This window comes from Streptomyces sp. NPDC015125 (assembly GCF_043080045.1).
Classification (GTDB): Bacteria; Actinomycetota; Actinomycetes; order Streptomycetales; family Streptomycetaceae; genus Streptomyces.
In genome coordinates this window covers 226,278-282,130 of record NZ_JBIBVF010000008.1, presented here as the reverse complement: position 1 = coordinate 282,130, position 55,853 = coordinate 226,278, and the positions used below count along the sequence as shown (strand labels likewise).

Here is a 55,853-nt window from a genome sequence, read left to right as displayed (position 1 = left end):
TCGGCCTCCAGCCCGGGCGGGGCGTCGGTGGCGTGGACATGAATCGTCCGGCCGGGGCCGAGCAGCTGCGTGCCGCGCTCGGCGAAGCGGGCCACCACCATCGGCAGTTCGCCGATCTGCAGCCACTCCTCCAGACAGTCCGCGGCGACCGGCGCGGGGACGTCGAAGGGGACACCGGCGGTGAGCGCCGCATCGGCCCGGTGGACGACCGTCTCATGGGTCATCCGGCGGGCCCAGAACCCCGTGTTCCGCGCCGTCGTCCAGCTCCAGACCTCCGTATCGGGACCGGCCTCCCGCAGCGCGGCCACGGTCTGCTCGGCGCCCGCCGCCAGCCAGGCGTCCAGCGCCGCCGCGTCCTCGCCCTCGGGCCCGGCGCCCTCGGGGACGTCCGCCGGCTCGACGCTCTTCGAGGCCCGGGTGGCGACGATCGTGCCGGCCCAGCGGTGCGCACCGCCCACATGCCGGGCGAGATCGGCCAGCGTCCAGTCGGGGCAGGTCGGCACGGTCGCCGAGAGGTCGGCTGTCCGCACGAGCTGCCGGAATGCGTCGGTCTCGGCGAGGAGTTGGGCGCAGTATTCCTCGTGAGTGAGGGATCCTTGGAGTGTCATGCGGCGCACAGTAGTGCGCCCTCCCCCCTGCCGCGCTCCCTTTTCCGAGGCGCGCCCGTAGGACGGCTCGTCCTACGGGCGCGTCCTACGGAAGCGTCCTACCGGCCCGGCTGCCGGCAGCAGTCCGGATCGAGCCCCGTCGGCAGCCACTCGCCCCCGAAGACCGAGGTGGTGGCCTCGTCGCCGCCCAGGGCGGCCACCGCGAGCAGCAGCGAACCGGCCGTCCAGGAGGTGAGTTCGCGGGGCCAGATGGCGTCGTCGTCGAAGACGTAACCGGTCCAGTACATGCCGTCCTCGGCGCGGAGGTGCTGCATCCACTTGAGGATCTGTACGGCCCGCTCGGACTCCCCCATCGCCCACAGCGCGAGCGCCAGTTCCGCGCTCTCCCCGCCGGTGACCCAGGGGTTGGGCAGTACACAGCGCACGCCCAGGCCGGGCACGACGAAGCGCTCCCACTCCGCGTCGATCCGCTCCCTGGCCGCCGCACCGCGGACCGCGCCGCCCAGGATCGGGTAGTACCAGTCCATGGAGTAGCGGGCCTTGTCGAGGAACCGCTCGGGGTGGCTGCGTATCGCATGGCCGAGGCTGCCGACCGCCAGCTCCCAGTCGGGCTGCGGCTCCTCGCGCTGTTCGGCGAGGGCGAGCGCACAGCGCAGCGCCTGGTATATGGAGGACGAGCCGGTCAGCAGCGCGTCGTTGACGGGTGTGCCGTCGTCCTCGCGCTTCCAGCCGATCTCGCCGCCGGGCTGCTGGAGCTCCAGGACGTACTCGATCGCCGAGTGGACCGCGGGCCACATGCGGTCGAGGAAGGTCTCGTCGCCGGTGGACAGGTAGTGGTGCCAGACGCCGACCGCGATATAGGCGCAGAAGTTGGTCTCCCGGCCGCGGTCGGTGGGCTCCTCGGCGTCACCGTCGGCGTAGGCCGCGTACCAGGAGCCGTCCGGGTTCTGATGCCGTATCAGCCAGTCGTACGCCGCCTCGGCGCGCTCGTGTTCGCCGGCCGCGTCCAGGGCCATGGCGGCCTCGGTGTGGTCCCACGGATCGAGGTGGTGGCCCCGGAACCAGGGGATCGCACCGTCCGACCGCTGGGCCGCGAGGATGCCGGCCACCGTGCGGGCCGCCTCTTCGGCGGTGAGCACCCCCGGCAGGACGAGCCGTTCGGTACGCCCGGGACTTGTCACTTGGCGGCCCCGGTGGAGTTCTTGGCGGCGGAAGCCTTGGAGGTGGCAGCCCTGGAGGTGGCAGCCCTGGAGGCGGACTTGGCAGGAGCCTTGGCGCCGGGCTTGGCACCGGACGTGGCGGCGGGCCTGGCACCGGACGTGGCGTTTTCGGCGGGCTTCCGGGCCGGTTCGGAGGATGCGACTGCCGGTTCGGTGGCCGCGGCGGCCGTCCCGGGAAGGTGCGGCTTGGTCGCGTAGACGACGAAGCTCTTGCCGATGACGGGGTTGAGCGCCCGCTCGGCGAGCCGGGTGGCCAGCGGCTTCTTCATGATGTCCCAGACCAGCAGCTTGTGGTACGCCTGCACCGGCAGCGCCTTGTCGTTGTCCACCCCGAAGGCGCACTTGAGCCACCAGTAGGGGCTGTGCAGCCCATGCGCATGGTGGGTGCCGTACGGCTCCAGTCCGGCCTCCCGCATCCTGCCGAGCAGTTCGTCGCCGCGGTAGATGCGGATATGGCCGCCCTCGACCTCGTGGTAGGCGTCGCTGAGCGCCCAGCACACCTTCTCGGGGCCGTAGCGCGGGACGGTGACGGCGATCCGGCCGCCGGGGCGCAGCACCCGGACCATCTCGGCGAGCACCCCCTTGTCGTCCGGGATGTGCTCCATGACCTCGGAGATGATCACGACGTCGAAGCTGTCGTCGGGGAACGGCAGGTTCAGCGCATCGCCTTCCATGGCGGTGGCGGAGGCGCCGGCCGGGGCCTCGCCCGCCTCCTCCATCGCGGCGAACCACTTGGCGACCTCGCGGATCTCCTCGCCGTTCTGGTCGAGGGCGACGACCTGCGCGCCGCGCCGGTAGCACTCGAAGGCATGCCGGCCGGCGCCGCACCCCAGGTCGAGCACGCGGTCGCCCGGGGCGAGCGGGAAACGGGAAAAGTCGACGGTCAGCACGGCGTTCTGCTTTCGTCCGGCGGTTGGTGGCGGTGGTGGCTGCGGAAAGAGGGCGGGACCGGTCGGGCCGCTAGACGTGTCCGGCGGTGCTCGGCGCGGGCGCGGCGCCTGCGGTCCGGTCGGACGTGGCCCGCAAGGAGGCACGGGCGGCGTCCCGGCCGCCCTGGAGGGCGATGGCCTCGCGGTAGCGCTCGGCGGTGCCGAGGGCGGCCTGGCGCCAGGTGAAGCGGGCCAGTACCCGCTCCCGGCCGGCCGCGCCGAGCCGGCGGCGCAGGGTCTCGTCGCCCAGCAGCCGGAGCAGTCCGCCCGCCAGCGCACCGGCGTCGCCCGGCGGCACCGCGAGGCAGGTCTCGCCGTCCGGCCCGGCGACCTCCGGGATGGCGCCGCCGGTGGTCGCCAGCAGCGGGGTGCCGGTGGCCATCGCTTCGGCCGCGGGCAGCGAGAAACCCTCGTAGAGGGAGGGGACACAGGCGATCTGGGCGCTGCGGACCAGATCGACGAGTTCGCCGTCGGTGATGCCCTTGACAAATTCGATGGCGCCGGACAGCCCGAGCCGTTCGATGGCGGCGGCGACCGGCCCGTCGTCGGCGCGCTTGCCGACGACCACCAGATGCGCGTCGGGGTTCTCGGTGCGCACCTTGGCGAGCGCCTCGACCAGGTGGATCAGGCCCTTGAGAGGCACGTCCGCGCTGGAGGTGGTGACGATCCGGCCCGGCACCTCGGGGACCGAGGCATCTGGCGAGAACAGGTCGGTGTCGGCGCCGATATGGACCACATGGATCCGGTCGGCGGACACCCCGAGGTCGTCGACGATCTCCTGGCGGGAGGAGCCGGAGACGGTCAGCACCGACGGCAGCCGCCGGGCGACGCGCTTCTGCATGCGGGTGAAGCCGTACCAGCGGCGGACGGAGGCGCGGCGCCGCCAGTTGTCGGCGGCTTGGAGATCGAGCCGCCGGTCGACGGTGATGGGGTGGTGGATGGTGGTGACCAGCGGGGCGCCGAGGGCACCGGGCCCGCCGAGCAGGCCGTAGCCGAGGGTCTGGTTGTCGTGGACGACATCGAACCGGCCGCGGCGGGCGGCCAGATGGCGCCGGGCCCGCAGGGAGAAGGTCAGCGGCTCGGGGAACCCGCCGGTCCACATCGTGCCGACCTCGATCGCGTCGATCCAGTCGCGGTACTCGCCGCGCTTCGGCGTGCGGAACGGGTCGGGCTGGCGGTAGAGGTCCAGGCTGGGCAGTTCGGTCAGGGGCACCCCCTCGTCCAGGACGGGGTAGGGCTGGGCGCCGATGACCTCGACGGTGTGGCCGAGGCGGGCCAGTTCGCGCGAGAGGTGGCGTACATAGACACCCTGGCCGCCGCAGAACGGGTTCCCCTTATACGTGAGCATCGCAATGCGCAGGGGACGCTCACCGTTCGACGGGGCGGAGGCCGGGGAGGCCTCTGCGGGGCGAGGCGCGGCTGCCTGGACGGCCTCTGCGGTCACGCTCGGCCCCCTTCTCACTGGACTTTCGCCGGAGCGTAACCGCTGGCGGTAATCTAGAACAAGTTTCAGAACTGATTGGCTACTCATCAGTTCAACCAGCTTCGAATCTACCGGCCGAGAACGAGGCGAAAAGAGCCGCACCAGGTGATTCGCGCCACCACCCGCCCCCCTGCCATGCTGTGCCGAGCACACCACCGGCACTCACCGCATCGCGGACGGAATGCCACGGAATGGGAAATATGACTACGGAATCCAAGGCGGCCAGACCGACCCTTCCCGCGAGTCCTCCCCTGACCGAGCGTCAGGAGGCCCGGCGCCGCCGCATCCTGCACACCAGCGCCAAGCTGGCGTCCCGTGGTGGCTTCGACGCCGTGCAGATGCGCGAGGTCGCCGAGTCCTCGGGCGTCGCGCTCGGCACCCTCTACCGCTACTTCCCCTCCAAGGTGCATCTGCTGGTCGCCACCATGCAGGACCAGCTCCAGCACATGCACGAAACGCTGCGCAAGCGCCCGCCGTCGGAGCAGGACCCGGGCGCCCGGGTCGCCCAGACCCTGATGCGTGCCTTTCGCGCACTGCAGCGCGAACCGCATCTCGCGGACGCGATGGTGCGCGCACTGACCTTCGCCGACCGTTCCGTCAGCCCCGAGGTCGACACCGTCTCCCGGCTGACCACCGCGATCATCCTCGACGCGATGGGACTGGACGGCCCGGCCACCCCCGAACAGCTCTCCGCGGTCCGGGTCATCGAGCACACCTGGCACTCGGCACTGATCACCTGGCTGTCGGGGCGGGCCTCGATCGCCCAGGTGAAGATAGACATCGAAACGGTGTGCCGGCTGATCGACCTCACCGCCCCCGACGCACCCGACGCGCCTGCCACAGAGCGTTAACCCCACCCGCCACCTGGGTAGTTGGCCCGTAGGGGGCCTTCCGCACCCCTACGGGACCGCCACCCCCACCCCCTACGGGCCGCCGCTCCCCCTCGCCTCACCCCGGGCCGCTCACTCCTCCGGCGGGAAGACCGCCTCCCCGCTGCCGGCCACGGTCAGGGTGATCGCCTCCACGGGGCACCCCTCGGCCGCCGCCAGCACGCCCTCACCGGCAGCCGCCTCCGGCTCCACCGGGTGCGACTGCCGGGCCGAGTCCAGCCGGAAGCCGTCCGGTGCCACGGCGGCACACATCCCGGACCCGATGCAGACACCGCGGTCCACCTCCACCCGCCAGCGGTCCCCCATCAGGCACCGGCCGGCAGATGGATCATCTTGTGCTCCAGGTAGGCACCGAAGCCCTCCGGCCCGAACTCCCGCCCGATGCCGGAGTTCTTGTAGCCGCCGAACGGGCCGAGCATGTCGATGCTGAAGGTGTTCACCGAGTAGGTACCGGTGCGCACCTGCCGTGCGAGGTCGATGCCGTGGTCGGTGTCGGCCGTCCAGACGGAGCCGGAGAGCCCGTAGTCGGAGTCGTTGGCGATCCGTACCGCCTCGGCCTCGTCGTCGTACGGCAGCAGGCAGATGACCGGGCCGAAGATCTCTTCACGGGCGATCCGCATGGAGTTGGCGACCTCACCGAAGAGGGTCGGCTCGACATACCAGCCCGTCGGCTGCCCCGGCGGCCGGCCGCCGCCGGTGAGGAGCTCGGCGCCTTCCTTCCGGCCGAGCTCGATGTAGTCCAGCGAGCGCTGCTGCTGGCGGCGGGCGACCAGCGGGCCGAGTTCGGTGGCCGGATCCAGCGGGTCGCCGACGGTGAGCGCGGACGCCGCCGCGGTGAACCGTTCGGCGATCTCGTCGTAGTGGCTGCGCGGGGCGAGGATCCGCGTCTGGGCCACACACGCCTGGCCGTTGATCATCCAGGCGAACGGCACGATGCCGGCCACCGCGGCGTCCAGATCCGCGTCCGGCAGGATCACCGCCGCGGACTTCCCGCCCAGTTCCAGCGTGACCCGGCTGAGATTCCGGGCCGCGACCTCCATGACCCGCTTGCCCGCCGCCACCGATCCGGTGAACGACACCTTGTCCACGCCGGGGTGCCCGACCAGGTACTCGCTCACCTCGCGGTCGGCCGGGAGGATCGACAGCACGCCCCGCGGCAGCCCGGCCTCCGTCGCGATCTCCGCGAGGAGATACGCGTCCAACGGGGTCTCCGGGGACACCTTCAGCACCACCGAGCAGCCGGCCAGCAGCGCCGGTGCGAGCTTGGCGGCGGCGGTGAACTGCGGGACGTTCCACGGCACCACGGCAGCGACCACCCCGGCCGGCTCCCGCCGCACCAGCAGCGGCCCCAGTACCCCGTCCCGCCGCTCCTCGAACGGGAAGTCCCGGGCCACCGTCAGCGCCGCGTCCCATGCCAGCATCGCGGCCAGCGACTGCACCATGACACCGGAGGTGACGGGCGTGCCGTTCTCGGAGCTGATGACCTTGGCGATCTCCTCGCTGCGGGCCGCGAAGGCGTCCTTGATCCGGGTCACCACGGCGATCCGGTCCGCCAGCGGGGCATTCGCCCACACCCCGGACTCGAAGGACGTACGGGCCGCGGCCACCGCACGGTCGACATCGGCCCGGGAGGCGTGCGGCACCCGGCCGATGACCTGTTCGGTGTGGGGCGAGACGACCTCGATCACGTCCCGGCCGGCCGGATCGGCCCACTCACCGCCTATGTAGAGCTTTCCGTGCTCGACGAGGTCGCTCATCGCTGCCGCCTCCTGCGGGTTGGCCGCCTGTTCGACGATCCCTGACGGATTCCGGGGGTGCTGGTTGCTCTCCGGGGTTCCTGGGGCTCCTGGATCCGGACGGTTCGCGGCTGCCCGCCGGGAGTTCTTCCGTTGCTGTACCCGAACTGCCCACCGCCCAGGAACTGATACCAGTTCTAGTGGGAGGAGTCCACGGCGCGGGGCCGAATACCAACTCCTGGAGCAGCACTGGTCACTTCGCGAGAAAACGAGGGGACACTTCGCGTCACATGGCAGCCATATTGAAACCAGTTCTAGTTATAGTGAGGCCGGGTACCGGGTGTACGGCATACCGAGAGGGGACCGGGATGACGCCACAGGTGACCGACCACAAGGGCGGGGTGTGGAGCATCGCCGTCCCCATCCCGGACAACCCGCTCGGCCACACCCTCGTCCATCTCCTGGAGACCGACCGCGGGCCGGTGCTCATCGACACCGGCTGGGACGACCCGGACTCCTGGGAGACGCTCGTCGCCGGCCTCAGCGCCTGCGGCTTCGCTCCCGCCGACCTCCACGGCGTCCTGATCACCCACCATCACCCCGACCACCACGGGCTCTCGGCCAAGGTGCGGGAGGCCTCCGGCGCATGGATCGCGATGCATGCCGCGGACACCGCCGTGGTCCGCCGCACCCGCGAGGCCGAACCGGGCCGGTGGCTCGACCACCTGACCGCCAGGCTCGTGACGGCGGGCGCGCCCGACGAGCACCTGGCGCCGTTGCGGGAGGCGCGCGCGCAAGGCCGCGGCCGGAAGCCGCCCGGGCAGGGGGCCGCACTGCCCGACCGCGACATCGGCCCCGGTGAGCTGCTCGACCTGCCGGGGCGCCGGGTGCGCGCCATCTGGACACCGGGGCACACCCCGGGTCATGTGTGCCTCCATCTGGAGGAGGAGCACCCCTCGGGGCGGGCCGGCGGCTTCGGCCGGCTCTTCTCCGGCGACCACCTCCTCCCCGGCATCACCCCGCACATCGGCCTGTACGAGGACCCGGAGGAAACCACCGTCCCCGACCCCCTGGGCGACTATCTCGACTCCCTCGAACGCGTCGGCAGGCTCGCCCCCGCCGAGGTGCTGCCCGCCCACCAGCACGCTTTCACCGACGCCGGCGGACGCGTACGCGAGCTCATCGCGCACCACGAGGCACGGCTCCGCCAACTGCGGGCGCTGCTCCGCGAACCCCGTACCCCCTGGCAGCTCGCCACGGCCATGGAGTGGAACCGCCCCTGGGAGCAGATCCCTTACGCCTCCCGCAACATCGCCGTCTCGGAGGCCGAGGCCCATCTGCGCCGTCTGGTGAAACAGGGGCAGGCGGAGCGGGTGCCGGGGTCCGGTCCGGCGCGGTACCAGGCGGTGTGAGGGCGACGGGCTCAGGGGCGGGGCGGGGGCGGGCGGGCTCAGGGGCAAGGGCAGGCTCAGGGGCAAGGGCAGGGCAAGGGCAGGGGCAAGGGCAAGGGCAGGGGCATCGCGGGCCACGGCCGGGGGCGCCCGGCCCGGCGTACGGCCGGTTCTCGCCCTTCCCGCCGCCCCTCCGCTCCCGGCGCTCCCCGGCGCGGGACCGGTTCGTACGGGCGAGCGAATGGCCGGGCGGGCGCCGGTTAAGGTGTGCGGGACAACTTCATCCGTACCCGATCGGGGGAAGCCGGTGGAAATCCGGCGCTGACCCGCAACCGTGAGGACGGCCCCGTCCGCACCGTGCCCCTGGCCCGGCGTGGCGGACCGTACGAGCCGGAGCACCCGACAGGGCACGACCAAGGCTCCCGCCACCGAACCGCCTGCCCGTGCGGACGGCCGGTGCGCGGCACCGTCGAGGTATACGGAGCTGAGCCCGGTGCCACCGCGGCCGATGTATGCATCGGCGCGCGAGTGGCCGGCCGAGCGCGGCTGCGTAGCATCGCCGCGACCCGACCGAGAGGCACCGACCCGATGGCCCCCATGGCTTCCATGGCTCACCAGGCCCCTTTGCCGCATTCCGTCGCCTTCCTGGCGCGCCGCGCCGCCACGGCGCTGGCGGCCGTGGCGGTGCTGGGCGCGGCCGCTGCCCCCGCCGCGTACGCCGACTCCGACTCCGCGTCCGCGTCCCCCAAGAAGCTGCCCGGCGGGCTGTACGGCACCAAGGACCCGCAGTACGACGGGGTCTGGCGGCAATCCCTCGCGCTGCTGGCCCAGGACACCGTGGGCATACGCCCCGCGGCGTCCGCCGTGAAGTGGCTGGCCGGACAGCAGTGCGCCGACGGCTCGTTCGCCGCCTTCCGGGCCGAGCCGGGCAAACCCTGCGACGCCAAGACCCTGCGGGACACCAACCAGACGGCCGCCGCGGTGCAGGCGCTGGCCGCGCTGGGCGGGCACGGCGACACCGTGCAGAAGGCCGTGAGCTGGCTGAAGTCGGTGCAGAACGACGACGGCGGCTGGAGCTCGATGGCCGGCTCGGCCGGCGATGCCAACTCCACTTCCGTGGTCATCGGCGCGCTCGCGGCGGCGGGTGAGAAGCCGCAGTCCGTGACGTCGAAGAAGGGCGGCAAGACCCCCTACGACGCGCTGCTCACCTTCCGGCTGGACTGCGAGGCGAAGGAGGACGCGCGCGGCGCGTTCACCTTCCAGCTCAAGGGGGCGGCCCCGAACGCGGACGCCACCGCGGCCGCCGCGACCGGGGCGCTCGGCAAGGGCTTTGTCGTCGAGCCGTCCGGCAAGGGCGCGGACACCCCCATCAAGCCGCTGAGCTGCAAGGACGGCGACGGCAAGAAGGCGGGCAGCGGCGATCCGGCACAGGCCGCGGAGGGCGGCGCCGGCTACCTCGTCGCCCAGCTCGACAAGAACGGGCAGCATCTGCTCTCCGCGATGCCGGGCGCAGAGAAGCAGCCCGATGTCGGCAACACCGCCGACACCGTGGTGGCGCTGGCGGCCGGCGCACACACCACCGCCGCCGCGCAGCCGCTGAAGTGGCTGGAGAAGAACGCGGCGGGCTGGGCCAGGCAGAACGGCCCCGCCGCGTACGCCCAGCTGGTGCTGGCCGCGCACGCCACCGGCACCGACCCGCGCTCCTTCGGCGGCACCGATCTGGTGTCCGCGCTCAACGCCACCGGACCCGAGCCGGCCGCCGCGGCGACGAAGGACGGCAAGGACGGCAAGGACGCCGACGACTCCAAGGGCGGCGGCTTCGGCCTGGTGTGGATCATCGGCATCGGACTCGCCATCGGTGCCGGAATCGGTTTCCTGCTGAGCAGCCGTAAGAAGAAGCAGCTCTGATGGGGCGTACCAGGATCGCCGGAGCCGTGCTGCTGGCCGGTGCGGTCACCGGCCTGGCCGCCGGGCCCGCCCAGGCACAGGAGTACCGCTACTGGTCCTTCTGGCACGGCAAGGGCAGCTCCTGGGCGTACGCCACCGAAGGGCCGGCCACGCTGCGGCCGGCCGACGGCGCGGTGGAGGGCTTCCGCTTCGCCGTCAGCGCCGACTCCGCCGCGGCCGGCAAGCCCCGCGCCTCCGCCGACTTCGACGCGATCTGCCACGGCACCCCCGCGAAGGACGGCCGCAAGCGGGTCGGCATCGTCATCGACTTCGGCACCGCGACGGCTGCGCCCCGCGGGGAGCGGCCGCCCAAGGCCAGGGCGGAGTGTGCCCAGGTGCCGGAGGACGCCTCGGCGGGCGAGGCGCTGGCGGCGGTAGCCCGGCCGCTGCGCTACGACTCCGGCGCCCTGCTGTGCGCCATCGCCGGCTACCCGAAGTCGGGGTGCGCGGACCAGGTGGAGGGGGCGAAGGAGCCCGCGTCGTCCGCTGCGCCGTCTTCGGGCGCGGCGGACGGAGGCGATGCGGGCAGCGGAGGCGACGCGAACGGCGGGGGCGACGGGGGCCCGTCCGCCGGGCTGGTCGGCGGGGTCGCGGCCGTCGTCGTACTGGGCGCGGCGGCGGTGTGGCAGGCGCGCCGCCGACGCGGATGAGCGCCCCGCAGGCGACCCGCACCACCGCGCTGCACGCCGGCGCCTGGTGGCTGTGGGCACTCGGTCTGGCCACCGCGGCCTCCCGCACCACCAATCCCCTGCTGCTGGGGCTGCTGGTGGGGGTGGCCGGCTATGTGGTCGCGGCCCGCCGTACGGAGGCGCCGTGGTCCCGTTCGTACGGTGCGTTCGTCAAGCTCGGGCTGGTCGTGATCGCCATCCGGCTGCTCTTCGCCTTCGTCCTCGGCTCGCCGATCCCCGGTACGCACACCCTGGTCACACTGCCCGAAGTGCCGCTGCCCGACTGGGCGAAGGGCGTCCGGATCGGCGGCCGGGTCACCGCCGAGGGCATGGTCTTCGCGCTGTACGACGGGCTGAAACTGGCCACCCTCCTCATCTGTGTGGGCGCCGCCAATGCACTGGCCAACCCTGCCCGACTGCTGAAGTCGCTGCCGGGCGCGCTCTACGAGGCGGGCGTCGCGGTCGTCGTCGCGATGACCTTTGCGCCGAACCTGGTCGCCGATGTCCAGCGGCTGCGTGCCGCGCGCCGGCTGCGCGGCCGCCCCGACCGCGGGTTCCGGGCGCTCCTCCAGGTCGGGATGCCGGTTCTGGAGGGCGCGCTGGAGCGCTCGGTGGCGCTGGCCGCGGCCATGGACGCGCGCGGCTACGGCCGTAGCGCCGAGGTGCCGCCCGCGGTACGGCACCTCACCTCCGTCCTCACTCTCGGCGGGCTGCTCGGCAGCTGCGCCGGGACGTACGGGCTGCTGGGCGACACCGGCGGCGGCTACGGGCTGCCGCTGCTGCTCGCCGGACTGGCGGCAGCGCTCGCCGGGCTGTGGCTCGGCGGCCGGCGGTCGGTGCGCAGCCGCTACCGGCCCGACCGGTGGGGCGCCCGCGCCTGGCTGGTCGCGGGCTCCGGCATCGCCGTCGCCGCCCTGATGATCTGGGCGAACGACTACGCACCCGCCGCCCTCCACCCGGCCGCCGTCCCGCTCACCGCCCCCGTCCTCCCCCTCTGGCCGGCCGCCTCCGTTCTCGTGGGGCTGCTGCCCGCGTTCGTCGCCCCGCTCCCGCCGGGCACGGGCCGGACGGACCGGGCGGACCGGGCGGACCGGGCGGACGGAGCGGACCGGGCGGACGGAGCGGACCAGGCGGGCCGGGCGGACCAGGCGGGCCGGGCGGACGGGGCGGGCCGAACCGCCAGGACAAGCAGAGCAAACAGGGCAAGCAGGGCAGACGGGGCGGCGTCCCGTGGCCGTGCCCCCGATGTCGATCCGCACGCGAAGGAGCCCACCCAGTGATCCGGTTCGAGCAGGTCTCGGTCACCTACGGGGACGCCGCGGCGCCCGCCGTCCAGGGCGTCGACCTGACCGTCCCCGAGGGCGAACTCTGTCTCCTGGTCGGCCCTTCCGGCGTCGGCAAGTCCACTGTCCTGAACGCCGTGTGCGGCCTTGTCCCACACTTCACCGGCGGCACCCTGCGCGGCCGGGTCAGCGTCGACGGACGGGACACCCGCACCCATAAACCGCGTGAACTGGCCGATGTCGTCGGCACCGTGGGCCAGGACCCGCGGGCGCACTTCGTCACCGACACCGTCGAGGACGAACTCGCCTACGGGATGGAGTCGCTCGGCCTCGCGCCCGACGTGATGCGCCGCCGGGTCGAGGAGACCCTGGACCTGCTGGGCCTGGCCGAGCTGCGCGACCGCGCCCTGGCCACCCTCTCGGGCGGCCAGCTGCAGCGGGTGGCGATCGGCTCGGTCCTCACCACCCACCCCAAGGTCCTCGTCCTCGACGAACCGACGTCGGCACTCGACCCCGCCGCCGCCGAAGAGGTCCTCGCCGTCCTCCAACGCCTGGTCCACGACCTCGGCACCACGGTCCTGCTGGCCGAACACCGCCTGGAGCGGGTGGTCCAGTACGCCGACCAGGTCATCCTGCTCCCCTCCCCCGGCGCTCCCCCGGTCATCGGCGCCCCCGCCGACATCATGGCCGTCTCCCCCGTCCACCCCCCGGTGGTGGCCCTGGGCCGCCTGGCCCGCTGGTCACCCCTCCCGCTGTCCGTACGCGATGCCCGCCGGAAGGCCGCTCCGCTGCGCGAGCGGCTGGCAGGAGTCAGGCCGGCAGCGCCGGAGACCCGAACGGGCACGGGCATGAGCACGGGCACAGGCGGGAGCACGGGTACGGGTACGGGCACAAGCGGGAGCACGGGTACGGGCGGGAGCACGGGTACAGGCACAGGCAGGGGCCTCGGGGGCACGCCGGCGGTGTCGGCCCCCACGGCTGCGGCGGGCTCCCCGGCCGGTGCCGCCGCGGTCGTCTCCGGGCTCAGTGTCCGCCGGGGACGGACCGAGGCGCTGCACCGGGTGGATCTGACCGTGCGGGGCGGCGAGATGCTGGCCTTGATGGGCCGGAACGGCGCGGGGAAGTCCACTCTGCTCACCACCCTCGTCGGTATGCACCCACCGTTCTCCGGGACGGTGCGGGTCGGTGGCGTCACCCCGCACCGCACCAGCCCGCGTGACCTCCTGCGGCATGCCGGCCTCGTCCCCCAGGAGCCTCGGGACCTCCTGTACGCCGACACCGTCGCGGCCGAGTGCACCGCGGCCGACCAGGACGCGGGCGCCGCCGACGGCAGCTGCCGGGCCCTGGTCACCCGGCTGCTGCCGGACGTCCCCGACTCCGTCCATCCCCGCGATCTGTCCGAGGGCCAACGGCTCGCCCTGGCCCTGGCCATCGTGCTGACCGCCCGCCCTCCGCTGCTCCTGCTCGACGAGCCCACCCGTGGTCTGGACTACGCCGCCAAGGCCCGTCTGATCGAGGTGCTGCGCACACTGGCCGCCGAGGGCCATGCCATCGTCCTGGCCACCCATGACGTGGAACTCGCCGCCGAGCTGGCCCACCGGGTCGTCCTCCTGGCCGACGGTGAGATCGTCGCCGACGGCCCCACCGATGAGGTCGTGGTCTCCTCTCCTTCCTTCGCACCGCAGGTCGCCAAGGTGCTTTCCCCGCTGCCCTGGCTGACCGTTCCTCAGGTGGCGCACGCCCTGGAGGCCACCGCGTGAGCGCACGCCCTGCAAGCCGCCGCATGAACGCACCCCCGCACCGGCCGGATGACGACCGGCAGCTCACCGGCTCCGGTCCCGGCCCCGGCCGCCGGACCCGTGCCGTACGGCTCGGCCCCCGCTCCATCGCCGCGCTGCTCCTCATCTCGGCCATCGGCGTGATGGCCTTCGGGTGGCCGCTGCTCGCCGACTCCGCCTCCGGACTCGCCCATTCCCGGGACGCGCCCTGGCTGTTCGCCGCGCTGCTGCCGATGCTGCTCGCCGTGGTCGTGGCGACCATCGCCGACACCGGCCTGGACGCGAAGGCCATCGCGATGCTCGGCGTCCTGGCCGCGGCCGGGGCCGCGATGCGCCCGCTGGGCGCGGGGACGGCCGGTATCGAGCCGATGTTCTTTCTGATGGTGCTGTCGGGGCGGGTGCTCGGGCCCGGCTTCGGGTTCGTGCTGGGATCCGTGGCAATGTTCGCTTCGGCGCTGCTGACCGGCGGTGTCGGCCCGTGGATGCCGTTCCAGATGCTGTCGATGGGCTGGGTGTCGATGGGCGCCGGCCTGCTGCCGGGGCCCGACCGGCTGCGCGGCCGCAGCGAACTCGCCGTGCTCGCCGCCTACGGAGCCGTCTCCGCCCTCCTCTACGGCCTGGTCATGAACCTTCAGGGCTGGCCCTATATCGCCGGCATGGCCTCAAGAGTCTCCTTCGTCCCCGGGGACCCGCTCGACCAGAACCTCGCCCGCTACCTCGCCTACTGCCTCGCCACGTCCCTCGGCTGGGACGTCCCCCGGGCCCTGGTCACCGTGCTCCTCACCTGCACGCTGGGCGGCACCGTCCTCAAGGCCCTGCGCCGCGCCACCCGCCGGGCGGCCTTCGACGTCCCCGTGTCCTTCCGTTCCGAGCCTTCCGATCCGTCCCGGGGCACCACCGCCCCGTGACCGGCGGCGTGATGCCCCGGGGCATCGCTCTCGGCATCACCACCGGACCGGCCTGACGCCGCCCGGAGCGGTGTCAGCGGGCGACGGGCAGGGGCGCGGGCTATGGAGGGCGCCGAGCGCAGGAACGACATGGTGTGGCCGGCGTCGGCTCCCTGGTCAACGACCGTGGCCCGGGCACCGTGACCGGCCAACTCCTGCTCGCAGCTCCGGGTGTTCGCCATGGGTACGTCGCGGTCGCCGGTGGCGGAGTAGAGGCGGTTTCCCACCCGACTCGACTGTGGTTTTCCCCAGGTTGGGAGGGGCGGCCGCCAGCCCCTCTCCCCGCCCCTGCCCTCCGGCCCCGGCCCCGGCCCCGGCAACCGTCCCCTCCGAACGCCCCTACCGGCCCGGCAACCCTGGCAGCCCGGCAGCCCTCGGCTCCCGCTACAGCCTCTGAATGATCGTCCCCGTCGCCAGTGCCCCGCCCGCGCACATGGTGATCAGGGCGAACTCCTTGTCCCGGCGTTCGAGTTCATGGAGTGCGGTGGTGAGGAGCCGGGCGCCGGTGGCGCCGACCGGGTGGCCCAGGGCGATCGCGCCGCCGTTCACATTCACCTTCTCCAGGTCCTGCTCGAAGACCTGCGTCCAGGAGAGCACGACGGAGGCGAAGGCTTCGTTGATCTCGACGAGATCGATGTCCTTGAGGGACATCCCCGCCTTGCCCAGTACGGCCCGGGTGGCGTCGACGGGGCCGTCCAGGTGGAAGTGCGGATCGGAGCCGACCAGCGCCTGGGCCACGATGCGGGCCCGTGGCTTGAGCTTGAGGGCGCGTGCCATGCGCTTGGAGGCCCACATCACCGCGGCGGCGCCGTCGGAGATCTGCGAGGAGTTGCCCGCCGTGTGGACGGCGGTCGGCATCACGGGCTTGAGGCCGCCCAGGGCTTCCAGGCTGGTGTCGCGCAGCCCTTCGTCGCGGTCGACCAGCCGCCACATGCCCTGGCCCGCGGCCTGTTCGTCCTCGGTGGTGGGGACCTGGACGGCGAACGTCTCCCGTTTGAAGCGTTCCTCGGCCCAGGCAGCGGCCGCCCGCTCCTGGGAGAGCAGGCCGAGCGAGTCGACGTCCGCACGGGTCAGCCCCCGGTTGCGGGCGATGCGTTCGGCCGCCTCGAACTGGTTGGGCAGGTCGACGTTCCACTCGTCGGGCCAGGGCTTGCCGGGGCCGTGTTTGGAGCCGCTGCCCAGCGGCACCCGGGACATCGCCTCGACACCGCAGCCGATGCCGATGTCGATGACGCCGGCCGCGATCATGTTGGCGACCATGTGGTTGGCCTGCTGGGAGGATCCGCACTGGCAGTCCACCGTGGTCGCGGCGGTCTCGTACGGGAGGCCCATTGCCAGCCAGGCGTTGCGTGCCGGGTTCATCGACTGTTCACCGGCGTGGGTGACGGTGCCGCCGACGATCTGTTCGACGCAGTCGGGCTGGATGCCCGTACGGGCGAGGAGTTCGCGGTAGGTCTCGCCCAGGAGATAGGCGGGGTGCAGGTTGGCGAGCGCGCCTTGGCGCCTGCCGATCGGGGTGCGTACTGCTTCGACGATGACGGGTTCCGCGGCCATGACTGACTCGTCCTCTCCTCGCGTCCGCGGGCGTCCCGGCACCCACGGAAGAAGAACTAGTACGCGTTCTAGTTCTGGAACAGTCTTATGAGCCGTCTCCCGGGGCGCAAGGGGCGTGCAACGCTGTTGTCCGGAAAGGGATCGCCACGACCCTTGCTACTTGCAGAACTCGTTACTACCTTCACCCGACCCATATCTGATGCTCCGTCAGACGGCCGGATGGACCAGGAGTCGCCGATGCCATGCCCCGCGTTGCCCGAAGGGTTCGACTTCACCGACCCCGACGTCTACCAGTCCCGCGTTCCGCTCCCCGAGTTCGCGCAGCTGCGGCAGAGCGCGCCCGTGTGGTGGAACGCCCAGCCGCACGGCATCGCCGGCTTCGGCGACGACGGCTATTGGGTGGTCACCCGTCACCAGGACGTCAAGGAGGTGTCCACCAAGCCGGAGATCTTTTCGGCGAACCTCAACACCTCGATCATCCGCTTCCAGCCGTCCATGACCCGCGAGCAGATCGACGTCCAGAAACTGATCATGCTGAACATGGACCCGCCCGAGCACACCCGGGTCCGCCAGATCGTGCAGCGCGGCTTCACCCCGCGCGCCATCCGCGCCCTGGAGGACGCACTGCGGGACCGGGCGGCGCGCATCGTCGCCGAGGCGCGCCGGAAGGGCTCCGGCGACTTCGTCACCGACATCGCCTGCGAACTCCCCCTCCAGGCCATCGCGGAACTCATCGGCATCCCCCAGGACGACCGGGCCCGGATCTTCGACTGGTCGAACAAGATGATCGCGTACGACGATCCCGAACTGGCCATCACCGAAGAGGTCGGCGTCAACGCGGCCATGGAGCTGATCTCGTACGCGATGAACCTCGCCGCGGCGCGCAAGGAGTGCCCGGCCGAGGACATCGTCAGCCGGCTGGTGGCGGCGGAGGACGAGGGGAATCTCGGCTCGGACGAGTTCGGCTTCTTCGTGCTGCTGCTGGCGGTGGCCGGCAACGAGACGACGCGCAATGCGATCACCCACGGGATGCACGCCTTCCTCACCCATCCCGAGCAGTGGGAGCTCTACAAGCGCGAGCGCCCCGGGACGACGGCCGAGGAGATCGTGCGGTGGGCGACGCCGGTGGTCTCCTTCCAGCGCACCGCCACCCAGGACACCGAACTGGGCGGGATGAAGATCAAGCAGGGGCAGCGGGTGGGGATCTTCTACTCCTCCGCCAACCACGACCCGGAGGTCTTCGATCACCCCGAGGTCTTCGACATCACCCGTGACCCCAACCCCCACCTGGGATTCGGCGGCGGCGGCCCGCACTTCTGCCTCGGCAAGTCCCTTGCGGTCCTGGAAATCAACCTGATCTTCAACGCGCTCGCCGACGCCATGCCGGACATCACCCTGGCGGGCGACCCGCGCCGGCTCCGCTCGGCCTGGCTCAATGGCGTCAAGGAGCTTCAGGTTCACTACGGCTGACCGTCGCCGCCGCCTCGCCGGGGAGGGTCGGAGGCGGCGGAGGCGGCGGAGGCGGCGGAGGCGGCGGAGGCGGCGGAGGCGGCGGAGGCGGCGGAGGCGGCGGAGGCGGCGGAGGCGGCGGAGGCGGAACGGCGGGGTGGGGGCGGGGCGGACGACCGGCGAAAGCCGGTCCGACGGTATGTCCGAAAACGGTTCCGCCGTCAACCTTGCCAGTCACATGGGGCAGACTTACATTCAACTCACCAGTAACACTTGGCAGTTCGGCATTTTCGCGCACCGCTCGACAGCGCGCACCCCCGAGCCGCACGACTTCCCCCAGGGATGCACAGACCGGCTCCCCCGCGCGACTTCCGTACCACGCGCACCTTGCGCATCCGCACCCCCACACGTTCGACAGTGCGCTCCACCGCTCTTCGAAGGGGACATACCATCATGAAGGACGCACACGGCAGACCTGTCACGGGACGTATCAGCTGGCGGAAGTTCGCCGTGCTGTCCGTTCCGGCCCTCGCCGGCACCGCCGCCCTGGGCATCGCCCTGGCCAACGGGGCGCTGGCGGCGTCATTCGCCGTCTCGGGACAGCAGTTCAAGGTCTCCGCCGACAGCCTCACGGGCAAGGGATTCGCCCAGTACGGCGGCGTGGACGCGAACGCCAGGGGAGATCTCCTGCCGGTCGCCGTCACCGCCATCAAGACGGCCCAGCTGGACCATCTGTGCCAGTCGGTCGTCACCCACCTGCCGGTCATCGGCGATATCTCGCTCAACCTCAGCGCCGGTACGGGCAGTAAGCCCGTCGAGGCGAGTGATCTCTTCGTGGACGCCACCCAGCTCTCCGGCAATGCGTCCTTCCACCACATCGAAATCGGCCGGGACGCCTCCACCCTGGACAAGGGGCCGGACAGCGCCCAGGGCATGCAGGACCTGTTCGCCCAGCAGGCCGATGACGTCAACATCAGCAATCTCCGGCAGACCGCCTGGGCCACCAACGCGGGGACCTTCAAGCTGTCCGGCCTCAACATGAAGATCTCCAAGGGCAAGAAGGAATGCTTCTGACCTGGCGGCGCTGGCGGCGGGGGCGGCCGTTCTGGGGCGGCCTGGCGGCCGTCCTCGCCGGCGCCGAGATCTGCGCCATCCCGCTGGCACCGCTGAAGATCATGCTGCAACAGGGCATCGCGGGGATCCCGTCCGTGCTGATGGGGCTGGTGATGATCGTGATGGGGCTCTCGGCGTGGTTCGCGCCGCACTACCGGGGCCTCGCGGGCGTGCTCACCGTGCTGTGTGCGGCGGCCGCGCTGGTGATGTCCAACCTCGGCGGCTTTCTGATCGGCACCGTCATCGGGATTCTCGGCGGCTCGATGATCTTTGCCTGGCAGCCGGTCGCCCCGGCAGAACCCGCAACCGCCGCGACCACCGCACCCACCGCACCCGCCGCACCCGCCGCTGCTCCCGCGGCCGTTGCCGAGTCCAGGGCCGCTGCCGAGCCGGGGTCCGTTGCCGAGCCCGGCGGCAGCGCGCCCGCCCCCGGCGAGCCGTAACCCGCCGCCGGACGGCGCCCGCCCGTACGCGCCTCCCCACACCTTTGCCCGCGTACGGAACCGGGGCGCGGCCCGCACCACCCGCCGCACCGCTTCGTCCGGCACCCACCCGCTCCCTCCGGCACCCACCCCTCGAAGGAGACCCACGATGACCATGACGCAGCCCGCCCGGCACGCCCCCCGTCAGCGCGCCTTACGCACCGCCGGTACCGGGGTCGTCGCGGCCCTCGGCCTGTCGCTCGCCATGACCGGCGCGGCGACGGCACAGCCCGCCGGGGCACCGTCCGCCCCGGCAGCGTCCACGACCGTGAGCCCCGCAGGCCACAGCTTCACCGCCGCGCTCAGCGGCAAGGCCACCTTCAAGGCCGGTTCGGTGACCGTGACCTGTACGGTCTCTTCCTCCAGCGGGCAGGTTCCGGCCGCGCCCGGCAACCAGAACCCGGCGGGCCCGGTCAGCAGCTCCACCACTCCGGCCACCTACAGCTCCTGCACGACGAGCATGCCCGGTGTCAGCGCGTCCGTCTCCACCTCCGGCACCTGGGGCGTGGCCATGCAGAACGGAGCGCCGGTGACCGCCGGACTGACCATCCCCGTCGGCGGTTTCGTGCTCAAGACCAGCGGTCTGGCGTCCTGCACGGTGACCGCGGCCCCCACCTCGGCGGCAACGGTGAACGGCAGCTGGACCAACGGCGCGCCCTCCACTCTCGGCTTCACCAACGCACAGGTGCCGGTGAAGGTGACCGGCGGTTTCGGCTGCCCGACCACCGCGACCAGCTCGACGTTCAACGCCCTCTACACGGTCAGCGACACCACCGCCCCCGCGTCCCAGATCACCGTCACGGGCTGAGCGGCGGACCGGTCACAGGTGACGCCCGGCCGTGGTGCGCGGGCGTCACCCGTTCCCGCCCCGCAGTGGGCCGTCCCCCGCTCCCGCGCCGCGGGGGCGGGGGACGGCCCACTGGACGTCCTCGCCCGCAGGGCGGAGGCCTGGGCACGGACGGCCGGTGCCGCGGACGGGCCGAGCCGGGGCCATCTGCAGAGCTGGTACACGAGCACGGAGTCGGGCCCCGACGCCGGTCCGCCCGTCACCGTGCCCGAAGAGCGCATCACCTGCTGGCACGACGACGGCAGCGGCTCGGAACTGGTCGTGGCCACCGACCCGCAGCACCCGGGCCGCCCGGTGATCCACGACAACGACGGCCGCTGGCAGACCGTCAGCGACGGCAAGGTACCGCACCGCAAGACCTGTCCGGCGGGCTCGGAAGCCCAGCACAGCGGCCTCGCCTCCCGTACGAGGCCGTCGACCGACCCGGCGGCACTGCGCGAACAGCTGTCGTGGCTGTACGGCGGGCCGGGCGGCACCCGCACGACTCCGCAGCTCCTGTCGGCGCTCGGACTGGAGATCACCTTCACCAAGGGCGAGCCGGAGTTCAGGATCATGTCGGGGGAGGTCATGTCGTACGAGGCGTGGATGCCATAAGGCGACGGCGCCGGACCTGTACACCAGACCTGTACACCGGACCGGTACGCCGGACCGGTACGCCGGACCGGCGCCGCCGACGCGGCGTCCCAAAGCGTCGATTCCCCGGAACCGCGGCCCGGTTCCCGGCCATACTGCGGGCAGGACCGGTGACCACGGGGAGGCACTGTTGCGACTGAAAGTCGATGTGCGGGACGGCGATTGGGCCACGGTTTCCTACGGCCCGTACGGGGTGCGGTTCGCTCGTCTGCTGAGCGAGCGCCTCGGTGTCGAGGGCCACACCGGCGACACCGAGGAACAGCGGCGCGGGCGCTGGGCCGATGTCGCCCAGGCTTGTCTGCAGGGCGCCATCGACGTCACCACGCCCGGAACGCCCGAAGCACTGACCGTCGGGGAGCTGAAGGACCTGTGCCTGGCCGAGGCACACCGTACGAGGGCGGCCCGGACCGCCGACGAACCACGGATCCTCCACACCTGGCTCGCGGACCCGGCCACGGACGAACGGCTGGACGAGTCCGGGACGCTGGCCGAGGCCGAGCTGGCGGACGGCGACCTGCTGGTGCTGTGCATCGAGCGGGAGCCCGAGGCCTGCTACCGCATGAGCGCGGCGCGCAACCCTGCCGCTCTGCTGGAAAAGCTCCAGCTGACCGCCAACGCACCGGCCCCGGACGGCGGTCCGCGGCTGTGGGGCCTGCTGCTCTACACCGACGCCGACCACGAACTCGCCACCTACGTCCGCACACACTTCGACGACCTCCACGCCCTGTCCGGCCCGGCGACCCAGGTGTTCGTCGTGGAGCGCCGTGCCCACCGGGGCGCCGCGAAACGGTACTGGCGCACCCGTCTGGAGCCCGAGCTCTACCGTCCGCTGGCGGGCATGCAGTGGCTGCGCTGGCAGCCGTACGACCCGCAGGGCGCCTACGCCCTCGCCGACCGGCTCGGCATCGAGCCCGGCCTGCTGCCCTGTCTGGTCTTCGTGGGCGATCCCCGGGGCGGCCTCCGCGACAGCGAGAAGATCCTCTTCCCCGTCGAGCAGTCCACCGTGGGATACTTCCGGTCCCTTTTCGGCAGCATTGCCCGAGCACTCAAGGACCCTGCCGAGCAGGCCGGGCCGACGGAACCGGTCAGTGAATTTCCCTTTCCGCCGGACACGCACCCGTTGAACTACCAGCACAGCCGTCTCGACGGGGCGCAATGCGCCTCGCCCGAAGAGATGCTCCGAAGAATCGGGCGGGCACAGCGGGCAGCGGCAACCGACGCCGAGGCCTTCGCCAAGGTCCGCGCCGCCGAAGCGGCCATCCGTGCCGCCCTGCGCCCCGCCACGGAAGCGGACCGCCTGCGCGATCTGCAGCTCACCGACTGCCATGTCGTCATCACTTCCTCAGGATCGGGTTCCATGACGGAGAACTTCTACTTCCAGGGCATGAACACCACCTTCATCAACCGCCCGACGGACACCGTCGTGCGCGACTTCCAGAACAGCTACCGGTCCGTGGCCGGCGCGGACGAGTTGAGCCGGCTCCTGCAACTCGTCCTCAGCAGCCGGGATCTTTCCGACACCGACCGGGACGAGGCCGCGGGCATGGTGCACGACCTGGCGCGACTCACCACCGGGCCCACGCCCGACCCGCCGGCCGTACGGGGCAGGCTGGAGCGACTGCGTGCCGTGGTGGCCGCCGGCGCCGATATCGCCCAGCCGGCCCTTGCCGTCGTCGCTTCACTCGCCGCGCTCTTCGCCGGCTGAACGGCCCGCCGACTGAACGGTCCGGCGGCTGAACGGTCCGGCGGCTGAACGGTTCGCCGGCCGGTCGGCCGGGCCCGCGCCCGAGTGGCGGGGCCGACCGTCATGGCCGATCCTTGAGGGAACGCGACGATCCACACCGGCGCGGCGGTCAGCAGTGTGCCGCCGCGCCGCTTCCCTGCCTCGAAGCGGCGCTTTCGTGCCCCATGCGGCATTCCCGCGACCCGCCCCGGCGCTCCCGTCACCCGGCCCACCCCCTCAACGGGCACGTGGCGCACCTCACAATCCGCCGGAGGTTGCAGCGGATCATCGCGATATGGATCACAGACATAAGTGCCGCGAATTGCTGTGCGACAGGGCGTTTCCCCAGCAAGGAGCGGGTATACGGCCACCTGCGCGGTCGTCCGCGCACTGTCCGTGATGATCCGGTCTGCCCCTATGGTCGACCTTTGCCCGCCGCTCCATGGCGGGCTTGGGCCCGCCGCTCCGTGGCGGGCCGGAGTCATGTTGTCGTCCAAAGAGAGCGCAGGCGAGCGAGCACGTGCCGACGCATTCCACCGTCGCCCCCGGGCCCCGTAACCCCGTCGGCAGCCGTGCCGATACCGCATCCGATCCCCAGCGGGGACGGACCGAGGATCCGGCACAGCAGCCATCGGACGAGGTGACCGTCGTCGATCCCGCGATGGTCAAACGCGCCGTGTCGGCGGCCGCGCTCGGCAATGCGATGGAGTGGTTCGACTTCGGCGTGTACAGCTACATCGCGGTCACCCTCGGACATGTCTTCTTCCCGTCCGGGAATCCGACCGCGCAGTTGCTGTCGACGTTCGGAGCGTTCGCGGCAGCCTTCCTGGTACGTCCCATCGGTGGAATGGTCTTCGGACCGCTCGGTGACCGGATCGGACGACAGAAGATCCTCGCGATCACCATGATCATGATGGCGGCGGGCACCTTCTCCATCGGCCTGATCCCGTCCTATGCCTCCATCGGCGTCGGGGCGCCCATCCTGCTGCTCGTCGCCCGCCTGGTGCAGGGCTTCTCCACCGGCGGCGAATACGGCGGCGCCTCCACCTTCATCGCCGAGTACGCGCCCGACAAGAAGCGCGGCTTCCTCGGCAGCTGGCTGGAGTTCGGCACCCTGGCCGGTTACGTCGGCGGCGCCGGCCTGGTCACGCTGATGACCGCGCTGCTGTCCACCGACGACCTGACCTCCTGGGGCTGGCGCATCCCGTTCCTGATCGCCGGACCGATGGGCATCATCGGCCTCTACCTGCGGATGCGGCTGGAAGAGACCCCGGCCTTCGCCCAGTTGGAGAAGGAAGCGCGGACCAAGGAGAAGGCGCGCCGCGAGGCCGAGAAGCGGATCGGCATCCGCGAGATGATCTTCGGTCAGTGGCGGTCGATGCTGCTGTGCGTCGGGCTGGTCCTGGTCTTCAACGTCACGGACTACATGCTGCTGTCGTACATGCCGAGCTATCTGACCTCGGAGCTCAAGTACGACGAGACGCACGGACTGCTGGTCGTGCTCGCGGTGATGGTCCTGATGATGGGCGTCCAGCCGTTCGCGGGCCGGCTCACCGACCGCTTCGGCCGCCGTCCGGTCATCGGCGCGGGCTGTGTCGGCTTCCTGGTGCTGTCCGTGCCCGCCCTGCTGCTGATCCGGCAGGGGTCGCTGGCCGCCATCGCGCTGGGCATGGCCGCCCTCGGACTGCTGCTGGTCACCTTCACCGCGGCAATGCCGTCCACGCTGCCCGCGCTGTTCCCGACCAAGGTGCGCTACGGCTCGCTGTCGATCGGCTTCAACGTCTCCGTGTCGCTCTTCGGCGGGACGACGCCGCTGGTGGTCACCGCCCTGATCGGCGCGACCGGCAACAAGATGATGCCCGCCTACTACATGATGGCGGCGGCAGTGATCGGCGGCATCGCCGTCCTGCTGATGTCGGAGAGCGCCCGCAAGCCGCTGCCCGGCTCCCCGCCGGCCGTCGAGACCGAGGCGGAGGCGGACGAGGTCCGCGAAGCCGCCGCGGCGGGCTCGGCGGCCTGACCGCACGATTCCCCCACCCGGGCTGGTGAAGGCCCGGCCGGATTCTTCGACGCCGTGAGTCGATTCCGCCCCGCCGGTTCTGCCGGCGGGGCGGAGTGCTGCCGGCGGGGCGGAGTGCTGCCGGGGGGTGAGGTGCGGGTGCGGGTGCGGGTACGAGTGCGGTCGCCCTGATCGGCGATCGCCCGTCATCCTCGTGCAATCATCGCGCTGGAACAGCAGTTGAGTACATTCAGCGAATGGAGACTCCCGTTGCGCGGGCACTCACTCTTGAGGCGATCGGCAGCCATAGCAACCCTCGCCCTGGCCGTCGCCACCTCGGCCGGGACGGCACAAGCAGCAGAAACCCGCGGGAGCACGAGCGCGCTCGCGGCGGCTCCCTCGTGCGTCAAGGTCAAGGTCGACACGGGCATCATCGCGCGGACGGCCTACGTGAAGAACCACTGCTCGACGACCAAGCGGGTCAAGGTCAGGTGGTCGTTCGCCCCCGACTCCGGCTGCAACACCCTCAAGCCGGGGCAGGGCTTCAAGACGAAGCGCGGTCTCGCGGCGCAGTTCGACGGCCTTCCCTCGTGCTGACCGAGCGCTGAATCATCCCCGCCCGGACACCGTCTCAGGTGTCCGGGCGGTCTGCTGCCCGCTCGACCACGGTGGTGCCGGCCACCGCCAGGAGCCGCTCATTGCCGCCGGGTGTGCCGGCCGCCCGCCGGTCAGCCGAACGTCCGGGCACACGAAATCCGGGCGCGCGAAGCCGGCCGGGCACACGAAGTCCGGGCGCGGGTGCCGCCGCCTCTGCGTTGAGGGGGCCGGGGTACCGGGACACGGGCGGGGTGTGCCCCCGGACGTCATGGCGGCACCGGTCGCGCGGTGCCGGGAGGCCGCTGCGGCATGCGGCCAGTGGCCTTGCGCTGTCGGCCTGCTGACCCGAGGTGACCGCGCGCTGCCCGGCCTCAACCCCGTGCGCCGGCCCGGCGGAACGCGCCCGGTGTGATGCCGAAGCAGCGCACGAACCAGCGGTGGAAGTGCGCCTGGTCGGCGAAGCCCGCCTCGGTGGCGGCGTCCGACGTGGCACGCCCGTCCACGAGGAGGGCGCGGGCGCGCCGCAGCCGCAGCAGCCGCTGAAAGTCGCTGGGCGCCATGCCGTACTCGGCACGGAACGCCCGGTAGAGCGCGAAGCGGCTGCACCCCGCGGCATCGGCGAGTTGCTGGGCGGTCAGCGGCTGGTCATAGGCCGCCATCAGCAGATCCCGCACCCGCCGGGCCGCCCCGGCCTGCGCGCCCGCGGGGAGCTCGCGCGGCCCGGCCACCGCGGCGCTTCCGGAGGCGTTGCGCCGCACCATGGCTTCGACGGCCGCGGTGAGCCGCTCCTCCCGTACGAGGGGATCCGCACCGCCGACGAGCGCCGGATGCAGCCTGCGCAGCGCGCGGGCCAGCACCGGGTCGTCGACCACCGGGCGGTCGAACAGCGGCATGGCTCCCCGGCCGTCCGTCACATCGTCGAGCACCGCGCGTACGACGTCCGGGCCGAGGTGCATGATCCGGTAGGTGAAGCCGAGTTCGACGGCGGACTCCCCGTCGTGCGGGTCGTCCGGGTTGAACGCCATCACCATGCCCGCCGTGCTGGTGTGGCCCGCGCCGCGGCAGGTGAAGCGCTGGGCGCCGCTCTCCGTCACCGCGAACGAATAGGCATCGTGGCTGTGCGGAGGGAAGACATGGCCGACAAAATGCGCGTGCATCGCTTCCAGGGGCCGGTCCGGATCGCGCCAGTAGCGCGCCCAGTCCCCGCCATGCTGCCTGCTCATCGCTCCAGTCTGCCGCGCCGCACCAGCGTTCAATACGGCAGTCCGAATGCCGGACGACACTCCCCGTATGACGACTGCACCCACCACACCGGTCGCACCGATCGCACCGACCGCAACCGCATCCCCCCGCACGGCGCCGGCTGTTCCCCGCTTCGACACCAAGATCGCCGTGATCGTCCGGGACGACCTCGCCGTCTGGCAGAAGCTGAACGTCACCGCGTTCCTCGCAAGCGGCATCGCGCACGCCTCCGGCGACATCATGGGCAAGCCCTACGAGGACGCCTCCGGCCACGACTATCTGGCGCTGCTCCGGGAGCCGGTGCTGTGCTACGCCGCCGACGCCGGGGCGCTGGCCCGTACACACGCCCGTGCACTCAGCCGGGCCGTACCCACCGCGCTGTACACCGCCGACATGTTCACGAGGGGGAACGACGACGACAACCGGGCGGCGGTGCGGGCGGTGGCCGCCGATGCCCTGGAGCTGGTGGGACTCGCCGTGTACGGACCGCGCGGCATCGTCGACAAGGTCACCAAGGGCCTGAAGCTGCACGGCTGACGAGGCCGTGGCCGCCGCCCCGACCGGACCTGACCCGCCTTCCTTGTGCACCATGCGGCACGATGGTCGACATGAGCATCGTGAAGATCAACGTACTGACCGTCCCAGCCGAGCAGCGCGAGGTCCTGGAGAAGCGCTTCGCCTCCCGCGCCGGCACCGTGGACTCCTCGGACGGCTTCGAGTGGTTCGAACTGCTGCGCCCCGTGGAGGGCACAGAGCAGTACCTCGTCTACACCCGGTGGCGGGACGAGGAGGCGTTCCAGGCGTGGATGGAGGGCCCGATGAAGGCGGCGCACCAGCAGGGCGGCGACGGGGGCGGCGAGCGGCCCAAGCCCGCCGCGTCCGGCTCCACTCTGTGGTCCTTCGAGGTGGTGCAGCAGACCGGTCCGAAGCAGGGCTGAGCTCTTCCGGCGGCGTCACTCGAAACCCGTTGCACCGCGCGCCACCCCGGCCGTCACAATGACGTCATGAGTGACGCCGCCACCCTCCGCCTCCCCTGGGCCGTCTCCCCCGAGCCGGTCGGCTCGCCGGACGCCGAGGCGCTGTTGCGCGAGTACTACACCGAGGTGGCCGACCGGTACTTCGCCCTGCACGAGGGCCGCGGCTCGACGTCGGCGGAGATCGACGAGGGGGTCGCGGAGTACCCCAGCAGCGATCTGACGCCGCCGAACGGCGTGCTGCTGGTGGCCCGCCACGGCGAGGCGGTGGCGGGCTGCGTCGGCGTGCGGATGCTGGATGCACGGACTGCGGAGCTCAAGCAGATGTTCGTACGGGCCGGTCGGCGCGGCCTGGGCGGGGCGGGCGTGCTGCTCACGGCCGCCGAGCGGGCCGCGGCGCAGCTCGGCGCCGAGCGGATCCGGCTGGACACCCGGCTGGATCTGGTGGAGGCCGTCGCGCTCTACCGGCGGCACGGCTTCGTGGAGATCGATCCGTACCACGAGGACCCTTACGCCGAGATCTTCTTCGAGAAGCGGCTGGGCGGCGGGGACGCGTGACCGAGACCGGCTGACGGCCGGTGCGGCAACGGGACAACCCGCCCCACGCCACCGTCAGCCGTCAGCCGTCAGCCGTCAGCCGTCAGCCGTCAGCCGTCAGCGACCCTACGACCCCACGACCGTTCTCACTTGGCCAGATCCGGCGGCCGTGGCGTGCGCGGAGGGATGCGGGGCAGCGGACGGCGGTCGTCGCCGTTGTGCGGCTCGTCCTCGTCCGAGCCGCACAGCTCATCCGTCAGCTCCCGGACGAGTGCGGTGAGGTCGGTGGGCCGGTCCTCGGTCCACCAGTCGCCGAGCATCTCCACGAGCGACTGCTGACGGGCCGCCGAGAGCCGCTCGGCGGCCTTCCGTCCGTCGTCGGTGAGCCGCAGCGAAAGACCGTCACGGGTGGCCAGTCCGCGTTCCTCGATCTGGCGGACGCTCCCGGAGAGCACCCCGAGCGGGACGGTGCTGCGCTCGGCGAGCCGCGCCGGTTCCACCGCGCCGCAGCGGTGGATGCGCAGGATCAGCCAGCCGGCGGCCGGTTCGAGGTCCAGCCCGGCCCGTGCGGTGATCTTCTCGTAGATGTGCTTACGGCCTTCCCCGCTGCCGAGTTTGGACAGTGCGCGGGCGCATTCGTCGCGCGAGGACCGCTCGACGGGGTTGGAGGAGAGCACCTCACTGGTGTCGGGGGCGGTGACGCTGCTGCGCAGCGGCTCCTCCCTGAGGAACCAGGCCAGGACGAACGCGACCAGGACGACCGGGACGGCGTAGAGGAAGACATCGGTGATCGAGTCGGCGTAGGCGTGGAGGACACCGGCCGCCTGCCCGGACGGCAGCCGGGTGACGGTCCGCGGATCCTCGGCGATCGTGGACGCGTCGATACCCGGCGGAAGTTGCACCCCGGCGACGGCGTCGGCGATCCGCGGCCGGAGGTGGTTGGTGAAGACCGTGCCGAAGAGGGACACGCCGAACGAGCCGCCGATGGAGCGGAAGAACGTGGCACCGGAGGTGGCGACGCCCAGGTCCTGGTAGGCGACGGCGTTCTGCGCGATGAGCACCAGCACCTGCATGACCAGGCCGAGTCCGAAGCCGAAGACGAAGAAGTACGCGCTCATCTCGGCGACGCCGCTGGCCGGGTCGAGCCGGTGCAGCAGCAACAGTCCGATCGCCACGATGCCGGTGCCGGCGATCGGGAAGACCTTGTAGTGGCCGGTGCGGCTGACAACCTGCCCGGACCCGGTGGAGGCCACCAGCATGCCGCACACCATCGGCAGCATGTGCACACCGGACAGGGTCGGTGTCACCCCCTGCACGACCTGCAGAAACGTCGGCAGATACGTCATCGATCCGAACATCGCGAAACCGACGACGAAGCCGATGACGGCGGTCAGCGTAAAGGTGCGGCTCCGGAACAGACGCAGTGGCAGGACGGGTTCGGCGGCCCGGCGCTCGATGACGAGGAACGCCCCCAGCAGCACGACGCCCAGTGCGCCGCACCCCACGATCTGCCAGGAGGACCAGGGGTAGGTCACGCCCCCGAGCGAGGTCATCAGGACGAAGCAGGCGGCGACCGCGGCGATCAGGGCGGTGCCCGGGTAGTCGATGCGGTGCGGGGTGCGGCGGCGCGGGATGTGCAGCACGGCGGCGATGACGGCCAGTGCGACGATGCCGACGGGGAGGTTGATGTAGAACACCCAGCGCCAGCTGAGGTGGTCCACGAACAGCCCGCCGAGCAGCGGTCCGAGGACGCTGGCGCCGCCGAAGACGGCACCGAACAGGCCCTGGTACTTCCCGCGTTCGCGGGGCGGCACGATATCGCCGACGATGGCCATCGACAGCACGATCAGGCCGCCGCCGCCCAGCCCCTGGAGGGCTCGGAAGGCGATCAGCTCGCCCATGTTCTGCGCGATACCGCACAGCACCGAGCCGATCAGGAAGATCACGATGGCGGTCTGGAACAGCTTCTTGCGGCCGTACTGGTCACCGAGCTTGCCCCACAGCGGAGTCGCGGCCGTCGCGGCCAGGAGGTAGGCGGTGACCACCCAGGAGAGGTGGTCGAGGCCACCGAGCTCGCTGACGATCGTGGGCAGCGCGGTGGCGACGATGGTCTGGTCGAGCGCCGCGATGAGCATGCCGAGCAGCAGCGCGCCGATCGCGACCAGGACCGTCCGCCGGGACCGGTCCTCGCCGGGGACGGCAGGAGCGCCGGTGTCCTGCGCCATGAGCGTCTCCCTCTGTTCCGCCGGGCCGCCCTTTCCGTCGCGGAGCGCCCTTCGGGCTCCTCCCATCCTGGGCGGTTCGGCCGGATATGGCCCGCCGAACGGCGTTCGGTATCCGGGGCCGTTCAGGGGACCCGGGGTATGCCGTACGGGTCTTCGAGCGCTTGCGCGAACGGGTGCGCCCTTTGCATCATCGCTGCCGGTTCGATGGCTCCGGGAAGGAGACCTCGATGCCTCCGGGGAGGGGACCGCTCGTGACGGCACCGGCATGCCCGCACTGCTCTGCCCCCGTACGCGGCGACGGCCGGCCGCCTGTCTGTGTGCGGCGGTCGATGCGGACGGCTTTGATCCGCTGCGCGTTCGGCCGTACGTGTCACCGCCCGGCGTGGACGACGACGCGGGCGGCTGCGCGGGCGAGGGCGACGACGCCGGTGCGGGCGCGTGCGGCGGCGCACGGGAGGTCCACGGCGGGTCGGACGTCACCCTCGCGAGCCGGGGCGACCGGCTCGACGAGGTACCCGGGGTGGACGCCGCCGTGCACCGGGCCGTCGGCCCCGTAGCCGCGGAAGGCTCCGCGACCGCCGGTCCACCTCGCTCACCCGGTCCACCTCGCCCACCCGGTCCGTCCTGATCCGGCGGACCGGCCCCGGCGCGGGGCGCTGACCAGGCCCGGTTGTCGGCACCCGGATGCGTTTTGTATCGTGAAGAAACAAAGTGGTTCCGCCCGCACTCCCTGACCGGCGGGCGGGCCCGCTTTGTCTTCCTCGTGCGATCCGCACCGTCCGCATACGGCGGCGCCATCCGTATGACCGTCCGCATACGGCACCATCCGTATGACCGTCCGTATGCCCGTAGCGCCCAGGAGCCCGCCGATGCCGGCCACCACCACGCTCACCACCCGCGCCCTGCTGCTGGACATGGACAGCACGATCGTGAACTCCGAGGCGGTCGTCGAGCGCTGCTGGCGCCGCTGGGCCGACGAGCAGGAGCTGGACGCGGACGAGGTCCTCAAGGTCGTCCACGGCCGGCAGGGCTGGGCCACCATGGCCGCGCTGCTGCCGGACCGCCCGATGGAACTCAACCTGGCCGACAACCGCCGGATGCTGGCGCAGGAGACCTCCGATACGGACGGCGTGGTGCCGGTGCCCGGCGCGCCCGCCTTCATGGCCGCCCTCGCCACCGTCCCGCACGCCCTGGTGACCTCCGCCGATATCGCGCTCTCCGATGCCCGGATGGGTGCGGCGGGGCTGCCCATGCCCGCCGTGCGGATCACGGCGGAGAGCGTGAGCGCCAGCAAGCCCGACCCGGAGGGCTTCCTCAAGGGCGCGGCCGAGCTGGGTTACGCGCCCGGGGACTGCCTGGTCTTCGAGGACTCCGAGGCGGGCATCGAGGCGGGCCGGGCGGCCGGTATGCGGGTGGTCGGCGTCGGCGACCGGGCCGCCGCTTTCGCCCCCACCGTGCAGGTGCGCGACCTCACCGGCATCCGCGTCGAGGCGCTGGCGGACGGCATGATCGCGGTGCACCTCACGGACTGAGCCCCCGCGCCGGGCCCGGATCGCGGGGCGAGGAGTGAGCACCCACCGGGAGCCCCCCGCTCGCCCCGTCCCGCGCCGCGCTCGCCTCAGCCGGAAACCGCCTCGTACAGGCTGAAGCCCGCCAGCAGCAGCATCACACCCGCCGCGATCTTGGTGATGAGCTTCAGCGGCACGTATTTCATGAGCGTACGGCCGCCCAGGATGCCCAGGCCGGCCACCGCCCACAGGGCCAGGACGGCGCCGATGCCGACCGAGAGCGGGTCGTCGTAACGGGCCGCGAGGTTGGCGGTCATGATCTGGGTCAGATCACCGAACTCGGCGACCAGAATCATCATGAAGCCCGCCCCGGAGACCTTCCAGAAGCTCTGGTCGGCGGGCTTCTTCACTTCTTCCTCGTCGTCGTCCTTCCTGAACAGCAGCACGGCGGCACCCGCCAGGAAGAGGACACCGACCACCCCCTGGACCCAGCGGTGCGGGAGCAGCGTCAGCACGCTGCCCGCGGCGATGGCGAGCGCCACATGTACCAGGAAGGCCGCGGCGACGCCGGCGAAGACGTACGAGGCGCGGTAGCGGGTGCCGAGCATCAGGCCGGCGAGAGCGGTCTTGTCGGGCAGTTCGGCGAGGAAGACAACGCCGAAGACGACTGCGGCGACGGTAAGGCTGAACACGGGGTGGGATACCTCGATCGGTCGGGCCGCACCAAAGGGGCCCGGGAGAGGGGTCGCTTCGGCACGGCAGCGTCAGACACTGCGGCCGAAGGTCTCGCTGGCTCGGTACGCGTGCGTACCGGGCTCCGGGCGCCGGCTCCCCCGTTGTCACCACGCGTATCACGCGCTCCACCAGGAATGGTGGCCGGGCAACGGGAGGGCAGTATGTCGACGGTCCGGCAGAGAGCTACTCCCCTTCTGCTGCCGCCCAGGGTACGCGGTGCAGCCGTCCGCGCGCGACCAGCTCCAGCACCGTCGCGCAGGCCGCCGCCTGCACCGCCAGCAGGGCGACCAGCACGAACAGCTGCACCGCGCCTGCCTGTACGGGGGAGGCGCCGCCCAGCAGCATCCCGACGAAGGCGCCGGGCAGCGTGACCAATCCCACGGTCCGGGTCTGGTCGAGTCCCGGCAGCAGGGCGTCCGAAGCGGCCGGGCGGGCCACCTCCATCCGTGCGTCACGGTCCGCCAGCCCCAGCGCGAGACCCGCCTCGAACTCGCCGTGCCGGGTCGCCAGCTCGTCCAGCGCCCGCCGCCCGCCCAGCACCGTGGCGGTCAGCGCGCCGCCGATCAGGATGCCCGCGACGGGGATGAGGGTCAGACCGCGCGGCGGCACCAGGCCGGTGAGCAGCAGCAGACCGACGACCGGGACGACCCCGGCGGCGATCGGCGCGGCGGCCCACCACCAGGTGCGGTTCCGGGTGATCCGGCGGCCGGCGGTCCGTACCGCCACCGCGAACATCAGCGCCAGGAAGCTCAGCAGCCAGGGGAGGGCGTGCACCACCCAGCCGATGAGGTAGGAGACGGCGGCGAGTTGGGCGGCGGCGCGCAGGCCGGCGACGGCGATGGCCCGGGCATGGCCGAGGCGCGCCAGTGCGGCGATGGCCACCGCGGCGGCCAGCAGGACGGCGAGGACGACCCCGAGGGTGACATTGACCGGCAGCAGCACGCGCTCACTTTGACATCCTCCGCCCCGTGTACGGGGCGGAATCCCATCTCGGGCCCCGTGCGGCTGCGTGGGTGGTTGACGTTTCGCAGACCGGGTAACCCCGAGGTCTCCACGTCCTGGCACCGCCTGCCCGGCGGCATGATCGATGTTGCATCCCGCGTTGGTGTCCGCGTTGGCCTCGAACCCGCAGCCAGGGTTCTTGCACCCGAAGCGGGATGGGGTCTCCCGGCTGCCAGGTGTGAGCCAACAGTGCAGATCCGTGCTCCAAGTCCAGGCCGGGGCAATCCTGAGATGACCTGCCCCCTGCCCGAGGCGCAGGGCCACTGGCCAAGATCACTGGTAGGGGTGCGGCAGGGGGCGCATGCGCGGGAGCAACTCAACCGGAGTGCCGTGATGCATTTGTGGTGCCCCGTCAGCTCCCCTTGAACTGACGTGAGCATGTCGCCACTCTGTTACCTGGTGCCCATCCCGTGGAAACCCCACATCGCCACCATGGGGCGGCACCGCACGGCAACTTCCCCCCACATTCCGGGAGTTTCGATGAAAAAGGTCTACGCGCGTCGAGTTTCCCTCGCCGCGGGATCGGCGGCGGCGCTGGTCTGCACGCTGGTGCTCAGCAGCCAGTCCGCCCAGGCGGCACCGCCCAGCCCGCCGGACGCGGCCACCGCACGGACGTACCTCACCCAGATCAAGGAACAGGCCGAGGGCCCGCAGGACGGCTACAGCCGCGACAAGTTCCCGCACTGGATCGACCAGGGCAAGAACTGCAACACCCGCGAGGTGGTGCTCAAGCGCGACGGCACGGACGTGCAGCAGGACAGCAGCTGCGCGGCGACCAGCGGCAAGTGGGTCTCGGCCTACGACGGCGCGACCTGGACCAACGCGGCCGACCTCGACATCGATCACGTCGTACCGCTGTCGGAGGCCTGGAAGTCGGGCGCCGCACAGTGGACCACCGCGCGCCGCCAGGAGCTGGCCAACGACCTCACCCACTCCCAGCTGATCGCCGTCACCGACAACCTCAACCAGGAGAAGGGCGACAAGGACCCGGCGAAGTGGCTGCCGCCGAAGGCCTCCTACCACTGCGAGTACGCCCGGATGTGGGTGTGGGTGAAGCATGAGTACGGCATGACCGCCGACTCCGCGGAGAAGGCCGCGCTGAAGAAGATCCTGGACGGCTGCTGAGCCGCACTTTCCCGCGGGGCCGATCCTGCGCGCCCGCCGGCCGGAACCACCGGCCGGCGGGCGCGCCGCCGCCCCGGCCCCCCACCGTGCCCGTTGTGCTCCTATCCTCTGACCACGACGACTGGGGAGACACCGATGGCCGGACTGCGCTTGGGGCCGCTGCTGCGCTACGTCGACGCACGGAGCGCGACGGTGTGGGTGGAGACCGATGAGCCGTGTGTGGTGCACATCCGCTGCGACGACGGGGCGGCCGGCGCGCAACAGACCTGGCAGGTGGCCGGGCACCACTATGCGCTGGTCCCGGTGACCGGCCTCGCGCCCGGCACCGAGACGCCCTACCGGGTCCTGCTGGAAGAGCCGGGGGCACCTGCCGGCGGTAGCCGGGGGCAGGTCTGGCCGCCGCCCGGCAGCCGCTTCCCGGCGAGCACGATCCGTACGCTGCCCGCCTCCCCCGACGAGCCGCTGCGTTTTGCCTTCGGCTCCTGCCGCTGGTCGGCGACGCCCTCCAACGCGGCGCACGACCCGGTGGGCCCGGACGCGCTGGACACCCTCGCCGCCACGCTGGCCGCCGATCCCGGCCGGCCGCGCCCGGACGTGCTGCTCCTGCTGGGCGACCAGGTCTACGCCGACCAGACCTCCGAGGCGACCGCCCGTGCGCTGGCCGCCCGCCGCGACCTCGGCGAGCCGCCCTGGAAACAGGTCGCCGACTACGAGGAGTACACCCACCTCTACTACGAGTCCTGGCTCGACCCGGAGGTCCGCTGGCTGCTGTCCACGGTCCCCAGCTGCATGATCTTCGACGACCACGATGTGATCGACGACTGGAACACCTCGGCGGCCTGGGTGGCCCGGATGCGGGCGACCCCCTGGTGGCGGGAGCGGATACTCGGCGGCCTGATGTCGTACTGGGTCCACCAGCACCTGGGCAATCTCTCGCCCGCCGAGCTGGCCGCCGACCAGCTGTATGCGCGGGTGCGGGCGGTGCCGGACGCGACGGACGCGGTGCGGGAGTTCGCGGCCGGCGCGGATGCCGATCCGGCGTGCGCACGCTGGAGCTACCGCCGCGACTTCGGCCGGGTGCGCCTGGTCATGATCGACACCCGGGCCACCCGCGTGCTGGACGAGAGCAATCGCGCGATGCTCGACAAGACCGAGGGCGAATGGCTGCGGCAGGCGGTGCTGGAGGGGCGCGGCAGCTACGACCACCTGCTGCTGGGCAGTTCGCTGCCCTGGCTGCTGCCGCATCTCATCCATGCCGCGGAGGGCTGGAACGCCGCGCTGTGCGCCGGCGAGCGCGGCCCCCGCTGGGCCCGCAGAAGCGAATTCCTGCGCCAGCGCGCCGACCTGGAGCACTGGGCGGCCTTCCCCGGTTCGTTCACCGCGCTCACCGAGCTGATCGCCGAGGCCGGTGGTGGCACGGACGCTCCGGCGACGGTCTGTGTGCTGTCCGGGGATGTGCACCACGCCTACGTGGCGGAGCCGCACTGGCGCGGCGCCGGGCCGCACCCCACGAGCCGGGTGCTGCAACTGACCTGCTCCCCCGTTCACAACAGCATCCCCGGCTCGCTGCAGGCCGGTTTCCGCTTCGGCTGGAGCCGGTCGGGCCGCTGGCTGGGCAAGCTGCTGGCCCGGCACGGGCGGCTGACCCGCCCGGCGGTGAAGTGGCGACGTACGGGCGGCCCGTGGTTCGGCAACCAGCTGATGACGCTGACGCTGGCGGGCCGGACGGCGCGCCTCGCCCTGGACCAGGCCCGCCGGGAGAAGCGGGGCGGCGTCCGGCTCGTCACGGTCTGGCGGGCGGCGTTGTCCGATGCGCGGGTTGCCGGGAAATCCGGTGGTGCGGGCGGGCGTGCCCCGGGAACCGAACGGCCGAAGACCGGATGATCCGGACGCTCTGATTCCGGTAAGCGTCCGGAAGGGCACGGCGACCGGGCAACTTCCCCGGGATTCGCCGTATTTTTTGCCCACCCCCGGGTGCTGCAACGGCGGATCGGGCGGTGATGATGGGGCGCACCTTTGCCCGTCGCCCGCACTCTCGGGCGGCCGCGCCCGCGCGCCGGCCGTCCGCCGCCCCAGGGAGAGCCCCTCTTGGCCGCCGACCATCTCGCCGACCGCCAACCACGGCCCGCTCTCGCCCTCGTCGGTGCGGGGCCGCGCGGGACGAGCGTGCTGGAGCGGATCTGCGCCTCGGCCGCCGAACTGGCCCCGGGTGCCCGTCTGACCGTCCACGTCATCGACCCCGCCCCGCCCGGCGCCGGCCAGGTGTGGCGCACCGCCCAGCCCCCCGAGCTGCTGATGAACACCGTGGCCTCGCAAGTCACGCTGTTCACCGACGACAGCGTCGAGTGCGCCGGTCCGATACGTACCGGGCCGAGCCTGTACGCCTGGGAGGGCTGCGAGGTCGGCCCGGACGACTATCCGGGGCGTGCGCTGTACGGCCGCTATCTGGAGTGGGTCTTCGGCCGTACCGTGCGCACCGCTCCCGACGAGGTGACGGTGGTGGTGCACCGGGCCTGCGCGGTGCACCTGGCCGAGGCCCCCGACGGCTCGCAGTCGCTCACCCTCGACGACGGCCGGACGCTGCACGGGCTGGGGGCGGTGGTGCTCGCCCAGGGCCATCTGCCGGCCGTGGCCGGCCCGGAGCAACGGCGCCTGGCCGACTACGCCGCCGGGCACGGCCTGCGCTATCTCCCGCCCGCCAACCCCGCCGACCTCTCCGCCCCGCTGGCGGCACTGGCCCCGGGCCACCCCGTACTGCTGCGCGGTCTCGGTCTCAACTTCTTCGATCACATGGCGCTGCTGACCACGGCTCGCGGCGGCCGGTTCGTCGAGGGTGCGGACGGGGCGCTGACCTACCTGCCGTCCGGTCGCGAGCCCCATCTCTACGCGGGCTCCCGCCGCGGCATCCCGTATCACGCACGCGGCGACAACGCGAAGGGCGCGCACGGCCGTCATCTGCCGCTGCTGCTGACGCCGGACGTGATAGCGGCCTTCCGCAAGCGTGCGGCCTGTGGCGATCTGCCCGACTTCCTGACGGAGGTCTGGCCCCTGGTGGCCAAGGAGGTGGAAGCGGTCTACTACGAGGCGCTGCTGAGGCGGCGCGGTGCGGGCGGTGAGCCGCGCCACCGCTTCCGGGAGCGCTTCCTGAACAGCGCACACCGCGGGCCCGACGAGGCCGCCGCCCTGGACACCTTCGGGATCGCACCGGCCGAACGCTGGGACTGGGACCGGATCGCCCGGCCGCACGCCGAGCGGTCGTTCGCCGACCGCGCCGCGTTCCGGGAGTGGCTGCTGGGGCATCTGCGCCGGGACATCGCACACGCCCGGCAGGACAATGTGTCCGGCCCGCTCAAGGCGGCCCTCGACGTGCTGCGGGATCTGCGCAACGAGCTGCGGCAGATCGTCGACCACGGCGGGCTGGCCGGCGCCTCCCGCCGCCATCACCTGGACCGCTGGTACACGCCGCTCAACGCCTTCTTGTCCATCGGACCGCCGCGGCGCCGGATCGAGGAGATGACCGCGCTGATCGACGCGGGGGTGCTGGAGGTGATCGGCCCCCGGATGACCGTCCGGCTCGGCACCGCCGACGGTCGCGGGCCCGGGTTCACGGCGCATTCGCCGGACGTTGCGGGCTCGGAGGTGACGGCGACGGCACTGATCGAGGCGCGGCTGCCGGAACCGGATCTGCGGCACACCGCGGACGCGCTGCTGGCCCGGCTGCTGGCCGAGGGCGGCTGCCGGCCGCACACCGCGGACGGCCACGAAACGGGCGGACTCGATGTGTCACCGAGCCCGTACCACCTCGTGGAGGCGGATGGCGCGCTCCACCCGCGGCGCTTCGCAGTCGGGGTGCCGACGGAGGGCGTGCACTGGGTGACGGCGGCGGGGGCCCGCCCAGGGGTGGGGTCGGTCACGTTGGCGGACACGGACGCCGTGGCACGGGCGGCGCTGCGGGCCGCGATGACAGGGACGGGGACGGGAACGGGGACGGGGACCGGGACGAGGACGGATGCGGGGGGCGGCAGGGGTGGGGGCGCGGTCCCGGGGACAGGCACGGGCGCGGGCACGGGGGCAGGCGCGGGCACGAGGACAGGCGCGGGCGCGGGCACCGGCACGGGCGCCGGAGCGGTCACAGTGGCGGGCTCGGTGGTTTCCGGCCAAAGGTCCGATTCGGCCAGAAGTTGAACTTGCAAGTACTGCTTAGGTGTCCCTAACCTCTGTCTCCAACGGTTACCTCGTCCCCAGAAACCGCAGGAGTCCCCACATGTCCGCACCTCTGACCTCGCTCATCCAGAGATCAGCCCCGCACGTGCACGCGCTCTTCCGCATCGTCGTCGGGCTGCTCTTCGCCTGCCACGGAGCGTCCTCCCTTTTCGGCGTCCTCGGTGGCGCCATGGGCCAGGGCGGCACGGTCCCCACCGGCGCCTGGCCGGGCTGGTACGCCGCTGTGATCCAGCTGGCGGGCGGCATCCTGGTGATGCTCGGCCTGGGCACCCGCCCCGCGGCGTTCATCAGCTCCGGCTCGATGGCGTACGCGTACTTCTCCATGCACCAGGGCTCCGCGCTGTGGCCGATACAGAACGGCGGCGAGGCCTCCGTGATGTTCTGCTGGGCCTTCCTGCTGATCTTCTTCACCGGCCCCGGAGCATGGGCGCTCGACCGGGTCTTCTTCGGCGAGGGCCGGCAGGAGCAGACTTCGACCGTGCGTCAGGAACCTTCCGCCGCCTGACGCACCTCCTGGCGGGGCCCGGCGCACCCCCGGCCCCGCTCCTTCGCACGGCCCGTACGGCACCGCCGTGCGGGCCGTGCGGCATCTCCGCCGTGCGGGTCGTGCGGCGGAGCCGCCGTGCGAGCCGTGCACCGCACCTTCGACCCCGGCCCGCCACCCGCAGAGCCCCAGGCGTACGGTGTATGGCTGTAGGGCCGCCCCTGCCGCACCGAGCGACGTCGCGGCGGGGTTCGGACCGGGAGCAGGGCGTTGCTGGAAAAGCTGGGGTCCCTCGGCGGCACCCCTTGGGTGTATGTGATCGTCAGTCTCTCGATCGTTCTCGATGTGTTCGTGCCGATCCTGCCCAGCGGAGTCCTGGTGATCGCCGCGGCCACCACGGCCGCCGGCACCGGCACCGCGGCGGATGCGGTCGGCGGTGTCGATGTCGCCTCATCCGTCCACACCGGTACGCACCCGGCCGAGATGTTCTCCCTGATGTTGTGCGCGGCCACCGCCTCGGTGCTCGGCGACATGGCCGCCTACCGGCTCGCCTGGCGCGGCGGCGACCGCTTCGACCGCGCCATCGGCCGCTCCCGCCGTCTGACGGCGGCCCAGAAGCGTCTCGGCGCGGCGCTGACGCGAGGCGGCGGCGGCATCGTCGTCCTGGCCCGCTTCGCACCCGCCGGGCGCTCCGTGGTCAGCCTCGGTGCCGGCGTTGCGCACCGTACGGTCCGCGAGTTCCTCCCCTGGTCCGCGCTGGCCTCCCTCGCCTGGGCCGCCTACAGCGTCAGCCTCGGCTATTTCGGCGGGCACTGGCTCGGCACGTCCTGGGTGGGCCCCGCCCTGTCCGTGATGGCCCTCTTCGCCGCCGGGTCCGCGGCCGCCTTCCTGATGCGCCGTCCGGCCCACGGGACCGCGGACTGACCGGGACCGCGGACCGACCGGGACCGCGGACCGACCGGGACCGCGGGCTGACGGGGGCCTCGGCCGGCATCGCCTGACCCAGGCCTGCCCGCCTGCCCGCCTGCCCCAGGCCCTGCCCCGCCCTGCCAGGACCCGCCCTGCCAGGACCCGCCCTGCCGGCTTCGGCCGTGCGCTGCCGACGGCAGGGGCGGGGCGCGAGGCCGATACGGGTAAAGTCGACCGTCACCACCCCGCCCACCGTCTCCCGCGAGCGCCTCGCCGCTCCCCCGGCGCGCCGGACCGGCGCCGCACCACAGCGGCACCCCTGGGACGGGCCCGAACCACACACACGAGGCACATTTCGGTGAACCAACCGCCGGTCGTCGAATGGACCGAGGCCGACGAGCCCCGCTCCGCCCGTTGGCGCTCCGAGAACGGCACCCCGCCCCCGCGCCGCGTCGTCATCGCGGACGACCGGACGAAGGCCGACGACGCCTACAGATCCGCCTGCGAAGGCACCGCGCTGCTGTGGCGCGGCGACTTCCACAACGCCCGCCAGTTGCTCACGGCGCTGGCCCGCCGCATCGACCGCCGCCCCCGCAAGGCACCACCCGCCGATGTCACCCAGGCGTTCCATCTGCACCGCGCCGCGCAGAATCACCGCGCCCGCATCCTGGGCATGCTGCTGGTCCCGCTCGATGCGGCCCTCGCCGTCCCGCTGCACCGCGCCCCCGACGTCCGCGAGGCCTGCGCCAGAGCGTACGGCCCCGTCGAGTCCGTCCAGGGGGAGGCCGCCGGGGCGACCGCGGACGTCGAGGGCACGGATCCGACCGCCTCGCTCGTCTCGCTGCGCGAACTCCTCGGTCTCATCGGCGCCAACGAATGGCGCAGGAAGGGCGTCACGATCCCGGCGCTCGGCGGCGACCGTATCCATCCGCACTACGGCGTCTTCTCCCCGGCCCGCGGCGAGTACGTCGACCTGGTGGCCGAGGCTGTACTGCCCGGCGAGGAGCTGGCGTTCGACATCGGCACCGGCACCGGCGTACTGGCCTCGGTACTCGCCCGGCGCGGCGTCCGCCGGGTCGTGGCCACCGACCAGGATCCGCGTGCGCTGGCCTGCGCCCGTGAGAACACCGAACGGCTGGGCGTCGCCGGACAGGTGGAAGTGGTCCAGGCCGATCTGTTCCCGGCCGGCCGCGCCCCGCTGATCGTCTGCAACCCCCCATGGGTGCCCGCGAAGCCGACCTCGCCCGTCGAGTACGCGGTGTACGACCCGGGCAACCGGATGCTGTACGGCTTCCTGAGCGGCCTCGCGGACCATCTGACACCGGACGGCGAGGGCTGGCTGATCCTCTCCGACCTGGCCGAACACCTCGGCCTGCGCGCGCACACCGAGCTGCTCGACGCCTTCGCCAAGGCCGGCCTGACGATCCTGGGCCGACACGACATCACCCCGCGCCACCCGCGCGCCCGCGACACCTCCGACCCGCTTCATGTGGCCCGCGCGGCCGAGGTCACCTCCCTGTGGCGCCTGGGCACCGCGGACCGGGGTGCGTCCGGCGCCCCCTGAGGGCGTCCGGCGTCGCACGTTTCGAGCGCAGGGGAAGAGCTGCTTGCCGCCGGGGGTCTGCAGCCCCCCGGCAGTGAGAGCCGTCGGTCAGCTCGACCGACTCGGTCAGCTCCGTCAGTTCAGCCGGGCATCGGCGTAGACGGCCATCGCCTGCTGCTGGTAGACGGCCAGCCCCTCGGCGATCGTGTCGTAGTTGGCACGGATCTGCGGGTCGTCGACGTAGGTCTGGGCCAGCCCCTTGTAGGCGGCCGCGTTCGGGGTCCAGAACCGGCAGATGCCCTGGTAGTGGGCGTGTACTTCGGATTGCACCGCAGGATCGGCGACCGGTGTGCCGGCCACCATGAACTCCGCTATGCGGATCATCTGCGCCGTCACCTCACGCTGCCACCGCTCCTGGTCCTCGGCGGTCATGGCCTCCCTGGCCTGCCTGGCCTGCTCCCACTGCGCCGGCCACCGTGCGCGCGCCTCGGCCTCGGCCTCGGCGGCGGAGGCCTCGAAGCCCTCGAAGAGGTTCTCCGGCCTGTTGATCTTTGCCATGTCGTTGTCGTCCTTGCCTTCCTCCAGTTCGGCGAGGGTCCGCCCGACCGTGCGGACCAGTGTCTCCAGCCGGTCCCGTTCCGCCAGCAGCCGCCCGTGGTGCTCGCGCAGCACGGCCACTTGATCGACCTGGCGGTCCAGAACCACCTCGATCTCGCGCAGCCCCAGGTCCAACTCCCGCATCAGCAGGATCTGCTGCAGCCGCAGCAGATCGGCCTCCTCGTAGTAGCGGTGCCCGTTACTCCCGATCCACGCAGGTGGCAGCAGACCGATCTCGTCGTAATGCCGCAGCGTCCGGGACGTCACCCCGGACATCCGGGCCACTTCCGCGATCGACCAGGCCATTGCCGTGCCTCCCCTCGCCGGGCCGGTTTCTCCGGCCCCATGGATGACCGTAGAAGTTGACGCGGCGGCAACCGCAAGCCCGGAAACCGGCGCCCCCTCCCTCAGGCACGAGGGACACGCCCCGTCAGGCACGATGGAGGCACCATGGATCCCCGGCTCCTCCTCTCCCGCGCCCGTCGGCTCGCCGCCTCCGCGCCCCCCGGCCGACGGCGGCTGCTCGGCATCGCCGGCCCGCCCGGCGCCGGCAAGTCCACCCTCGCCGCCCACCTCGTGGCGGAGCTGGCCGGTCAGGCGGCACTCGTCCCGATGGACGGCTTCCATCTCGCCGAGGCGGAGCTGCGGCGCCTGGGCCGTGCGGACCGCAAGGGCGCGCCGGACACCTTCGATCCGGCCGGCTACGCCGCGCTGCTGGCGCGTCTGCGCTCCCCGGAGCCGGACACCGCCGTCTACGCCCCGGCGTTCGACCGGCGTATCGAGGAGCCGGTGGCCGGCAGCATCCCCGTGGCACCCCACATTCCCCTCATCGTCACCGAGGGCAACTACCTCCTCCTCGACTCCGCACCGTGGCCACGGGTCCGGGCGCTGCTCGACGAGGTCTGGTACGTGGAGCTGGAGACCCCGGAACGGATCCGGCGGCTGGTCGGCCGGCATGAGCGGTTCGGGCGTCCACGCGCCGACGCCGAGCGGTTCGTACGCACCTCGGACGAAGCCAACGCCCGCGTGGTGGCGGCCACCCGCGACCGCGCCGACCTCGTCATCACCTTCGCACCCGAAGAGGCCCCACCTCCACCGAGCGCATGACCCCGCTCCCCCACCGCCGCCGGTCGGCGAGCAGCCCGGCCACCGACAGCGCGCCCCACCCGAGGGACACCGCCACCGCCGTCAGCTTCCGGTCGCGCCCCGGCAGCGTCGCACCGAGCAGTACGGCATCCCCGAAGTCCGCCGCGATCCGCACATACGCGGCGGTGCGCAGTGCCGGGCCTTCCGGAGCCACCAACATCGCCAGCCCGCTCACCGCGTCCCGCCAGGCCAGCGGACGCAGTGCGGTCCGGGTCGCCGGCTCGGTCCGCGCTGTGGCGCCGACCAGCCCGGAGGGCCGTGCCAGCAGTTCGGGCAGCGCCGCCACCGCCACCCCGTACACGGCCGTGGCCGCCCCGACCGCACGCAACAGACCGACCTTCATCCGCCGTCCCCTTTTTTCGCGTCTCTCTTGTCTCTCTTGCCTCTCTTATCTTTCTCGTCTTGCTTGCCTTTCTCGCCTTTCTTGTCTTTCTCGTCTTTCTCACCTTCTCGCGGCGACCGGCCGCACGAGCCCGTCACGCCCGCCGCCTTCTCCACTCCTTCCGCGACAACCCCCTTCCCAAACGACATCACCAATGTCATCATGACATCATGAGTGTCATTGAGAGGTTCGCCGGAGATGCGGAAGACGCCGACGGCGGAGAGCCGGCGTCCACCGAAGACCTGTTGTACGGCGTCATCCGACGCCTGTGGCCGCTGCACCGCACGGTCGTCCGCGCGGTGGAACACGAGCTGGCCGGCACGGGCATGACCGCCGGCGAACACGCGCTGCTGGACGCGCTGCGCGCCGAAGGCCCGTGCACCGTGCCGCAGTTGGCGCGGGGGATGGGGCTCGACCGGCAGCCGGTGCAGCGCTGGGTGAACCACGCCATGGAGCTGGGCCTGGTCGTGGCCGCCCCGAATCCCGCACACCGCCGCTCGTCCCTGATCCGGCTCACCGGCGAAGGCACGGAGGCGATACGCAGCGTCCGGGAATCCGAGGCAGCGGAGCTGAGGCAGCGGCTGGCCGACCTGCCCGCCGACGACGTCCGTACCGCGCTGCACGTACTGGACCGGCTCGGTGAGGAGTTCCGGCAGCTCGCGAACGGCTCACGCACGGAACCGGAGGAAACCGGCAGTTGCGGCAGCAGCGGCAAGAGCGACGACAATGGCATCACGCCCACCTCATCGCATCCGGTACACAAAGGACGGCCTGCAAGATGACCCGAGGAATCACCGCCTGGTCCGAGATCGACAACGGAATCGTGCCGGTCGACGACGGTGAGCTGTTCTACGAGACAGCCGGCTCGGGCCCCGCGGTGGTGCTGCTCCACGGCGGCATGCTCGACCAGCACATGTGGGACGAGCAGTTCGCCTGGCTGGTGAACTCCGGCCTGCGCGCCATCCGTTACGACTTCCGCGGCCATGGCTTGTCCTCCACCGTGACCGGGGACTACGCGAACCACGACGACCTGTGCACCCTGCTCGACGCGCTCGATGTTCCCGGAGCCGTCCTCGTCGGCCTCTCCCATGGCGCGCGGGTCGCGCTCGACACCGCCCTAGCCCGCCCGGAGCGGGTGACGGCCCTCGCCCTCGCCTCCCCCGGCATCAGCGGCCGCGCCTTCACCGACCCCTTCCTCCTGGAACACATCAAGGCGCAGGTGGCGGCGATCGGCGCCCCGGACGGCGCGGAACGCTATGTCGAGCACTTCCTGCGGATGTGGGTGGACGGACCGCACCGCGAACCCTCCGCGGTGCACCCGGGATTCCGTGAGCGGATGCGTGCCTCGGCCGAGGCCAACGCAGAGGTACATGCCGATGGTGCGGGTGCCGGTATGCCCCTTGAGGTCGGTGCCGCCGACCGCCTGGGCGAGATACGGGTGCCCACCCTCGTGTTCGACGGCGACCTCGACAGCAGGGACATCTCCGCCAACGCCCATGCGATAGCGCTGACCGTTCCCGGCGCCCGAAGAGTCCGGATACCGGGCGCCGCGCATATGGTCAATCTGGAGAACACCGCACTCTTCGACCGCGAACTCCACACCTTCCTCTCGTCCCTGGACTACTGACTCCACACCTTCCTTTCGCCCAGCGACCGCCCCGTGGCACGCCCCGTGGCACAACTCGTGGCACGCCCCGTGGCACGCCCCGTGACTCGTGGCACGACCGACCGCCTCACGATGACCGCCCCCTCCAGGGGCTGCGGAAGGTGCCCCGCGAACCCCAGCCCTCCCGGGTGGCAGCTAGAGTGACCGGGCCGTGGTGTTCGGGAATCCGGTGACGGACCTTGTGGTCCCAGACCGGAGCGGCCCTCGCCACTGTGATCGGGGAGTTTCCGCCCCTTCCGCAGGCGCACGGCGCGCCTGCGGCGCCACTGACCGCAACCCGCGGCCGGGAAGGCGGGGCGGGCGCGTACACCCTCCCCCCAGCTCTTGAGGAGCAGGGAGGTACCCCCAAAAGCCAGGAGACCGGCCACGGCATCTCACGAAGTGATCCACGAGGTGCTGGAGCGTGACCGCCGGATGGCCCTGTCCACCGATACCCGTACCACCCCTGCCCCCGCGGCATTCCGCTGGCGTCGGCAGGACACCGTCCGCACCGCGGGCCTGATGGCCGTCATAGCCGGTCTGCACGTCGTCGCCTTCGGCGTGCTCTTCCTGCTCGTGGTGCCGCATCACTACGCCGTGGGCAGCCAGGTCTTCGGCGTGGGCCTCGGTGTCACCGCCTACACCCTCGGCATGCGGCACGCCTTCGACGCCGACCACATCGCCGCCATCGACAACACCACCCGCAAGCTGATGGCCGACGGAAAGCGGCCGGTCTCGGTCGGCTTCTGGTTCGCCCTCGGCCACTCCAGCGTGGTCGTCGCGATGGCGGCCCTGGTGGCGGGCGGCGCCCAGCTCGCGGGCACCCTGCTCAACGACGAGTCCCGTACGCACCAGATCCTCGGCACGATCGGTACCACGATCTCGGGGAGCTTTCTCTACCTCATCGCCGCCCTCAACCTGATCGCACTGGCCGGGATCTGGCGGGTCTTCCGCGGTATGCGCAACGGCCACTACGACGAGGCCGAGCTGGAGCAGCGCCTCGATGCGCGCGGCTTCATGAACCGCTTCCTGGGACGGTTCACCCGCTCGATCTCCCGTCCCGGCCAGATGTTCCCGCTCGGCTTCCTCTTCGGACTCGGCTTCGACACCGCGACCGAAGTGACGCTGATGGTGATGGCGGGCAGCGGCGCCGCGGCGGGCCTGCCCTGGTACGCCGTGCTGTGCCTGCCGCTGCTCTTCGCCGCCGGAATGAGCCTGTTCGACACCCTCGACGGCACCTTCATGAACTTCGCCTACCAGTGGGCGTTCTCCAACCCGGTGCGCAAGGTCTACTACAACCTCACCATCACCGGCCTGTCGATCGCCGTCGCCTTCTTCATCGGCACGATCGAGCTGGTGACCGTGCTGCACGAGAAGCTCGCCCTCAACGACCCGCTGACCGGCTGGATTTCCGGCCTCGACCTCGACAATGTCGGCTTCCTCATCGTCGGCCTGTTCGTGGTGGTGTGGGCCGCCGCGCTGGCGTACTGGCGACTGGCCGGCGTCGAAAAGCGCTGGGCGGAACGGGCGGAACGGGCGGAACGAACCCAGCCGACGGAGCAGGCGGGGCCGGCAGGGTCGGCGGAGCGCGCCACGCCGGACTCCTGAGGCGCCTCGGCCCCACACGCCGCATACGTCCCCGGCGCCCGTAGCGGCGCCGGGGTACCGTCACCCCTTCAGGTGGCCGAACCGGCTGCCGCCCCCGTCGCCAGATCCGGTCCCCAGCGCTGCAGCGCCGCCGCCAGATCGAGTGGCCGCAGCCGCTCCGGCTCGTCCGGTCCCGGCCAGTCCTCCCGCGGGACCCGCCACATCACCTCGAATTCGTTGCCGTCCGGGTCCTTGGCGTACAGCGACTTGGCGACGAGGTGATCACTCGACCCCACCAGCGCGCCCCGCTCGACGAGCTGCGCATGTGCCGCGACAAGCTCGCCGAGTGTGCCGATCTCCCAGGCCAGGTGGTAGAGCCCGACCCGCCCGGCCTCGGGCCCCGGCGCCTCCGCCCCCACCGCGAACAGCGCCAGATCATGATCGTTGAGTGAGCCGGGGGCGCGGAGAAACGCGGCCTGTGCCGAAATCTCCATCCCCACCGTGAGCCCGAGGGCCTCGGTGTAGAAAGCAACCGACCGGGCCACATCACGGACGTAAAGCACCGCATGGTTCAGACGTCGTACGGACATGCAGCCTGCTCTCCGATCTCCTGCCACGACACCGCCAGGGGCCACCGTGCCCTCCCCACTCCTGATCTACCCCACCGGCCCCGCCGCTGCCCAGCGTCCATGGGCCGGTATCCAGCCGTTTTCCGGCCCGCTTTCCGGCCCTGGCGCCCGAGGCCCCGGACCGGCGGCCCCCGGACCGGCGCTCCCCGGACCGACGCAGGAGGGACGCACGGACCGACGCAGGAGGGACGCACGGACCGACGCCGGTCTTCAGGCGGCGGGCGGGGCCGGTGCGGTGGCCGACCGCTGCCCGAGGAAGGTGGTGATCGCCCGGTCGAAGTCGGGCCGGGCCACCGCCGGTCGCGGATTGACGGCGGCAGCCTGCCGCTGCGGTGCCAGCGCGGCGGCCACCGCCAGCTTGGCGGCCCGGATCGCCGCGGGTGGCTGCCCGGCGATCGCAGTGGCGAGATCGCGGGTGCGGGCGGCGAGTTGCTCCTCGGGCACGCTGTCCTCCGCGAGCCCGCGGGCCACCGCGGTACGGGCGTCGAACAGCCGGCCGGTGTAGAGCAGCTCCCGCGCCGCGGCAGGTCCGGCCAGCGCGACCAGACGCGCGGCGAAGGCCGGACTGGCGAGGATGCCGAGCCGGGCGATCGGCATCCCGATCCGTGCCCCGTCCGCCATGAGCCGCAGATCGCAGGCGAGGGCGAGTTGGCACCCCGCACCGGCGGCGACACCGCGGATCTCGGCGATCACCGGAACGGGACAGTCCTCGATCGCGGTGAACGCCGTTTCCATATGGGCGAAGGACTCCTCGACATAGCCGGTGTCCGCATCCACCCAGTCGGTCATGTTCGAACCGGCGCAGAACGTATCGCCCTGCCCGCGGATCACCAGCACCCGCAGCGACCGGTCCTCCCCGAGCTCCCCGACCTCCCGGGCCAGCCGCGCCCAGGCCCGGCCCGGGAGGGCATTGCGCCGGCTGCCGTCACCGATCCGGATCTCGGCGACCGGGCCGGACCGGGACGTCCGAAGGGCCGGGTCGGGGGCGGGTACGGGGGTCACCTCACGGCCTTTCGCGCGCGGAGCCCGGCCAGTTGCCGCGGGCCGACCCCGAGGGCGGTCAGGATCTGCACGGTGTGCTCCCCGTGGCGGGGCGGCGGGGTGCGCACCGTGGCCGGATTGCCGGACAGCTTGAGGGGTGAGGCGATGGTGCGCAGGGTGCCGGCGTCGGGGTGCTCGACTTCGGCGACCATGCCGCGCGCGAGGACCTGGGGATGCCGCAGAGCCTGGTCGACGGTGTTGATCGGACCGACCGGTACCTTCGCCTCGGTGAGGATCTCGGCCCACTCCTGGGCATCGCGTGCCCGCAGCGCACGCTCGATGAGCGGGAGCAGTTCCCCGCGATGGCGGACCCGGTCGGGGTTGGTCGCGAACCGTGGATCGTCGGCCAGCTCGGCGCATCCGATCGCGGTGGCGAAGCGGCGCCACAGGCCGTCGTTCCCGGCGGCGACCATGAGGTGACCGTCGGCGGTGGGAAACGCCTGGTAGGGCACGATCGTCGGGTGGGCCGAGCCATAGCGTTGCGGGACATCGCCGGAGGCGAAGTACCCGGCGGCGACATAGCTCAGCCAGGCCACCTGGCCGTCCAGCAGCGAGACATCGACCCACTCGCCGCTGCCGGTGTGCTCGCGGTTGCGCAAGGCGGCCAGGACGCCGATGGCGGCCCACATCCCGGCGGCGAGATCCGCCGGGGAGACCCCGAACCGCACGGGCGGGCCGCCGGGTTCTCCGGTCACGCTCATGACGCCGCTGACCGCCTGGGCAATCGCGTCATAGCCCGGTTCGCTCCGGTACGGACCGGTCTGCCCGTAACCGCTGATGGAGGCGTACACGACGCCGGGATTACGGTCGCGGACGTCCTGATAGCCCAGGCCGAGGCGGGCCGCGGTGCCGGGCCGGAAGTTCTCCACGATCACATCGGCGCCGGCCGCCAGCTCCTGTATCAGGCGCAGACAGTCGGGGTCCTTGAGGTCGACGGCAATACCGCGCTTGTTGCGGTTGACGCTGTGGAAGTACGCCGCGTCCTCTCCCTGGAAAGGGGGACCCCAGGCGCGGGTGTCATCGCCGGAGGCGGTGTCCTCGACCTTGATCACATCAGCGCCCAGATCGGCCAGCATCATGCTGCAGAACGGCCCGGACAGGATGCGGGACAGATCGAGGACCTTCAGACCGGTCAGTACGCCGTCGTGGACGAGCCAGGGCGGGGGGTGTGGTGTGGTGCGCATTGCGGTGTCGCCTCTGTTCCTGTGGTGTCGCGAGGGGCCGGAGGGTCAGGCGCCCAGTTCGAGCAGCAGCTCCATGCAGATCGCGGTGGCGTCGAGGAAGCAGTCGACGCGCAGGTTCTCGTTGGGTGCGTGGTTGGCCTGGTCGGCGTTGGCCAACGGCAGGCCGATGCTGGGCACACCGAGGACCCCGGTGAAGATCCAGTCGGGAAGAGTGCCGCCGTACGCGGGGACCAGCAGGGGGTCGCGCCCGGTGACCCGGGAGATGGCTCGCGCCACCCTGGGCGTATACGGATTGTCGATCGGGGTCCTGGAGGCCGGTACGCCGCCGGACTTGGTGACGGTCACCTCGGGAGCATGGGTACGCAGGTGCGCGGCCACACGCTCGAAGACGACCTGGGGGTCCTGGCCCGCCGTCAGCCGGATGTCGACGCCCGCCTCCGCGGTGTCGGGGATGATGGTCCGGGCCACATCGCCGGTGGTGATCCCGTTGATCGTCAGCGTGGGGCGGTCGGCCAGCCGCTCGTAGAAGGACAGCCCGTCGAAGGCCGGGTCCATTTCGGTCAGCCCGATGTCGCCGAGGACCTGCGGCAGATCGAGCGGGAGAGCGGTGAACGCGGCACGGTCGACGTCGGACAGCGGTTCCCGGCCGTCCTCGAAGCCCTCGACGAGGACCCGGCCGCTGGGGTCCTTGAGGCTGGCCAGCGCCTGGACCAGCTGCCATGCCGGATTGGGCGCGACATTGCCGAAGTTGCCCGAGTGCAGCGGGCGGCTGGGACCGGTCGCCCGGAGCCGGAGCCGGAGCATGCCACGCACGCCGTGCGAGACGCACCATTCACCGGACTCGTGCACCGAACGGTCGCTCCAGACGACGAGATCGCCGTCGAACCGCTCGGGGTGTGCGCGCAGGATGTCTGCCAGCGTCGGGCTGCCGATCTCCTCCTCACCGTCGAGCAGCACCGTGACCGAGCACGGGAGTGCGCCGACCTGCTCCTCGAAGAGGCGCAGCGCCTGAAGGTGCGCGTAATGCTGCCCCTTGTTGTCACCGGTGCCGCGCCCCCAGATCCGTCCGTCGCGCACCACCGGGGCGAAGGGTTCGGAATCCCACAGCTCGCGCGGCCCGGTCGGCTGGACGTCGTAATGCCCGTAGATCAGGACGTGTGGCGCTCCGGCGGGCCCGGCGCGGTGACCGGTCACCAGCGGCCGGCCGTCGCCGACGAGTACCGACGGGGTCAGGCCGGCCCGCTTGACCTCTTCGACCGCACGGTCGGTCGCGGCGGGAAACCCTTCGCCGGTCGCGCTCACGCTGGGCTGGCTGACGTAGTCCATCAACCCGGCGATGAGTTCCTCCTGGCGCTCGTGCACCAGTTCACGCGGGGTGCCGGAGAGTTGGGCGCGGATCGTGGAAGCGTCCGTCATGGTGGGCCTCGTTCTTTCGTGGGGCGCTGGGGGGTGCTGGGGGTGCTGGGGGTGCTGGGGGTGCTGGGGGGGGCTGGGGCCTGGGGCCCGTCGGGTGTGGGGCGCGTGCCGGACACCGGGTGCGGGAGAGGCCCGGTGCGTCGGGTACCGGCTACCGGCTCCGGCTCCGGGATCCGGCTGATGCGTCGGACGCGGGGTACGGAACCGGATCGATCGGATCGCCGGATCGGTCAGATCGCCGGATCGATCGGATCGCCGGATCGATCGGATCTGCCAGACGGGCCAGATCGCTCAGATACGGATGGGGATCCGGCGGGTGCGTCAGCGCAGGGAGAGGAAGCGCCGGCTCGCCAGCAGGGCGGCGATGCTCAAGACGCCGGCCGCCATGATGTAGAAGCTCGGCGCGAGGTGGCTGCCGGACGCGGCGATCATCCAGGTGATGATCACGGGAGCGAAGCCACCGAAGGACATCACGCCGATGTTGTAGCTCAGCGACAGCCCGGTGCTGCGCGTGCCGGTCGGGAAGGCCTCGGACATCAACGCGGGCAGCGCACCGAAGTAGCAGGCCTTCAAGACGCCGAGCAGCAACATCACCACACCCATCACCAGCAGCGACGGCCTGCCCGACAGCAGCAGGAACAGCGGGTAGATGCTGAGCACCATCGCGATCCCGGCAATGAGCATGATCTTGATACGGCCGACCCGGTCCGAGAGATGACCGACCAGCGGCGTCACGGTCGTCAGCGCCACACCGGACACCGCCGCCCCGATGAAGCCGGCGGAGGGCGGCAGGCCGAGCGTCTCCTGCGCATAGGTCGGCATATAGACGATCACGTAGGTCACCGCGGTGGACAACACCAGGGCGCCGACCATGAGGAGCACCCGCAGCTTCTGGTCCCTGAGTACCTGCCGGACCGGGGTCGCCGCGACGTCCCCCTCCTCGGTGGCCTCGGCGAATTCGGGAGACTCCGGGACCTGGCGGCGGATCACATACCCGACCGGACCGATCAGCAGGCCGACGAGGAAGGGGATACGCCAGCCCCATGAATCCAGCTGCGCTCCGGACAGCGTCAGGCTCAGCACGGTGCCGAATGTCGCGGCCAGCAGCGTCGCCAGGCCCTGCGAGGCAAACTGCCAACTCGCCATGAAACCACGCCGGTCGGGCGCCTGCTCGGCCAGGAATGCGGTCGCGCTGCCGAACTCGCCGCCCGCCGAGAATCCCTGCAGCAGACGGGCCACCAGAATCAGGACCGGTGCGGCAAGGCCGATGGTTTTGTACGTCGGCATCACAGCGATCAGCAAAGTGCCGATCATCATGAGCCGAATCGTGAGCAGCAGCGCGGCCTTGCGTCCGGTGCGATCCGCGAAAGTCCCCAGGACAAGGGCCCCCAAGGGCCGGACCAGATACGACACCCCGAACGTGCCGAAGGCGAGCATCAGGGAAACCGCCGGGTCGCCGGCGGGAAAGAACGCTTTGGAGATCGAGACCGCGAAGAACCCGTACGTGGTCAGGTCGAACCACTCCAGCGTGTTACCCGCCGTTGCCGCGAGCACGGCACGCCTCGCGCGGCTTTTGCCGAGGGGCTTCTCCACAATCATCTGGCCTGTCTCTCTAGCGGTCGTCATGAGTTTTACTCCCTCGAATCGAGCAGGCGAACTGTCGCGCAGGGTGGAACCGCCGATGGGTGAGTCCGAAACGGAAGACGGGGGCTCGTGAACTCGCTGAGCGACGACGCTAGGGCCGCCGATCCATTCACACAATCGCAACTTCTAGAACACCTGATTGCCCATACGGCAACGCCGCGGTGAACGACCTCACGCCACCTGGAGATCTGCCCACCGCGTGATCCAACCGTGATGGGCGCGGCTGCCGTGCCGGACGGACAGCGCGGTGACGATGCCGCTCCCGCGGCCGTGCTCCGCGGACTGCGGGACGTCGTCCGGCTGTCGGGCGTCGGCCGCCGGCCCCGCATCGGTGACCTCGATACGCAGGGCGCGGGGCCCTTCGCCCCCGGTCCGGGACAGCAGCAGCAACGCCGGAGGAAGGGCATGAGTGACCGCATTGGTAACCATTTCCGAAATCACCAAAACTGCGTCCTCAATGGTGGCGGGAGGCAGATTCCAGCCGGTCAGGACCGTGTGCGCACGGCGGCGCACCACACCGACGGCCTCCGGGATGTGCGGCAGCGGGCAGCGGAATTCCGCGTCCCGGTGCGGCATCGCGTACGAGCCGGTGAATTCGCTGGGGGCTGTCGCATTCATCGTTTTCCCCTGCCTCGACTACCTCGGCTGCTCGACTGCCTGCGGGGAGGATGCACACCTGAGCGGCTGAAAGGACCCTGGGTCGATCGCTGACGGCGTCGCCGTAGTGGGGGACTTCTCCGTCGTGCGGTCCGCCCGGCCGGGTGAGCCCGCAGGGCATAGGGAGAAGATAGGCACAAACCGACCATTCGCACAATCGCAATTTATAGAACAAACCGTTGCCCTAAATGCAATGGCTCCTTATGCTGGCGCCATGCTGAACAGTCCGGCTCTTGAGTACTTCCTCGAAGTGGTCCGCACCGGCTCGGTCAACGAGGCGTCCAGGCGGCTGCTGGTCGCGGGCTCGGCCATCAGTCGGCAGATCGGCAAACTGGAGCAGGAAATCGGCGTACCGCTCTTCGAGCGCAGACCGCGCGGAATGGTGCCGAGCGAGGCCGGTGCCCTGCTCGCCGCCTATGCGCGCCGAGCCGCATTGGAAACCGACCAGGTGCTCGCGGATATCCGCGGCCGCGACCGGCTGGGAAGCGTCGTGCGGGTGGCCAGTTCACAAGGCGCCGCACAGGAATTCCTCCCACACGCCATGGCCGCATTCCGCAGGGAGCACCCGGGCACCACTTTCCAACTGCCCGTGGGGTCCCCGTCATTGACCACGCAAATGGTCCAGGACGGCTCGGTCGATCTGGGAGTCACCTTCAGCCTCGCCCCCGCCCCCGACGTCCGCGTCGTACACGCCCAGCGGGCCCCGATCCAGGCCCTGGTCAGATCGGACCACCCGCTGGCCGAACGAGACGAAATCCACCTCCACGACCTCCTCCCCTACCCGGTCGCCCTCACCGAAGAAGGCACCACGAACAGACGCCTCTTCGACCTCTGCTGCTCCGTCGAGGGAATCTCCTTCGAACCGCTGCTGGTCAGCTCAAGCTCCAGCGCCCTGTCCACCTTCGTCAAAGAGACGAACGCCGTTTCCTTGATCGGCCACATCAGCGTGCACGAACGCCTGCGCCGCGAAGGCCTCAAAGCCCTCGCCATCCGCAACCCGGAAATGCACCTCCGCACCCTCCAGATCCAGGCCATGGCAGGCCGTCAGCTCCCTGCAGTGGTCACCGAATTCGCCGACCACCTGATCCGGCAACTCGCAGAAACGGAGGTGTAGGGGCACAGCCCACACGTCCCGGAGGTGTAGGGGCACAGCCCACACGCCCGGCCCCCACAGGCCCGGCCCACGAGGGGCGCGCCCACGCACGGAGCACGACGCGCCCACGCTCACCACGCGACCACCTGCTCTCCCACGACGCGGAGGTCACCGGGCCTTGATCAGGCAGGCAGGGAGGGCCATTCGTCAGGCCCCTGACGGGAGCGTCAGGCCCCTGACGGGAGGTGCCAGAGCGGCGCCCGGTACTGCCCCGGGCGTCGGCTGAGCAGGAGTGACCTGAGGTTCTCGCGCTGGTTGCCGCCGAGGCCGAACGCCTCGGTGAGCCTGCGGACGGAACACGACCGGGCGGTACGCGGACACTCCCACCCGGCCTCTCCTTGCCTGCCCTCGGCCCTCTGCCCTCGGTCTTCTGCCCTCCGCATGCCCCTGGGCAGGGTTCCTGTCCCCCGCCTGGCTTGATACGTGAGAGCTGGTGGAGGGCCACCTGCCCCTGAAGGGATGTGACATGCCGCTATTGGCGCAATGGGCGTTTGGTCCGGTTGGCCGGGTCACGCTGTGCGGGTTGATCACGGTGGATTGAGGAGCCCGTGTGCGCGGATCGCGTGAGTGGGTCTGCGAGCGGGGCTTGGTGCAGTTGGCGGTGAGTAGGGCGCGACCTTGTGTTCCAGATCTTCACCGAGCGGGAAGCGCGGAAGGGCCGCAGCGCCTTCGACGGTCCGTCCGGGTACCGGGACAAGGCCTTCATTGACCCACGTCTGCGCTCAGCCCTCGGAGACGGGCTCACCCCTGCCCATGCAACCTGTCCAGACCCCACACAGCCCTACCGACGCCAAGCCACCGAAAGTCGCACGCCAGGCCGCCCGGTGGCCGACCCACTGGAGACGGCCGGCCCAGCGGGTGAAGGTGAAACGAGGCTGCTGGGATGAAAGGGCAGGGGTATGGCGACGGGTGAACGGCGGCCGGACAAGGGCACGGTGGACCGGTCGGAAGGGTTCGGCGAGCGACTGCTGGGGGTGCTGCTCGACC

Annotated in this window: 52 protein-coding genes and 2 riboswitches (2 of these 54 cut by a window edge); of the genes, 32 read left to right on the top strand and 20 right to left on the bottom strand. The window is 71.6% G+C overall.

The features are described 5' to 3' along the window. The 4 genes from ACF088_RS20330 to ACF088_RS20315 form a co-directional block, all read right to left on the bottom strand. A protein-coding gene (locus ACF088_RS20330) for a maleylpyruvate isomerase family mycothiol-dependent enzyme (protein ID WP_392377157.1) crosses the window boundary here: on the bottom strand, positions 1-608 show its 5' portion. Its footprint begins 196 nt before the window's first position; 608 of the gene's 804 nt are visible here — the first part of the coding sequence; its start codon is at positions 606-608; the stop codon falls past the left edge of the window. Between the two features lie 98 nt (positions 609-706). After that, positions 707-1,789 carry a prenyltransferase/squalene oxidase repeat-containing protein gene (locus tag ACF088_RS20325; RefSeq protein ID WP_392377156.1) on the bottom strand — a complete coding sequence of 361 codons (1,083 nt, stop codon included), beginning with the start codon at positions 1,787-1,789 and terminating at the stop codon, positions 707-709. Then, on the bottom strand, positions 1,786-2,718 hold the full coding sequence (locus tag ACF088_RS20320; RefSeq protein ID WP_392377155.1) for a methyltransferase domain-containing protein: 933 nt from the start codon (positions 2,716-2,718) through the stop codon (positions 1,786-1,788). The genes ACF088_RS20325 and ACF088_RS20320 overlap by 4 nt, the downstream gene beginning before the upstream one ends. 70 nt (positions 2,719-2,788) lie before the next feature. Continuing rightward, entirely contained in the window at positions 2,789-4,201 is a 1,413-nt protein-coding gene (locus ACF088_RS20315) for a glycosyltransferase family 4 protein (RefSeq protein ID WP_392377154.1), read from the bottom strand. 239 nt (positions 4,202-4,440) lie between these two features. On the opposite strand from ACF088_RS20315, the gene ACF088_RS20310 reads away from it, so the two are divergent. Further along, a complete protein-coding gene (locus ACF088_RS20310) occupies positions 4,441-5,091 on the top strand; it encodes a TetR family transcriptional regulator (RefSeq protein ID WP_392377153.1) in 651 nt (216 codons plus the stop codon). A gap of 111 nt (positions 5,092-5,202) precedes the next feature. On the opposite strand, the gene ACF088_RS20305 is transcribed toward ACF088_RS20310, so the two are convergent. Both ACF088_RS20305 and ACF088_RS20300 read right to left on the bottom strand, forming a co-directional pair. Beyond that, positions 5,203-5,436 (bottom strand): ferredoxin, encoded by a 234-nt coding sequence (locus ACF088_RS20305; RefSeq protein ID WP_392377152.1) that lies wholly within the window; start codon positions 5,434-5,436, stop codon positions 5,203-5,205. Further along, the gene (locus ACF088_RS20300) at positions 5,436-6,887 is read right to left on the bottom strand and encodes an aldehyde dehydrogenase (protein ID WP_392377151.1); all 1,452 of its coding nucleotides are present in this window, start codon (positions 6,885-6,887) and stop codon (positions 5,436-5,438) included. The genes ACF088_RS20305 and ACF088_RS20300 overlap by 1 nt, the downstream gene beginning before the upstream one ends. 347 nt (positions 6,888-7,234) lie before the next feature. Between ACF088_RS20300 and ACF088_RS20295 the strand changes: the two genes are divergently transcribed. The 6 genes from ACF088_RS20295 (at position 7,235) to ACF088_RS20270 (ending at position 14,841) form a co-directional block, all read left to right on the top strand. Next, on the top strand, positions 7,235-8,278 hold the full coding sequence (locus ACF088_RS20295; protein WP_392377150.1) for an MBL fold metallo-hydrolase: 1,044 nt from the start codon (positions 7,235-7,237) through the stop codon (positions 8,276-8,278). Between the two features lie 276 nt (positions 8,279-8,554). Next, positions 8,555-8,658, top strand: a riboswitch (cobalamin riboswitch). Between the two features lie 187 nt (positions 8,659-8,845). Continuing rightward, the gene (locus tag ACF088_RS20290; protein ID WP_392377149.1) at positions 8,846-10,165 is read left to right on the top strand and encodes a prenyltransferase/squalene oxidase repeat-containing protein; all 1,320 of its coding nucleotides are present in this window, start codon (positions 8,846-8,848) and stop codon (positions 10,163-10,165) included. Then, positions 10,165-10,854, top strand: a complete 690-nt coding sequence (locus ACF088_RS20285) for an SCO2322 family protein (protein WP_392377148.1) — start codon at positions 10,165-10,167, stop codon at positions 10,852-10,854. The genes ACF088_RS20290 and ACF088_RS20285 overlap by 1 nt, the downstream gene beginning before the upstream one ends. Next, positions 10,851-12,152, top strand: a complete 1,302-nt coding sequence (locus tag ACF088_RS20280) for a CbiQ family ECF transporter T component (RefSeq protein WP_392377147.1) — start codon at positions 10,851-10,853, stop codon at positions 12,150-12,152. The genes ACF088_RS20285 and ACF088_RS20280 overlap by 4 nt, the downstream gene beginning before the upstream one ends. Next, a complete protein-coding gene (locus ACF088_RS20275; RefSeq protein ID WP_392377146.1) occupies positions 12,149-13,915 on the top strand; it encodes an ABC transporter ATP-binding protein in 1,767 nt (588 codons plus the stop codon). Before ACF088_RS20280 ends, ACF088_RS20275 begins: the two co-directional genes overlap by 4 nt. A gap of 23 nt (positions 13,916-13,938) precedes the next feature. After that, entirely contained in the window at positions 13,939-14,841 is a 903-nt protein-coding gene (locus ACF088_RS20270; protein ID WP_392377145.1) for an ECF transporter S component, read from the top strand. 423 nt (positions 14,842-15,264) lie between these two features. Here the strand turns inward: ACF088_RS20270 and ACF088_RS20265 are convergent, their stop codons facing one another. Next, positions 15,265-16,434 carry a steroid 3-ketoacyl-CoA thiolase gene (locus ACF088_RS20265; protein ID WP_392377144.1) on the bottom strand — a complete coding sequence of 390 codons (1,170 nt, stop codon included), beginning with the start codon at positions 16,432-16,434 and terminating at the stop codon, positions 15,265-15,267. A 237-nt stretch (positions 16,435-16,671) separates the two neighbouring features. Here ACF088_RS20265 and ACF088_RS20260 point away from each other — a divergent pair, with 237 nt between their 5' ends. The 8 genes from ACF088_RS20260 (at position 16,672) to ACF088_RS20225 (ending at position 25,277) form a co-directional block, all read left to right on the top strand. After that, positions 16,672-17,904, top strand: coding sequence for a cytochrome P450 (locus ACF088_RS20260; protein WP_392377143.1), 1,233 nt, complete (start codon positions 16,672-16,674; stop codon positions 17,902-17,904). A gap of 432 nt (positions 17,905-18,336) precedes the next feature. Further along, a complete protein-coding gene (locus ACF088_RS20255) occupies positions 18,337-18,957 on the top strand; it encodes a DUF6230 family protein (RefSeq protein WP_392377142.1) in 621 nt (206 codons plus the stop codon). Continuing rightward, positions 18,948-19,439 carry a DUF6114 domain-containing protein gene (locus tag ACF088_RS20250; RefSeq protein WP_392377141.1) on the top strand — a complete coding sequence of 164 codons (492 nt, stop codon included), beginning with the start codon at positions 18,948-18,950 and terminating at the stop codon, positions 19,437-19,439. Before ACF088_RS20255 ends, ACF088_RS20250 begins: the two co-directional genes overlap by 10 nt. 148 nt (positions 19,440-19,587) lie before the next feature. Then, complete coding sequence (locus ACF088_RS20245) at positions 19,588-20,286, top strand: hypothetical protein (protein ID WP_392377140.1); 699 nt, start codon at positions 19,588-19,590, stop codon at positions 20,284-20,286. 18 nt (positions 20,287-20,304) lie between these two features. Further along, positions 20,305-20,919 carry a hypothetical protein gene (locus ACF088_RS20240; protein ID WP_392377139.1) on the top strand — a complete coding sequence of 205 codons (615 nt, stop codon included), beginning with the start codon at positions 20,305-20,307 and terminating at the stop codon, positions 20,917-20,919. A 169-nt stretch (positions 20,920-21,088) separates the two neighbouring features. Next, complete coding sequence (locus tag ACF088_RS20235) at positions 21,089-22,663, top strand: hypothetical protein (protein WP_392377138.1); 1,575 nt, start codon at positions 21,089-21,091, stop codon at positions 22,661-22,663. A gap of 538 nt (positions 22,664-23,201) precedes the next feature. Beyond that, complete coding sequence (gene proP, locus ACF088_RS20230) at positions 23,202-24,701, top strand: glycine betaine/L-proline transporter ProP (RefSeq protein ID WP_392377137.1); 1,500 nt, start codon at positions 23,202-23,204, stop codon at positions 24,699-24,701. 267 nt (positions 24,702-24,968) lie between these two features. Further along, the gene (locus ACF088_RS20225) at positions 24,969-25,277 is read left to right on the top strand and encodes a hypothetical protein (RefSeq protein ID WP_392377136.1); all 309 of its coding nucleotides are present in this window, start codon (positions 24,969-24,971) and stop codon (positions 25,275-25,277) included. Between the two features lie 371 nt (positions 25,278-25,648). Here the strand turns inward: ACF088_RS20225 and ACF088_RS20220 are convergent, their stop codons facing one another. Then, the gene (locus ACF088_RS20220; protein ID WP_392377135.1) at positions 25,649-26,500 is read right to left on the bottom strand and encodes an AraC family transcriptional regulator; all 852 of its coding nucleotides are present in this window, start codon (positions 26,498-26,500) and stop codon (positions 25,649-25,651) included. A 67-nt stretch (positions 26,501-26,567) separates the two neighbouring features. Here ACF088_RS20220 and ACF088_RS20215 point away from each other — a divergent pair, with 67 nt between their 5' ends. The 3 genes from ACF088_RS20215 (at position 26,568) to ACF088_RS20205 (ending at position 28,051) form a co-directional block, all read left to right on the top strand. After that, complete coding sequence (locus tag ACF088_RS20215; RefSeq protein WP_392377134.1) at positions 26,568-27,056, top strand: DUF2000 family protein; 489 nt, start codon at positions 26,568-26,570, stop codon at positions 27,054-27,056. Positions 27,057-27,127: 71 nt separating this feature from the next. Then, positions 27,128-27,457 carry an antibiotic biosynthesis monooxygenase family protein gene (locus ACF088_RS20210; RefSeq protein WP_392377133.1) on the top strand — a complete coding sequence of 110 codons (330 nt, stop codon included), beginning with the start codon at positions 27,128-27,130 and terminating at the stop codon, positions 27,455-27,457. Between the two features lie 66 nt (positions 27,458-27,523). Further along, a complete protein-coding gene (locus tag ACF088_RS20205) occupies positions 27,524-28,051 on the top strand; it encodes a GNAT family N-acetyltransferase (protein WP_392377132.1) in 528 nt (175 codons plus the stop codon). Between the two features lie 125 nt (positions 28,052-28,176). Here ACF088_RS20205 and ACF088_RS20200 read toward each other — a convergent pair whose 3' ends face one another. Beyond that, on the bottom strand, positions 28,177-30,255 hold the full coding sequence (locus ACF088_RS20200; protein WP_392377131.1) for an MFS transporter: 2,079 nt from the start codon (positions 30,253-30,255) through the stop codon (positions 28,177-28,179). Positions 30,256-30,520: 265 nt separating this feature from the next. On the opposite strand from ACF088_RS20200, the gene ACF088_RS20195 reads away from it, so the two are divergent. Both ACF088_RS20195 and ACF088_RS20190 read left to right on the top strand, forming a co-directional pair. Beyond that, a complete protein-coding gene (locus ACF088_RS20195) occupies positions 30,521-30,883 on the top strand; it encodes a hypothetical protein (RefSeq protein WP_392377130.1) in 363 nt (120 codons plus the stop codon). Positions 30,884-31,124: 241 nt separating this feature from the next. Beyond that, positions 31,125-31,787, top strand: a complete 663-nt coding sequence (locus tag ACF088_RS20190) for an HAD-IA family hydrolase (RefSeq protein WP_392377129.1) — start codon at positions 31,125-31,127, stop codon at positions 31,785-31,787. 86 nt (positions 31,788-31,873) lie between these two features. On the opposite strand, the gene ACF088_RS20185 is transcribed toward ACF088_RS20190, so the two are convergent. Further along, entirely contained in the window at positions 31,874-32,455 is a 582-nt protein-coding gene (locus ACF088_RS20185; protein WP_392377128.1) for a TMEM165/GDT1 family protein, read from the bottom strand. A 226-nt stretch (positions 32,456-32,681) separates the two neighbouring features. Beyond that, positions 32,682-33,440, bottom strand: coding sequence for an ABC transporter permease (locus tag ACF088_RS20180; RefSeq protein ID WP_392377127.1), 759 nt, complete (start codon positions 33,438-33,440; stop codon positions 32,682-32,684). 540 nt (positions 33,441-33,980) lie between these two features. On the opposite strand from ACF088_RS20180, the gene ACF088_RS20175 reads away from it, so the two are divergent. The 6 genes from ACF088_RS20175 to ACF088_RS20150 all read left to right on the top strand — a co-directional run bounded on the left by ACF088_RS20175 (position 33,981) and on the right by ACF088_RS20150 (position 41,806). Further along, positions 33,981-34,625, top strand: a complete 645-nt coding sequence (locus tag ACF088_RS20175) for an HNH endonuclease family protein (RefSeq protein WP_392377126.1) — start codon at positions 33,981-33,983, stop codon at positions 34,623-34,625. Positions 34,626-34,760: 135 nt separating this feature from the next. After that, positions 34,761-36,509, top strand: coding sequence for an alkaline phosphatase D family protein (locus ACF088_RS20170; RefSeq protein ID WP_392377125.1), 1,749 nt, complete (start codon positions 34,761-34,763; stop codon positions 36,507-36,509). A gap of 204 nt (positions 36,510-36,713) precedes the next feature. Then, positions 36,714-38,810: an FAD/NAD(P)-binding protein gene (locus tag ACF088_RS20165; RefSeq protein ID WP_392377124.1), complete on the top strand. Its 2,097-nt coding sequence runs from the start codon at positions 36,714-36,716 to the stop codon at positions 38,808-38,810. Positions 38,811-38,889: 79 nt separating this feature from the next. Then, on the top strand, positions 38,890-39,354 hold the full coding sequence (locus tag ACF088_RS20160; RefSeq protein WP_392377123.1) for a DoxX family protein: 465 nt from the start codon (positions 38,890-38,892) through the stop codon (positions 39,352-39,354). Positions 39,355-39,603: 249 nt separating this feature from the next. Next, positions 39,604-40,257 carry a DedA family protein gene (locus ACF088_RS20155; RefSeq protein WP_392377122.1) on the top strand — a complete coding sequence of 218 codons (654 nt, stop codon included), beginning with the start codon at positions 39,604-39,606 and terminating at the stop codon, positions 40,255-40,257. A gap of 343 nt (positions 40,258-40,600) precedes the next feature. Beyond that, entirely contained in the window at positions 40,601-41,806 is a 1,206-nt protein-coding gene (locus tag ACF088_RS20150) for a methyltransferase (RefSeq protein WP_392377121.1), read from the top strand. 114 nt (positions 41,807-41,920) lie between these two features. On the opposite strand, the gene ACF088_RS20145 is transcribed toward ACF088_RS20150, so the two are convergent. Next, positions 41,921-42,688 (bottom strand): MerR family transcriptional regulator, encoded by a 768-nt coding sequence (locus ACF088_RS20145; protein WP_392377120.1) that lies wholly within the window; start codon positions 42,686-42,688, stop codon positions 41,921-41,923. A 144-nt stretch (positions 42,689-42,832) separates the two neighbouring features. Between ACF088_RS20145 and ACF088_RS20140 the strand changes: the two genes are divergently transcribed. Next, entirely contained in the window at positions 42,833-43,489 is a 657-nt protein-coding gene (locus tag ACF088_RS20140; protein ID WP_392377119.1) for a nucleoside/nucleotide kinase family protein, read from the top strand. On the opposite strand, the gene ACF088_RS20135 is transcribed toward ACF088_RS20140, so the two are convergent. Both ACF088_RS20135 and ACF088_RS20130 read right to left on the bottom strand, forming a co-directional pair. Continuing rightward, positions 43,446-43,871, bottom strand: a complete 426-nt coding sequence (locus tag ACF088_RS20135; protein ID WP_392377118.1) for a hypothetical protein — start codon at positions 43,869-43,871, stop codon at positions 43,446-43,448. The genes ACF088_RS20140 and ACF088_RS20135 overlap by 44 nt on opposite strands. Further along, complete coding sequence (locus ACF088_RS20130; protein ID WP_392377117.1) at positions 43,868-44,071, bottom strand: hypothetical protein; 204 nt, start codon at positions 44,069-44,071, stop codon at positions 43,868-43,870. The genes ACF088_RS20135 and ACF088_RS20130 overlap by 4 nt, the downstream gene beginning before the upstream one ends. Before the next feature lie 9 nt (positions 44,072-44,080). On the opposite strand from ACF088_RS20130, the gene ACF088_RS20125 reads away from it, so the two are divergent. The 3 genes from ACF088_RS20125 (at position 44,081) to ACF088_RS20115 (ending at position 47,163) form a co-directional block, all read left to right on the top strand. Then, positions 44,081-44,692 carry a MarR family winged helix-turn-helix transcriptional regulator gene (locus ACF088_RS20125; RefSeq protein ID WP_392377116.1) on the top strand — a complete coding sequence of 204 codons (612 nt, stop codon included), beginning with the start codon at positions 44,081-44,083 and terminating at the stop codon, positions 44,690-44,692. Beyond that, the gene (locus ACF088_RS20120; RefSeq protein ID WP_392377115.1) at positions 44,689-45,537 is read left to right on the top strand and encodes an alpha/beta fold hydrolase; all 849 of its coding nucleotides are present in this window, start codon (positions 44,689-44,691) and stop codon (positions 45,535-45,537) included. Before ACF088_RS20125 ends, ACF088_RS20120 begins: the two co-directional genes overlap by 4 nt. A 174-nt stretch (positions 45,538-45,711) precedes the next feature. Next, positions 45,712-45,960: riboswitch (cobalamin riboswitch) on the top strand. Continuing rightward, positions 45,958-47,163, top strand: a complete 1,206-nt coding sequence (locus tag ACF088_RS20115; RefSeq protein ID WP_392377114.1) for a HoxN/HupN/NixA family nickel/cobalt transporter — start codon at positions 45,958-45,960, stop codon at positions 47,161-47,163. It overlaps the preceding riboswitch by 3 nt. Positions 47,164-47,231: 68 nt before the next feature. Here ACF088_RS20115 and ACF088_RS20110 read toward each other — a convergent pair whose 3' ends face one another. From ACF088_RS20110 to ACF088_RS20085, 6 genes are all read right to left on the bottom strand, one after another. Next, positions 47,232-47,732: a VOC family protein gene (locus tag ACF088_RS20110; RefSeq protein ID WP_392377113.1), complete on the bottom strand. Its 501-nt coding sequence runs from the start codon at positions 47,730-47,732 to the stop codon at positions 47,232-47,234. A gap of 249 nt (positions 47,733-47,981) precedes the next feature. Then, complete coding sequence (locus ACF088_RS20105; protein ID WP_392377112.1) at positions 47,982-48,773, bottom strand: enoyl-CoA hydratase/isomerase family protein; 792 nt, start codon at positions 48,771-48,773, stop codon at positions 47,982-47,984. Continuing rightward, on the bottom strand, positions 48,770-49,996 hold the full coding sequence (locus tag ACF088_RS20100) for a CaiB/BaiF CoA transferase family protein (RefSeq protein WP_392377111.1): 1,227 nt from the start codon (positions 49,994-49,996) through the stop codon (positions 48,770-48,772). The genes ACF088_RS20105 and ACF088_RS20100 overlap by 4 nt, the downstream gene beginning before the upstream one ends. Positions 49,997-50,041: 45 nt before the next feature. Continuing rightward, positions 50,042-51,412: a M20/M25/M40 family metallo-hydrolase gene (locus tag ACF088_RS20095; protein WP_392377110.1), complete on the bottom strand. Its 1,371-nt coding sequence runs from the start codon at positions 51,410-51,412 to the stop codon at positions 50,042-50,044. Between the two features lie 321 nt (positions 51,413-51,733). Next, positions 51,734-53,011 carry an MFS transporter gene (locus tag ACF088_RS20090; RefSeq protein WP_392377109.1) on the bottom strand — a complete coding sequence of 426 codons (1,278 nt, stop codon included), beginning with the start codon at positions 53,009-53,011 and terminating at the stop codon, positions 51,734-51,736. Positions 53,012-53,227: 216 nt separating this feature from the next. After that, complete coding sequence (locus ACF088_RS20085; RefSeq protein WP_392377108.1) at positions 53,228-53,674, bottom strand: ATP-binding protein; 447 nt, start codon at positions 53,672-53,674, stop codon at positions 53,228-53,230. 253 nt (positions 53,675-53,927) lie between these two features. Here ACF088_RS20085 and ACF088_RS20080 point away from each other — a divergent pair, with 253 nt between their 5' ends. Then, positions 53,928-54,827 carry a LysR family transcriptional regulator gene (locus ACF088_RS20080; RefSeq protein WP_392377107.1) on the top strand — a complete coding sequence of 300 codons (900 nt, stop codon included), beginning with the start codon at positions 53,928-53,930 and terminating at the stop codon, positions 54,825-54,827. A gap of 938 nt (positions 54,828-55,765) precedes the next feature. Beyond that, on the top strand, positions 55,766-55,853 hold the 5' portion of the coding sequence (locus ACF088_RS20075) for a PP2C family protein-serine/threonine phosphatase (protein WP_392377106.1). 1,154 nt of this gene lie beyond the right edge of the window; 88 of the gene's 1,242 nt are visible here — the first part of the coding sequence; it begins with the start codon at positions 55,766-55,768; its stop codon lies off the right edge, out of view.

Excerpts from the sequence above, each read along its gene's own strand:
- ACF088_RS20310 (WP_392377153.1), top strand. The coding sequence starts at position 4,441 with ATGACTACGGAATCCAAGGCGGCCAGACCGACCCTTCCCGCGAGTCCT.
- ACF088_RS20305 (WP_392377152.1), bottom strand. The coding sequence starts at position 5,436 with ATGGGGGACCGCTGGCGGGTGGAGGTGGACCGCGGTGTCTGCATCGGG.
- ACF088_RS20300 (WP_392377151.1), bottom strand. The coding sequence starts at position 6,887 with ATGAGCGACCTCGTCGAGCACGGAAAGCTCTACATAGGCGGTGAGTGG.
- ACF088_RS20295 (WP_392377150.1), top strand. The coding sequence starts at position 7,235 with ATGACGCCACAGGTGACCGACCACAAGGGCGGGGTGTGGAGCATCGCC.
- ACF088_RS20290 (WP_392377149.1), top strand. The coding sequence starts at position 8,846 with ATGGCCCCCATGGCTTCCATGGCTCACCAGGCCCCTTTGCCGCATTCC.
- ACF088_RS20285 (WP_392377148.1), top strand. The coding sequence starts at position 10,165 with ATGGGGCGTACCAGGATCGCCGGAGCCGTGCTGCTGGCCGGTGCGGTC.
- ACF088_RS20280 (WP_392377147.1), top strand. The coding sequence starts at position 10,851 with ATGAGCGCCCCGCAGGCGACCCGCACCACCGCGCTGCACGCCGGCGCC.
- ACF088_RS20270 (WP_392377145.1), top strand. The coding sequence starts at position 13,939 with ATGAACGCACCCCCGCACCGGCCGGATGACGACCGGCAGCTCACCGGC.
- ACF088_RS20265 (WP_392377144.1), bottom strand. The coding sequence starts at position 16,434 with ATGGCCGCGGAACCCGTCATCGTCGAAGCAGTACGCACCCCGATCGGC.
- ACF088_RS20260 (WP_392377143.1), top strand. The coding sequence starts at position 16,672 with ATGCCATGCCCCGCGTTGCCCGAAGGGTTCGACTTCACCGACCCCGAC.
- ACF088_RS20255 (WP_392377142.1), top strand. The coding sequence starts at position 18,337 with ATGAAGGACGCACACGGCAGACCTGTCACGGGACGTATCAGCTGGCGG.
- ACF088_RS20250 (WP_392377141.1), top strand. The coding sequence starts at position 18,948 with ATGCTTCTGACCTGGCGGCGCTGGCGGCGGGGGCGGCCGTTCTGGGGC.
- ACF088_RS20245 (WP_392377140.1), top strand. The coding sequence starts at position 19,588 with ATGACCATGACGCAGCCCGCCCGGCACGCCCCCCGTCAGCGCGCCTTA.
- ACF088_RS20220 (WP_392377135.1), bottom strand. The coding sequence starts at position 26,500 with ATGAGCAGGCAGCATGGCGGGGACTGGGCGCGCTACTGGCGCGATCCG.
- ACF088_RS20215 (WP_392377134.1), top strand. The coding sequence starts at position 26,568 with ATGACGACTGCACCCACCACACCGGTCGCACCGATCGCACCGACCGCA.
- ACF088_RS20210 (WP_392377133.1), top strand. The coding sequence starts at position 27,128 with ATGAGCATCGTGAAGATCAACGTACTGACCGTCCCAGCCGAGCAGCGC.
- ACF088_RS20205 (WP_392377132.1), top strand. The coding sequence starts at position 27,524 with ATGAGTGACGCCGCCACCCTCCGCCTCCCCTGGGCCGTCTCCCCCGAG.
- ACF088_RS20200 (WP_392377131.1), bottom strand. The coding sequence starts at position 30,255 with ATGGCGCAGGACACCGGCGCTCCTGCCGTCCCCGGCGAGGACCGGTCC.
- ACF088_RS20195 (WP_392377130.1), top strand. The coding sequence starts at position 30,521 with ATGCCCGCACTGCTCTGCCCCCGTACGCGGCGACGGCCGGCCGCCTGT.
- ACF088_RS20190 (WP_392377129.1), top strand. The coding sequence starts at position 31,125 with ATGCCGGCCACCACCACGCTCACCACCCGCGCCCTGCTGCTGGACATG.
- ACF088_RS20175 (WP_392377126.1), top strand. The coding sequence starts at position 33,981 with ATGAAAAAGGTCTACGCGCGTCGAGTTTCCCTCGCCGCGGGATCGGCG.
- ACF088_RS20170 (WP_392377125.1), top strand. The coding sequence starts at position 34,761 with ATGGCCGGACTGCGCTTGGGGCCGCTGCTGCGCTACGTCGACGCACGG.
- ACF088_RS20160 (WP_392377123.1), top strand. The coding sequence starts at position 38,890 with ATGTCCGCACCTCTGACCTCGCTCATCCAGAGATCAGCCCCGCACGTG.
- ACF088_RS20145 (WP_392377120.1), bottom strand. The coding sequence starts at position 42,688 with ATGGCCTGGTCGATCGCGGAAGTGGCCCGGATGTCCGGGGTGACGTCC.
- ACF088_RS20140 (WP_392377119.1), top strand. The coding sequence starts at position 42,833 with ATGGATCCCCGGCTCCTCCTCTCCCGCGCCCGTCGGCTCGCCGCCTCC.
- ACF088_RS20135 (WP_392377118.1), bottom strand. The coding sequence starts at position 43,871 with ATGAAGGTCGGTCTGTTGCGTGCGGTCGGGGCGGCCACGGCCGTGTAC.
- ACF088_RS20130 (WP_392377117.1), bottom strand. The coding sequence starts at position 44,071 with ATGACATTGGTGATGTCGTTTGGGAAGGGGGTTGTCGCGGAAGGAGTG.
- ACF088_RS20125 (WP_392377116.1), top strand. The coding sequence starts at position 44,081 with ATGAGTGTCATTGAGAGGTTCGCCGGAGATGCGGAAGACGCCGACGGC.
- ACF088_RS20120 (WP_392377115.1), top strand. The coding sequence starts at position 44,689 with ATGACCCGAGGAATCACCGCCTGGTCCGAGATCGACAACGGAATCGTG.
- ACF088_RS20110 (WP_392377113.1), bottom strand. The coding sequence starts at position 47,732 with ATGTCCGTACGACGTCTGAACCATGCGGTGCTTTACGTCCGTGATGTG.
- ACF088_RS20100 (WP_392377111.1), bottom strand. The coding sequence starts at position 49,996 with ATGCGCACCACACCACACCCCCCGCCCTGGCTCGTCCACGACGGCGTA.
- ACF088_RS20095 (WP_392377110.1), bottom strand. The coding sequence starts at position 51,412 with ATGACGGACGCTTCCACGATCCGCGCCCAACTCTCCGGCACCCCGCGT.
- ACF088_RS20090 (WP_392377109.1), bottom strand. The coding sequence starts at position 53,011 with ATGATTGTGGAGAAGCCCCTCGGCAAAAGCCGCGCGAGGCGTGCCGTG.
- ACF088_RS20085 (WP_392377108.1), bottom strand. The coding sequence starts at position 53,674 with ATGAATGCGACAGCCCCCAGCGAATTCACCGGCTCGTACGCGATGCCG.
- ACF088_RS20080 (WP_392377107.1), top strand. The coding sequence starts at position 53,928 with ATGCTGAACAGTCCGGCTCTTGAGTACTTCCTCGAAGTGGTCCGCACC.